This window comes from Pseudomonas sp. MWU13-2105 (genome assembly GCF_023242315.1).
Taxonomy (GTDB): domain Bacteria; phylum Pseudomonadota; class Gammaproteobacteria; order Pseudomonadales; family Pseudomonadaceae; genus Aquipseudomonas.
Window position 1 is genome coordinate 1 of the sequence record NZ_JALLIY010000014.1, and the last position, 57,537, is coordinate 57,537.

The following is a 57,537-nucleotide window of genomic DNA, read 5'->3' on the forward strand; positions in this document are numbered from 1 at the left end:
GTTTTTTTCCCCCCCCCCCCCCCCCCCCCTGACGGCTCTTGAAGTAACGGTCACTTCGGTTGGTACTTTGCTGGTAGGCCGTTGGGTTGGAATGGAAGGGGTTATGGCTATCTCCAGTTATCCTCAGTTGGGCTGGGCGGTTTGGAGGCAAGCATGGCAAGAGGCTTATAATGAAAATGCTTTGAGTTTTTATGACAAAATCTGATTGATTCTGCCTATAAGAATACCGATACCTCAAGATTTCACTTTGTATCTTTGTCCGGTGTCATCGCGTTTTTTTTATTCTGGCTCTTATATTTTCTTGTTTTTTTGCGATGACCCTGCTAGGACAGGGGGCGGCTCTACTTGAGATCTTTGTGCTCAAGGTCGGTGGAGGAAATGTGATTTTGTGCTCTTTATTTGCGCAAGTAATCGCTTATCGATTCATGAGCTTTGGGTATGTGCCGGCGCAGAGTTAGCTGTTTTTTGGTTCGATTATTTTCAATATCCTTTTGATTTACTTTGCTGATAAAATTCTGAGCTACTGGCGCTCTCGATTCGCCTCCTGAGTCGATGTATATTTGTTTGACAGTGTAAGATACTCTGAGAGTTAGCATGAAAATTTTGGTACTTGGCATCACGGGTATGCTGGGCAGCGCGGTCTTCAGGACATTCAGCTCTGATCCAGCGCATGAGGTCTGGGGGACGTTGCGGAGTTCGGCGGGGTTGCGATACCTCCCCGAAGTAGGCCGTGAGCGCTTACTCTCTGGTGTCGATGTGCTGGATCAGGACTCGCTCGTGGCTGCATTCGTCCAGGTACGTCCAGACGTGGTCATTAACTGTGTCGGGTTGATCAAGCAAGTGGCCGATGCCAAGGACCCGCTGACTGCATTGCCCATTAATGCCATGCTGCCACATCGGCTGGCGCGGCTCTGTGCCCTTGGCTGTGCGCGATTGATCCATGTCAGTACCGACTGCGTCTTCTCGGGAAGTAAGGGAGGCTACCTGGAAAGCGACCTTTCGGACGCCGAGGACCTGTATGGCAAGTCCAAGTACATTGGTGAACTGCACGATTTACCCCACGCGATTACCCTGCGAACCTCGATCATCGGGCATGAGTTGAACTCCAATTACTCCCTGGTGGACTGGTTTCTGGCGCAGCAAGGTAGCGTGCGAGGTTTTTCCCAGGCTATTTTTTCCGGTTTGCCCACGGCTGAGTTGGCTCGGATCATGAAAGACTTTGTCCTGCCGCACCCGGAGCTCAATGGCCTGTATCATGTCGCTGCAGAGCCGATTGCCAAGCTGGATCTATTGACCCTGATTGCCAGCCAATACGGCAAGTCCATCGAGATCCACCCAGATGCTACATTAGTGATCGATCGTTCGCTCAACAGCGAACGCTTCGCTCAGGCTACTGGATACAAAGCCCCAACTTGGCCTCGGCTCATCGAGCTGATGCACGCCACTCGCTAACGAATTCGGAAGGTTTACATGTTCGACGACAAGGTATTGATGATCACCGGTGGTACCGGTTCTTTCGGCCATACGGTCCTCAAGCGTTTTCTCAATACCGCTGTGCGCGAGATTCGCATCTTCAGTCGTGATGAGAAGAAGCAGGAAGACATGCGCATTGCCTTGGCCAATGACAAGGTCAAGTTCTACATCGGCGATGTTCGCGATTACAGCAGCCTGTCCCAGGCGATGGTCGGTGTGGATTACATCTTCCACGCAGCGGCACTGAAGCAGGTTCCGTCCTGCGAGTTCTATCCGATGGAAGCCGTGCGTACCAACGTGCTGGGTACCGAGAACGTACTGAATGCCGCGATTGCCAGTGGTGTGCAGCGGGTTGTGGTATTGAGCACTGACAAAGCGGTCTATCCGATCAACGCCATGGGCATCTCCAAGGCCATGGCGGAAAAGCTGATGGTGGCCAAGTCGCGCATGATCCCGGCCAAGGGCCCGGTCATCTGCGCTACCCGTTATGGCAACGTCATGGCTTCGCGTGGCTCGGTGATTCCGTTGTTCGTCGACCAACTTCGTTCAGGCGAAGTGCTGACGGTCACTGACCCGGAAATGACCCGTTTCCTCATGTCACTTGAGGACTCGGTCGATCTGGTTCTGCATGCGTTCGAGCACGGTCAGCAAGGGGATCTGTTCATCCAGAAAGCCCCTGCCTCTACTGTCGGCGACTTGGCCGAAGCGCTCAAGCAACTGTTTGGCAAGAGTAACGAAGTCAAGGTGATCGGTACTCGCCACGGCGAAAAACTCTACGAGTCGCTGGTTTCCCGCGAGGAAATGGCCAAGGCCGAGGACATGGGGCGTTACTACCGGATTCCGGCGGATAACCGTGACCTGAACTACAAGAAGTACTTTGTCGAGGGTGAGCAGCGGATCTCCGAGTTGGACGATTACACCTCTCACAATACGACGCGCCTGGATGTATCTGGGATCAAGGAGCTATTGCTCAAGCTCGATTACATCAAGGAGCAACTCGATGCTTAAGGTTATGACGCTGGTCGGCACGCGTCCCGAGTTGATCAAGATGAGCCGGGTCATAGCCGAGCTGGATCGCCAGGTCGATCATGTGCTGGTGCACTCCGGGCAGAACTATGATTACGAGCTCAACCAGGTTTTTTTCGACGACCTGGAGATTCGCAAGCCGGATCATTTCCTCGGCGCAACTGGCGATACGGCGGCCAAGACCATCGCCGAGGTCATCTCCAAGTCCGATGAAATCTTCGAGCTGGAAAAGCCTGACGCGTTGCTGCTGTATGGCGACACCAACACCTGTTTGGCAGTGATCGCTGCCAAGCGTCGCAAGATTCCGGTGTTTCATATGGAAGCGGGCAACCGCTGCTTCGATCAGCGGGTGCCTGAGGAGCTGAACCGCAAGGTACTGGATCACCTCAGTGACATCAACATGGTGCTGACTGAGCACGCGCGCCGCTATCTTATCGCCGAGGGGATTCGCCCTGAAACGATCATCAAGACCGGTTCGCACATGCAGGAAGTCCTCGACTACTACATGCCCAAGATCGAGCAGTCTGATGTGCTGGAGCGCAGTGGCCTGGAGCAGGACAAGTTCTTCATCGTCAGCGCCCACCGCGAGGAAAACGTCGACACGCCGGATAACCTGCGTGATTTGCTGGATACCCTGCGAGCCCTGGCCGATCACTATGGCTTCCCATTGATCGTTTCGACGCATCCTCGTACGCGCAAACGTCTGGAAGCTCTGGGTGAATCGCTCGATCACCCGTTGATCCGTTTCGTCAAACCTTTCGGTTTGCTGGACTACATCAAGCTGCAGATGTCGGCATTCTGTGTCCTTTCCGACAGCGGCACGATTACCGAAGAAGCTTCATTGTTGAATTTGCCTGCCGTCACTCTGCGCAATGCGCACGAGCGTCCTGAGGGGATGGATGTAGGGACGCTGATCATGAGCGGCCTGAAGCGCGGCTCAGTCATGGATGCGGTACGAGTGGTTACCAGCCAGCATGCTCGCGATCAGCGCAAGGTGCCGTTGGTGCCGGATTATCGAGGTGGACCGGTTTCTCTGCAGGTGGTTCGTGTGGTGCTGAGTTACACCGACTACATCAACCGCACCGTGTGGAGCAAAGCTTGAACGGACTATTTACAAGTTCTTTTAACGGGGCCAGTGGCGCTGCTGGTTGGTATCGAGAAGGCTTGTTTGAGTAGGCGTTGGCGATTGATGTGGATGGGACATCGGAAAAGGCTACAAGAGACGCTCTGGCGCATCGAGTGTAAGAGGGAGGAGGGGCTTGCAAGCCGGAAGTCGAGTAAAGGAGGGGCTTCTAATGCGTGAGCGTTTATTGGGGCTGCCACGTAGCTACAAGCGTTTCTTGCAGTTGCTCATTGACGTTGTGCTGGTCTGGGGCGCGCTCTGGCTGGCGTTTGTCGTGCGTCTGGGGATTGAGCGGCCAGTGAATCCTTTTGGTGATTATGCTTGGTTGTTCATGGCCGCGCCGGTGATCACTGTTCCGATATTTGTCCGTTTTGGCTTGTATCGTGCTGTGATGCGTTATTTCGGTAACGACGCCCTGCTCAGTATTTTCAAGGCAGTGACTTTGTCGGCGTTGTTGTTGACGGTCTATGTCTATTTATACCGCCCGGACGTACTGGTACCTCGTTCGCTGATCATCAATTACTGGTGGTTGAGTTTGTTGATGGTCGGCGGTTTGCGCTTGTTCATGCGTCAGTATTTTCTCGGCGACTGGTTTCTCGCCGGCCAGTATGTGCCTTTCCTGCGTCAGGATGACGAGGCTCTCAAGGTTGCAGTCTATGGTGGTGGAGCGGCAGGCAATCAGTTGGTGGCGGCGCTGCGCATGGGCAAGGCGATGCGTCCGGTGGCCTTTATCGACGATGACGCGGGTATCGCGAATCGGGTGATCGCCGGCCTCAAGGTTTATCCGTTTGCGGATGTTGCACAGCTGATCGAGGACACCGGCGCAACTGAAGTATTGCTGGCTATTCCGTCGGTGTCGCGTGCCAGGCGTCGCGATATCTTGATGGCGCTCGAGTCTTATCCGGTGCATGTGCGCACGATACCGGGGTTCATGGATCTGGCCAGTGGCCGGGTTAGTGTCAGCGATCTGCAGGAAGTCGATATCATCGATCTGCTCGGGCGCGACACGGTGGTGGCGCAACAAACTCTCTTCGAGTGCTGTATCCGCGGCCAGGTTGTTATGGTGACAGGTGCCGGTGGCTCCATCGGTTCGGAACTGTGTCGGCAAATTCTCACCAGCAAGCCAACGGTGCTGGTCTTGTTCGAGCACAGTGAATTCAATCTCTATAGCATCCAGGGCGAGTTGGAGAAGCTGATCCACAGTGAAGGGCTCAGTCTGGAGTTGGTGCCGATCCTTGGCTCGATTCGCAACAGTGAGCGCCTGTTGGATGTAATGAGAACCTGGCGCGTGAACACGGTCTATCACGCCGCGGCGTATAAACATGTGCCGATCGTCGAGCATAACGTTGCCGAAGGCGTGTTGAACAATGTCCTGGGGACCTTGCAGACTGCGCAGGCGGCAGTGCAGGCGGGAGTTAAGCACTTCGTGTTGATCTCTACCGACAAGGCGGTACGCCCTACCAATGTCATGGGGTGCACCAAGCGGCTGGCCGAGATGACGCTACAGGCCCTCAGCTGCGAATCGCAGCCCCTGCTGTTGGGTGAGCACTTCACGGCGCCTTGCGCCAACACAACCCGGTTTACCATGGTACGTTTCGGCAATGTGCTGGGCTCATCCGGTTCGGTTATTCCGCTGTTTCGCGAGCAAATCAAGAGTGGCGGACCGATTACGGTAACCCATCCGAATATGACCCGCTATTTCATGACCATTCCCGAGGCCGCGCAACTGGTGATTCAGGCGGGCTCCATGGGGCTGGGCGGTGACGTGTTTGTGCTCGATATGGGGCCGCCCGTGAGGATCGCCGATCTGGCGGAGAAAATGGTCCATCTGTCCGGCCTTTCCGTGCGTAGCAAAGAACGTCCCGGCGGGGACATCGCTATCGAGTTCACCGGGCTGCGTCGTGGCGAAAAGCTCTATGAGGAGTTGTTGATCGGTGACAATGTCCGCCCGACCGAACACCCGATGATCATGCGCGCCAACGAGGAGCATCTACCGTGGGAGGGCTTCAAACTGGCGATTTCAGCACTGCTGAAGGCGGTCGCAGAGGGTGACTATGGGCGGGTTCGTACGCTGCTATGCGAGACGGTCAATGGCTATGCGCCGGAGTGCCAGATTGTCGACCTGATTCATCAGCGTCGTCAGATTTCGGGGTGTCCCGGCGGCGTTTAACCGATTCGCCTGCTGAGCGACCGTCCCCACGCTGGACGTGGGGACGGTTGGATCTCAGTGCAACTTCAACCGCGGATCCGTCCCTCTCCCGATCCGACTGCCGAGCATCAGCATCAGGGTGCGGAAGGTGCCATACAGTGCCATCTGGTGCATCCGGTACAGCGATATATAGAACATCCGCGCGAGCCAGCCTTCCAGCATCACGCTGCCGGTCAGGTTACCCATCAGGTTGCCGACGGCGGAAAAGCGTGACAATGAAATCAGCGAGCCGTAGTCGGTATAGCGATACTCCGGCAAGGTCTTGCCTTCGATACGCAATTTCAGCGACTTGGCCAGCAATGACGCCTGCTGGTGCGCGGCTTGCGCCCGGGGCGGCACATTGCGGTCGCTCCCCGGCTGCGGGCAGGCTGCGCAATCACCGAAGGCGAAAATGTTCTCGTCGCGAGTGGTCTGCAGCGTCGGCAATACCTGCAGCTGATTGATCCGGTTGGTTTCCAGGCCATCGATGTCCTTGAGAAAGCCCGGCGCACGAATCCCCGCGGCCCAGACCTTGAGGCTCGCGGCAATCACCTGGCCATCGGCGGTCACCAGGTTGTCCGCCGTCACTTCACTTACGGCGGCATTGGTCATGACCCGCACGCCGAGTTTTTCCAGGGTCTTGTGCACGGGGCCGCCGATGCGCTCCGGCAAGGCCGGCAACACCCGAGGACCAGCCTCGATCAAGGTGATATGCATGTTTTCCGGCTTGATCCGATCCAGGCCGTAGGCCGCCAGTTCGTGGGCGGCGTTATGCAGCTCGGCCGCCAGCTCTACACCGGTGGCGCCGGCGCCGACAATCGCTACGCTGATCTGCTCGACCGCATCGGTTTGCCCGGCATGGGCGCGCAGGTAATGGTTGAGCAATTGCTGGTGGAAACGCTCGGCCTGTTTGCGGGTGTCGAGGAACAGGCAGTGCTGCGCCGCGCCCTCGGTGCCGAAATCGTTGGTCGTGCTGCCGACCGCGATCACCAGGTAGTCGTAGCCCAGTTCACGGGCAGGCAGCAGCTCCACGCCGTTTTCGTCGTAGGTAGCCGCCAGCTGGATTTTTTTCTGCTCGCGGTCGAGCCCGCTCATGCGCCCCAGCTGGAACTCGAAATGGTTCCATTTCGCCTGGGCGACATAGTTGAGTTCGTCGGACGAAGAATTCAGCGAGCCGGCCGCCACTTCATGCAGCAGGGGTTTCCAGATGTGGGTCAGGTTCGCGTCGACCAGCATGACGCTGGCAATGCCGCGTTTACCCAGGGTCTTACCCAGGCGGGTCGCTAGTTCCAGGCCGCCGGCGCCGCCGCCGACGATCACGATACGATGGTTCATGGGGATATCTCGCAAGGCTAAAGGAAATCTGTGCCTGCGTTATCCGGGCGAGCGCGAGGCAGCTCATAGCACCAGGTAACTCAGGAAGCGGCTCAACAGGCCCAGGCCGATGACCGCGGCGAGCACCACCACCAGGAGCATCCACGGCCGAAATGGCCGGCGCTCGACTTGGTGCTGCGGAAGCTGCAGATACTGGTCGACATGTTGCTGGTCGTCGGGGTTCAGGCGGCTGGTCATGGGAGCCTCGTCAGGTAGACGTTACCAAGGTGCTTTGTATCATTGGCGCGGTGATTGCGCCATGGCTTACAAACTGATGCCGACGTCGAAAACGATGCTGCGCCCCAGGTTGCTACGCAGGAAGTCCGGGGCGTCGGGGTGGGCGAACAGCACCCGGGCGAAGGTCGGCCCCACCAGCGACAGCGAGCGCCAGCCTTGGCGCAGGTATTCGGTCGGCGGTGGGAAGTGGCTGTTGAGGTCGAGCACTTCGCGCTTGAGGCTGGCGAAGGCGATGATGTCCAGCTCACCCAGGTCCAGTCCGCGCTCCTTGTAGTTATGGGCCTTTTTGCGCAGGGTCGGGGCCAGCCGCTGCAGTAGCTCGGAGGCGGGAATGCGCCTGGGCTTGGCCTCACGGCGTACCAGTTGGCTGAGGGAAAAGGCACTGCGTCGGCGCTGCAACTCTTCGCGCCACTCATCGTTGAGCCGCCGGCCTTCGTCGAGGACGAAAAATACCTCGAAGCAGGCGTCGCGAAACAACACGTCCGGCGGCTCCTGCCCGGCGGGGTGGAAGTCTTCGGCTCGATAGGCAATGTTCAGCCCTTGCAGCAGGCGCTGGCAGACCCAACGCTCACGCTCCCATTTGCGGGCATTGGAAAGAAACGTGTTGGCTTGCTCCGCCTGGATGGTCAGCAAGCGTAAAAAATCCGAGTCGTCCATGGCCCAAGCTTAGCGTTGAAACTGTAAGGTCTGGAAGTCCGGAACAATTTTTGTCGACATGGTGCGGCGTAACGGGCGGTGTAGACTTCAGGATTCAACCCGGCAAGGGTTATCGGGGCCGCGGAGGGTGGAGAGGTTTTTATGATTGGCGCGCAACTGCTGTCGCCGGCCAGCCTGGTCATCGGCTGGCTGATCTATCTGCCGGTGCTGGCCTGGGCGATCTGGCGTTCGCCCTGGGTCGAGCTGTTTACCGACAGCCGCCGCCAGCACCTGCTGTTCGGCACGGTGTTCGCCCTGTTCCTGCTCTGGCTGGTACGGCGTGACTTCGACACCGGGGTGTCCTATCACTTTATCGGCCTGACGGCTGTGACCCTGCTGCTGGACTGGCCGCTGGCGATTGTCGGCGGGCTGGTGGCGCAGCTTGGCCTGGTGCTGCTGGGAAGGCAGGATTTGGCGGCGCTCGGTGTCAACGGCAGCTTGCTGATCCTGTTGCCGGTGCTGGTAACGGAGGTCTGCGCGATCCTGGTGGAGCGGGCGCAGCCGCGTAATCCCTTTGTGTATATTTTCTGCTCGGGGTTTTTCGCCGCCGCCCTGGCGGCTTTGCTCTGCCTGTTGGCGAGCCTGGGCGTCTTGTGGTTCGACGAACGTTTCGCCCTGCCGGAGTGGCTGGGGGATTTTGTCGGTTATCTGTGGCTGATCATTTTTCCCGAGGCCTTTATCAACGGCATGCTGGTCAGCGCCTTGGTGGTGTTCTGTCCGGAGTGGCTGGAGACGTTCAACCGCACCCGTTACCTGTCGGCGCCGTGGAAGGACGATGGGCCGCGTTGATCTGTATCAATTACATCGGCCGGCCCCGCGACCATGCTGCGGAAAAAACCGGGAGCAAGGTCATGAGTGTGTACGAATGGGCACGTCAGCAGGTGCAGGCCAGTCTGGAAGATGCGCAAGTGGAGGGGTTCGAGCCCGGGTTGGGCCTGCGCGCCTTGCTCAGCGCGGTGGTGCAGCAGAGCAAGGCGCTGCGCAGTGCGGAGGATCTGGCGGATGAACTGCAATTTCTCGCCGAGAACCTCGATGACGACCAGGACTACGCTTTTATGCGGCCCTGATCGTCTGACGCTCAGTGCGCGCGGGGAGGCAGATCGTCGGAGAACAGGTCGTCTTCGGCGTCGGGGCTGACGGGGATCTTGTGTTCCTCCGCGGCCCAGGCGCCGAGGTCGATCAGTTTGCAGCGGTCGGAGCAGAACGGCCGATAGGTGTTGGCGGTGGTCCATTCCACGGGGGCGCCGCAGGTCGGGCATTCAACGGTCAAGGGTTGGCTCATCAGTGGCCTCCACGCAAAGTCAGATAAAAGTGATGCAGACGCTCGACCTCGCTGTGCAGCCAGGCCAGGTCGCGGTCGTTGACCAGCACATCGTCGGCATGGCGCAGGCGCTCTTCGCGGCTGGCCTGGGCCTTGAGGATGGCCTGCACCTGTTGTTCGCTGGTCTGGTCGCGTTGCCGGGTGCGCTGGATCTGCAGCGCCTGCGGGGCGTCGATCACCAGCACGCGCTGGGTGTTCTTGTATTGTCCCGATTCGATCAGCAGCGGCGAGACCAGGATCGCATAGGGCGATTGTGCCCGGGCCAGGTGGCTGGCGATCTCCTCGCCGATCAGCGGATGTAGCAGGGCTTCGAGCCAGCGGCGTTGTTCCGGCGCTTCGAAGATCAGCGTGCGCAGGGCGGCGCGGTCCAGTTGGCCGTCGGCTTGCAATACGCCGGGGCCGAAGTGTTCGACAATTTTTTCCAGTGCCGGACGGCCGGGTTCCACCACCCAGCGGGCGGCGTGATCGGCGTCCACGGTGTGGATGCCGAGGTCGCTGAAGTGTTGGGCTGCGGCGCTCTTGCCGCTACCGATGCCGCCGGTAAGGCCGAGAATCCAGGGGGTTGAAACGGCTGTGCTCATTTGAAACCGGCAAACTGCAGATAGGAAGCGGTTATTTGACCACCCCAGAGCAAGGCAATCCAGCCGGCAATCGCCAGATAGGGGCCAAAGGGGATCGGGGTCGAGGTCTGGGCGTTGCGCAGGCGCAACAGAATCAGGCCGAGTACGGCGCCGACCAGGGAGGACAACAGGATGGTCAACGGCAGGATCTGCCAGCCGCCCCAGGCGCCGAGCATCGCCAGCAGCTTGAAGTCGCCATGGCCCATGCCTTCCTTGCCGGTGAACAGCTTGAACAGCCAGTAGACCGACCAGAGGCTCAGGTAACCGGCCACGGCGCCCCACAGGGCATCGTCAAGGCTGGTGAACAGGCCGAAGTGGTTGGCGATCAGGCCGAGCCAGAGCAGTGGCAGGACCAGGGCGTCAGGCAGGAGTTGGTGATCGGCGTCGATCAGGCTCATGGCCAACAGGCCCCAGGTCAGCAGCAGCATCAGGGCGGCGGGCCAGCCGAAGCCGAAATGCCAGGCGACAAAGGCTGAGAGCAGGCCGCAGGCCATTTCAGTGAGCGGGTAGCGTTTGCTGATGGGGGCCTTGCACTGGGAGCACTGGCCGCGCAGGAGCAGGTAGCTGACGAGTGGCAGGTTTTCCCAGGCGCGGATCTGGTGATTGCAGTGCGGGCAATGGGAGTGGGGTAGAAGCAGGTTGTAGATCGGGCCGGGCTCGGGTTGCGGGAGGCCAAGGACTTCGTGGGCCTGGGTGCGCCAGTCGCGTTCGAGCATTTTCGGCAGGCGCCAGACCACGACGTTGAGAAAGCTGCCGACGATCAGGCCGAGGAGCAGGGCGAAAAAAACGAAGGCCAGCGGTTGGCTGGCCAGGAAGTCGGGTAGGGGCATCGGTTAAACCACTTGGCCAAGCTTGAAGATGGGCAGGTACATAGCGATTACCAGACCGCCGACAATTATGCCGAGCACGGTCATGATGATGGGTTCCATCAGGCTTGTGAGGCTGTCGACCATGTTGTCGACTTCGCCTTCGTAGTAGGTGGCAACCTTGTCGAGCATATCGTCTAAGGCACCGGATTCTTCGCCAATGGCGGTCATCTGGATTGCCATGCTGGGGAAGACACCAGTGGCGCGCATGGAGAAGTTGAGCTGCATACCAGTAGAGACATCTTGCTTGATGCGGTTGACTGCGTTTTTGAAGACGATATTACCTGTAGCACCCGCTACGGAGTCTAGGGCTTCGACCAGTGGTACGCCAGCCGCGAAGGTGGTTGAGAGTGTGCGGGCGTAGCGGGCGACGGCAGATTTGTAGAGCAGACTGCCGACGATGGGGAGTTTTAATGCGCCCCGATCAAGCCAGTTGCGGAAACGCTCCGATTTTTTACGAGCGTGCTTGAAACCGAAGATAGCGGCAATCGATGCCCCCACAACAATCAGCCACCAGTCTTGTAAGAGTTTGGATAGGCCGATCACCATCAGGGTGAAGGCCGGTAACTCGGCACCGAAGCTGGAGAAGACCGACTGAAATTGAGGTACGACTTTGATCAACAAAATCCCGGACACAATAATCGCCACCAGAACAACTGCAATCGGGTAGTTCATGGCCTTTTTGATCTTGGCCCTAAGCGCCTCGGTTTTTTCCTTGTAGGTTGCCACCCGCTCTAGCAGGCTTTCCAGGGCTCCAGCCTGTTCACCTGCATCCACCAGGTTGCAATACAGATCGTCGAAGTACTCGGGTTTCTTGCGCAGCGACGTGGCGAAGCTGTTACCGGCGGCGACCTCCTGTTTGATGTCATCCACTAGCTTGCGCATGTTCGGGTTATCAAAGCCTTCTCCGATGATGTCGAAGGACTGCAACAGCGGAACGCCGGCCTTCATCATGGTTGCCATCTGGCGGGTGAACAGTGCTATATCCAGGGGCTTGATACGTTTGCCTTTGCTAAAAATCGAGGCGCTCTTTTTGCGCACCTTGCCAGGATTGATACCTTGTTTACGTAACTGTGCCTTGATCAGTGCGGGGTTGTGACCGCTCAGTTCACCGGTCATTTTGGCACCTTTTTTGTCGGTACCCTCCCAAGCGTAAACGCTGACCTTGACTGCTGCTTTGGTTGCCATTGTTTAGTCCTTGGTGACTCGGTTGACTTCTTCCAGGCTGGTTACACCTTGCATGGCCTTTTTCAGCCCCGAAGTACGCAGGTCGTTGAAGCCGTCTTTGCGCATTTGCGCGGCGATTTCCAATGAGTTGCCCTCGGCCATGATTAAATGTTGCAGGTCCGGTGTGTTCTTCACTACCTCATAGATGCCGACACGACCTTTATAGCCACCGTTGCACTGCTCGCAGCCGACCGGCTCATAAATCTTGAACGTGCCGATGAGCTCTGCTGGGAAGCCTTCCTTGAGCTGGGCCTCTTCGGGGATGTCGATCTCTTTCTTGCAGTGGCTGCACAGCTTGCGGGCCAGGCGCTGTGCGATGATCAGGTTCACCGAGGTCGCAATGTTGAAACCGGCGATGCCCATGTTCTGTAGGCGGGTCAGGGTTTCGGCGGCGCTGTTGGTGTGCAAGGTAGAGAGCACCATATGACCGGTTTGGGCCGCCTTGATGGCGATCTCGGCGGTTTCCAGGTCGCGGATCTCACCGACCATGATCACATCCGGGTCCTGCCGCAGGAAGGAGCGAAGGGCCTGGGCAAAGTCTAACCCTTGCTTGGGGTTGACGTTGACCTGGTTGATGCCTTCCATATTGATCTCCACCGGGTCTTCGGCGGTGGAAATATTGATGTCCACGGTATTGAGGATATTCAGACCGGTGTAGAGGGAAACGGTTTTGCCCGAGCCGGTCGGGCCAGTGACCAGAATCATGCCTTGCGGCTGCTTCAGCGCCGCCATATAGAGGTCTTTCTGATCTGGCTCGTAGCCTAGTGCATCAATGCCCATTTGTGCGCTGGAGGGATCGAGGATACGCATCACGATCTTTTCACCCCATAGTGTCGGCAGGGTGTTGACTCGGAAGTCAATGGCCTTGGTCTTCGAGATGCGCATTTTGATCCGGCCGTCTTGGGGCTTGCGACGTTCTGAAATGTCCAAGCTGGCCATGACCTTCAGGCGAGCGGCGATACGACTGGCAAGATGAATAGGCGGTCTGGCGACTTCTCGCAGGATGCCGTCGGTACGTAGGCGAACCCGGTAGATCTTTTCATAAGGTTCGAAGTGCAGGTCGGATGAGCCGCCCTTGATGGCATCCAGGAGCATCTTGTTGACGAAGCGAACCACCGGAGCGTCATCGGCGTCCTGGCCAGAAATCTGTTCTTGCTTCTTGTCATCGACCGACTCGATATCCAACCCTTCGAGGTCAACGTCCCCCATCTCCTCAAAACCGGTGGAATTGCTGTCGAAAAACTTGTCGATGGCATCGGTGAGCTTGTCATCCTCGACCAGAATGGCCTCGGTGGTGAGGCCTGTACTGAATTGGATATCGGTAATAGCCTGGTGATTGCTTGGGTCGGAGATACCGACGAACAACTTGTTGCCGCGTCGCCATAAAGGCAGCACGTGGTGCTGGCGGATCAGCTTTTCACTGACCAGCCCCTTGGGTTGGCTTTCTTTGTCCAGGCAGGCCAGGTCGAGCAGGGCGACCCCAAAATGTTCGGAGGCAATTTCCGCCACCTGCCGGCTTTTGACCAATTTGTTCTGGACCAGATAGCTAACCAGGGAAATCCGGCTGCGTTGGGCTTGCTGATACGCCTGCTGAGCGTTTTTGTCGGTAAGTAGCTCGGCTGCAACCAGTTGCTTGGCCAGGCCGGAAAGGGCGATATCGTTCATTTGAGCACCAAACACAAACAGTTGGAGTCTTATAGCCTAGTCGGGCGTTGGTGCCAAATCGGTATGCTAGGTGACAAAAAATGTCAGATTTTGCTGCTTTGAAGTGATCGCAGTCTGTTTGTGGTGTGGTTTAAATAGCGATGCGGCACTACATGTTAATAGTTTTGAGCTGTTAAGCAAAAAAAGACCATCATAGAAAAGTATCTATGATGGTCCTTAGAATATGAGTTTGGACTGCTAGCTGAACTAGGCTAAATCAGTTTTTAACATATCCATTGTTGACACAGGCACCGCTATACGTCCAGACGAGGAAATTAGCATCCGGACTAAGAACGCAAGTGTCGCCTGCGGCGATTCCTTTGTAGGCATTAGGAGTTGCAGTAATGACGCCAGATGCCGCCGTAATAGCAATGCTGTTCAGAGCGCTGCCAGCCTGGTTTGTTGGCAACGTCACGCCTATCAGGGCCCCTGTGCTGCACTGCGCTATTTGCTGGCCCGACGTCTGCATGCAAGCGACTATTGCCGTTTTAACTGGATCCATAGCGGCAGTGATCTCAGAGTATGCGGCTTTTTTCATATAGTTCTGGTAAGCGGGCAACGCCACAGCCGCCAAAATCCCGATAATCGCCACGACGATCATCAACTCGATCAGCGTAAAACCTTTTTGCATCGCTTTCATGGTTGTTTCCTTTGAGGGATGTTGCGTTTTTGGCGTTGTGCGCCTTCACTGGTTCCGCAGCAATCGTCGTGCCAAGGTTTTCCAGAGCTGCAGGTCTGGATTACCCTCAGTCTGTATCCAATTTTGTACGTTGAGGGCATCAATGCCGTTATTAGCCATTTTGAAGGCAAGGGGCTACCTGTTTGTATGCTTGATCATTCTGACGCTTGCGGTTTCGGCGGTATTTGGTGGGCATGACTGGCAGCGTATTTTCCAGATAAGCATTGCTTTCGCGGCTTTGGCATCCCAGGTTTCAGGTCTTGCCTCACAGCAGGTTGCGTTCGCTCGCTACAACATGGCCGTGATGGTGTGTATTTCTATCGTCTTGCTGGGTTCGCTGTCGTCATTACAGTCTCATCAGCCAGTTTGGGCTTTGGTTGAGCTTTCGCTGCTGATTGCCTCCAGCATGATCGCCTATTCCTTTGCTATAGGGCGAAGGCTCGAAGGTGATGCTTCTGACCGCTATCTGATGCTGTTCATCGTGTTGCTTTGCGCGAGCAAATGCTTTCAGTTCATTTTGTCTGGTGGCTCTGCATTCATGAGTGGGCTGGAGGTACTGGATACCGACAAGCTTATCTCCGGCTTCTCCAACAAGCGTTTCTACGGCCAATTCCAGACCTTCACCCTGCCGCTTTTAGCGCTCCCACTCCTGCTGCCCACAACTAAACGCTCCACCCAAGTCTGGGTCTTCTCACTCCTGAGTCTCTGGTGGCTGATCGCAGTAACGGGTGGCACTCGCGGCACCTGGCTGGGTATGGGCGTAGCTGCCTGCGTGCTCTTCATCTGCGGTCACTCCGGCAAACGATGGATCGCCTGGCAACTGCCCGCCGTCGTGGTGGGCGTGACACTTTACTGGCTGTTGTTCAGCGTTCTCACTGGCTACCTCGGCATAGAAGTGAGCAACTTCGCCAGTGATCGCCTGACCACCACGCTTTCCAACCGAGGCCCACTTTGGCAACAGGCCTGGGACATGATCCGCGAACGCCCCTGGCTCGGCTTCGGCCCCATGCACTTTGCGGATATCCACAATCCCATCGCGGCCCATCCGCACCAGGCCATTCTGCAATGGGCCAGCGAATGGGGTATTCCCTCCACCTTGCTGGTCATGGGGTTGGTCGGACGCGGTTTGTGGGCAACCTTCCGCCTGATCCACGAGCGCTCGACTTCCGACGACCCGACCGATCTGCTGCGCCTGTGCCTGTTCGCCAGCCTGATCGGCGCCCTGACCCAGTCCATGGTCGACGGAGTGATCGTGATGCCGTACTCCCAGCTCTGGCTGTCGCTGGTGGTCGGCTGGCTGCTGGCGTTGCATGTCTGGAAGGGCGAGCCGGCCAAGCCCAATGCCTTTATCCATTGGTCGTGGATGGGCATCAGCACCGCTGCCGTGCTGTTCCTGGTCTATGTGGTGATCCGCGACGTGCCCCAACTGGACGAGCGCAACAAACACTACCAGCAGCAATACGGCGGCCATCTCCAACCGCGCTTCTGGGCCCAGGGCGTGATTGCGATCAAGCCCGAGTAGCTTGCCCGCTACGGCAGCGGATGCTAGCTTTAGCGCCACGCCGGTGTAGCTCAGTCGGTAGAGCAGCGCACTCGTAACGCGAAGGTCGTAGGTTCGATTCCTATCTCCGGCACCACATCATTCACGTCCGAAAATGGCGAGAACAGCCCCATCGCCGGTGCTAGTCTCTGCGCATGAACACGACAATTACTCCCTCATTCCCCTCGGCCGATATCTGTGAAAAGGCCCGCCTGAGCCGCGATGCGCGTTTCGACGGGGTGTTTTTCACCGCGGTGCTCAGCACCCGGATCTACTGCCGTCCCGTCTGCCCGGCGCGTCCGCCCAAGGTCGAGAATGTGCAGTACTACCCCAGTGCCGCCGCCGCCGAAGCCCTCGGTTTTCGACCCTGCCTGCGTTGCCGCCCCGAACTGGCGCCGGGCAACACTATCTGGCAGCACGGCGAACATCTGGTCGGCCGTGGGCTGAAGCTGATCCATGAAGGCTTCCTCGCCGAACAGTCCCTCGACGATCTCGCCACCCGGCTCGATGTCGGTGCCCGGCAACTGCGCCGCCTGTTCGTCAAACACCTGGGCGCTCCACCCATCGCGGTCCATGCCACCCAGCGCCTGCTGTTCGCCAAGCAACTGCTGACCGAGACCGCGCTGCCGATCACCGAAGTGGCGCTGGCCTCGGGTTTCCAGAGCCTGCGTCGTTTCAACTCGGCCTTTGCCGAAGCCAACCATGCCCCACCCCGGGAGTTTCGGCGCAAGCCGTTGGCCAATGCCAACAACGCACTGGTCCTGCGCCTGGGCTATCGACCCCCCTACGATTTCAAGGCTGTGTTGGCGTTCCTCGCCAGTCGTGCCTTGCCGGGTATCGAAGTGGTCGACGAGCAAGGCTATCGGCGAGTCTTCGGCAGCCACGAATCGCCCAGTTGGCTGCAGATCAGCGCCTGGCCCGATGGCGGTCATGCCTTGAAGCTCGAACTGTTCAATGTCCCGCCCAGCCAGATGCTACCGGTGGTCACGCGGATTCGTCGGATGTTCGACCTGGACGCCGATCCCCAGGCCATCGCTGCTACCCTGGGCGCGAGCCCGGTGCTGGCGCCACTGGTTGAGCGTTATCCCGGTCAGCGGCTGCCAGGTGGCTGGGACGGTTTCGAGATTTCGGTGCGGGCGGTGTTGGGGCAGCAGGTCAGTGTGGCGGCGGCACGCACTTTGGCGTCGCGATTGTTGACCCGTTTCGGCACCGTTCTTGAGGTACCGCCAGCACCCGGCCTGGATCGCTTGTTTCCATCCCCAGAGCAGATGGTCGACGCGGACCTGGGTTCAATCGGTGTGATCAGGACACGCACCGCGACCATCCAGGGCATCGCCCGGGCCTTGCTCGATGGGCGGGTGAGTTTTCGTACCGAGCAACGCCTGAATGACTTCGTCAAAAGCTGGGTCGCGCTCCCGGGTATTGGCGAATGGACCGCGCACTACATCGCCATGCGCGCGCTCAATCATCCCGATGCCTTCCCGGCGGCGGATCTGATCCTGCGTCGCGAAGTGGTCAGGGATGTTCCGCCCTTGAGTACCAAGGCCCTGGAACGGCTCGCCGAGGACTGGCGGCCATGGCGCGCCTATACGGTGATGTACCTGTGGCGCGGGGCGAGTGAGGCAGAATCGATACGCAGGAGGCAAAAATGACCGCAAGCCCGATTTACTACGACATCATCCCTTCGCCCATCGGTCCCATGATGCTGGTGGCTGATGACGATGGACTGTGCGAGCTGCGCTTCGAGCTGGACTATCGGCCGCAGACGCCCCTGGACAGCTGGGTGCATGCGCCGGACAAACTGGCGCAGGTGCGTACGCAACTGGAAGAGTACTTTGCCGGCGAGCGCGTCGAGTTCGAGCTGAAGCTCAATATGCAAGGCACGGATTTCCAGAAAGACGTCTGGCAGGCCCTGATGACCATTCCTTACGGCGTGACCACCAGCTATGGCGAAATTTCCCAGCAGATCAATCGACCCAAGGCTTCACGGGCGGTCGGGGCGGCGAATGGACGCAACCCGGTGCCGGTGATCGTGCCCTGTCATCGGGTGATCGGCAGCAACGGCAGCCTGACCGGATTCGGTGGCGGGCTGGCTGCCAAGCAATGGTTGCTGGAGCTTGAGTCACGGCGCTTTTCGTTGCGTTGAGCCTCTTCTCAGAGACTCAAACGCATCGACAGGTCCACCGCCTTCACATCCTTGGTCATGGCACCAATGGAGATATAGTCCACGCCGGTCTCGGCAATCGGCCGCAGGGTGCTTTCATTGATCCCGCCACTGGCTTCCAGCTTCGCCTTGCCGGCATTCAGGCGCACCGCTTCGCGCATATCGTCCAGGCTCAACTCGTCGAGCATGATGATATCCGCCCCCGCCGCCAGCGCTTCCTTGAGCTCGGCCAGGCTCTCCACCTCGATCTCCACCGGCTTGCCCGGGGCGATCTTGTGCGCCGCGTTGATCGCCTGGGCGATCCCACCGCACGCGGCGATATGGTTTTCCTTGATCAGGAACGCGTCGTACAAGCCGATCCGATGGTTATGACAACCGCCGCAGGTCACCGCGTACTTTTGCGCCAGGCGCAGGCCCGGCAAGGTCTTGCGGGTATCCAGCAGCTTGACCGCGGTATCGGCGACCTGGTCGGCGTAATAGCGCGCATGGGTCGCGACCCCGGACAGCAGTTGGAGGAAATTCAGCGCGCAACGTTCGCCGCTGAGCAGCGAGCGCGCCGGGCCTTCGAGGTGGAACAGCGCCTGGTTCGGCCGCACCCGTTCGCCGTCGCGCACTTGCCAATGCACCGCCACCCGCGGGTCGAGCTGGCGGAACACCGCATCGACCCAGGCCGTACCGGCAATGGTCGCCGCGTCGCGGGTAATGATGGCGGCCTTGGCCAGGCGCTCGGCGGGGATCAGCTGGGCGGTGATGTCGCCACTGCCGATGTCTTCGAGCAACGCACGGCGCACGTTGGCTTCGATTTCGGCGGTCAGGTCGGCGAGGCGTAGATTCGGCATAACGGACTCCACAAACAAAGTGTCCTGATTATAGGGGCAGGGCGCCGCCCAACCCAAGGCACGTGGTCGACCCCGAGCACCCGGATCTTGCCTTTGGTCGCTTGCCGCGAGCGTTTTGCCGGGCTGGCGGTCTATTCCCGTATGGATATGAAAAGGAATTGCACAGGCACTAGCAAAAGTGACATCTTTTGCAAGATAATCTGCCTTGTAATTGACGTCATAGCTTTGACGTCTCTGTGATTCCCCGATTATCGATAGCCGGTGAATGCCTGGGGTGTTCGCCGAGAAGCGGTTGTGAGTCACTATGCTGACTTCCCGCACACACCGATCTTTCACGCAGAACTGACAGAACCGCTGCGGCAGGAGGCTTTGATGCACAATGACGGAAAGGTCGTGCCGTTGCACAAGGCATCCGACGAGCAAGCGACGCCGTCGCCGCTGGCCCGTTTGCCCGTGGTTCTCGTCCAGGTCCGTGACAAGGCCGCGCTGCAGCTCAAGCAAGGCTTGCAGGTGCTGTTCGATAATGCCGACGACACCTTGTTCGAAATGGCCGACAAGGCCCAGAACAACGTCGACCAGAACACTTTTTTCGAAGCCATGCGCGACCTGCGCCTCAAGCGCAAAAGTATCGAGCGTGGTTTTCTCGAGCGTTTTTTCGAGGCCTTTGACGGCCTTGGCCAGTACGACATCAGTGAGCCGACGCTGTCCACGGCGGTGTCCTACGAAGCCCTGGCGCTGGTGTCCAACGATGAACTGGAGCGCACCGTGGCCCTGGATGCCATGGTCGCCAAGGTCCTCAGCCGCGACGGTTTTGCCCTCGGGCAACTCAGCACCCGCCTCAATGCCCTGATTACCCGGCGTGTCGATGATGCGAGCAATCCCGTGGGCCCGGCGATGCTCTGCGGGTATTTCCTCGAGGCCGGGCGCAACCTCGGGGTGGAGATCAAGGTCAAGCTGATCATCCTCAAGCTGTTCGAGAAATATGTCCTCAGCGACACCGACCATTTGTACGCCGAAGCCAATCAATTGCTGATCGCCACCGGTGTGCTGCCGGAGCTCAAGGCTGCCCCGGCGCGGCGTGCCAGCGACCGGCCGTCAGCCGGCACCCGTGGTCAACCGGCAGCGAGCGCCAGCATCAAGCCCCTCGATGAAAGCGTGCAAGAGGTGTTCGCCGCCTTGCAGGAGCTGCTGCTGCATGTGCGTGGCAGCGTCGCGCCCAAGCTTGAGGCCGGCTCCGAGGTCCAGCCGATTTCCACCAATGACCTGCTGCGCCTGCTCTCGCATCTGCAGCAATATGTACCGGAGCCCAGCTCGGCGGAAGATTTCGACCTGCGCAACCAGTTGGAACAGCTGTTGACCCGGGTCAGCGTGAAAAGCGGCAAGTCCCGGGTGGTCGGGGGCATGGACGAGGATGTGATCAACCTGATCGCCATGCTCTTCGAGTTTATCCTCGATGACCGCGTCCTGCCGGACTCGCTGAAGGCGCTGATCGGCCGCTTGCAGATCCCGATGTTGAAAGTGGCGGTGCTGGACAAGAGCTTTTTCAGCCGTGGCAGCCATCCGGCACGACGCCTGTTGAATGAAATCGCCTCCGCCGCCCTGGGCTGGGGGGCTCGTGACGACTATCAGCGCGATGCCCTCTACGTACGCATCGAACAGATCGTGCAACGCCTGTTGAATGATTTCGTCGATGATCCGGCGATTTTTTCCGAGTTGCTGGTGGAATTCCTCGCCTTTACCAGCGACGAGCGCCGGCGCAGCGAATTGCTCGAACAACGTACCCGCGATGCCGAAGAAGGCCGGGCCAAGGCCGAACAGGCACGCCAGCGGGTCCAGGAAGTGTTGAACGAACGGCTGTTGGGGCGCACCTTGCCCGAGGTGGTCGTGCGCCTGCTCCAGGAGGCCTGGAGCAAGGTGCTGTTGCTGACCTGGCTCAAGCAGGGTGAAGCGTCCGCCGAATGGCAGGCCGGCTTGCAGACCATGGATGATTTGATCTGGAGTGTCGAACCCCGGGACCCGGTCGATGCCCGGCTCAAACTGCTGGAGTTGGTACCCGGGTTGCTCAAGGCCTTGCGCGACGGTCTGACCAGCGCCGCGTTCGATCCCTTTGCCACCAGCGAATTTTTCAGCCAGTTGGAAGGCCTGCATGTCCAGGTGCTCCAGCAGCTTGCCAGGAAGAGCGCCGAGCCGGTGCTGAGTGCCCAGGCCCCGGCGATGGTCGAGGTGGTGGAGGAGATTGTCCTCAGTGCGCCCCACCAGCCCCTGGCCGAAGACGCGGTCTTCGAGTTGCCGGCTGATGACGCGGCCCTGCTCTGGGTCCGGCAATTGCACATCGGCCAGTGGGTGGAAATCCGCGAGGACGCGGAGAACAGCCTGCGCTGCAAGCTGACGGCAATCATCGAGCCGGGCGGCAAGTTCATTTTCGTCAATCGTACCGGCATGAAGGTGCTTGAACGCACGGCCCAGGCCCTGGCCGTGGAGTTCCGCCGTGGCGCGGTGCGCCTGCTCGACGACGCCTTGTTGTTCGACCGGGCGCTGGCGTCGGTCATCGGCAATCTGCGGCGGATGACGACGCGCTGAGGGCGCGTCGCTGGCCTTGTCACAGGACAAATGTTGAGAAAATTTCCGCTATAAACGCGGATTGCTGACCCATCCGCGTGTCTATCGCGGCATACTGAGCCTGTCGTTTGGTCTTCGAAGGAGTCGGTATGCAGTTGGATCCCGCCAGCGGTTGGTGCCAGGACGTGCGTCACTGTCCGTCGCCCAACTTCAACCAGCGTCCGGCTGGGGAAATCTCCCTTCTGGTGATCCACAACATCAGCCTGCCGCCAGGGCAGTTCGCCACGGGCAAGGTGCAGGAGTTCTTCCAGAACCGCCTGGATGTCACGGAACATTCCTACTTTGAAGGCATCGCCAACTTGCGCGTATCAGCGCATTTTCTGATTGAGCGTGACGGAGTAGTCACTCAGTTTGTCTCTTGTCTGGAGCGCGCCTGGCATGCCGGGGTGTCGTCTTTCGAGGGACGGGAAACCTGTAACGATTTTTCCCTGGGCATCGAGTTGGAAGGCACCGACGACCTGCCTTTCACCGAGGCGCAGTACCTGGCGCTGATCGGTTTGACCCGTCAGCTGCGGGCCGCTTACCCGGCCATTACCCCGCAACGGATTTGCGGCCATAGCGATATTGCCCCGGGTCGCAAGACCGATCCGGGACCGGCGTTCGACTGGGGGCGTTTTCGTGCCGCCGTGCTGGAAAAAGGAGAGTCACAATGAGTTTTCTGGTGTTGCTGCTGGCGGTCTGGATCGAAAAATTCTCGGCCTTGCGCCAACGGGTCCAGCGCGACGGTGCCTGGCTGCGGGAGCTGGCCAGGCTGGAAGCCGGCCCACGGACTGCCGGGCAGCCCTGGCTGGTGTTGATCCTGCTGGTGCTGTTGCCGGTGGTCGGGCTCGGCCTGCTGTTGATGGTCCTGCAACCGCTGGCCTATGGTTTGCTGGCCTTGCCGGTGCACCTGCTGGTGGTGATCTACAGCCTGGGGCGTGGGGATTTGCTGGCGGCCCTGGGACCGTTTCGCGATGCCTGGCGGCGCGGCGATATGCAGGCGGCCGTACATGTGGCCAAGCGTGATCTGGATGTGTGTGCCGAGAATGGCGAGGATCTGCTGGAGCAAGTCCAGGGCTATCTGTTATGGCAGGCCTACCAGAGTTTCTTCGTGGTGATCTTCTGGTATTTCCTCCTTGGCCCGGTGGCGGCGTTGAGTTATCGGCTGCTGGCGCTGGCGGCCGAGCATGGCCAGAGCCCGGCGCTGGTGGAGCGCGCGACCTTGCTGCGGCACGCCTTCGACTGGTTGCCGGTGCGCTTGTTGGCGGCCAGCCTGGCGTTGGTGGGCAACTTTGTCGGGGTCAGCCGGGTGATGCTGCATGAGTTGCTCAACTGGGATATCACGGCGCGGCAACTGGTGGAGAAAGTCGGTCGCGTTGCCGGGGAAGTCCCGGCGCCGGTGGTCGGTGCCGATGGCGTCACCAGCCTGGACAGCCTGTGGGAGTTGCTGCTGCGGGCCGCGGTGCTCTGGTATGCCGGGTTTGCCTTGTGGACCGTACTGATCTGATCCGGTTGGGGGCACCGGCCTCACTGACACCGCGGACCTTGTAGGCGTCTGGCTTGTCGGATCGCCGCACCACCGCGAAGAGACATGTTCGGGCGCCGCAAAAGGCACTTTTGTCAGGCCGCCGCGTGTGCCGTCATTAACCTTAAGTTACAAAACTCCCTTTCAAATTAAGTTATACAAGCAGTAGCTGCGGATACTGGCTTTGTGCCTCGCCGTGCCTGCCACTATAAAAATAATAGAAAGGGAGCGTTCCAGTGAAGAGCTTGCTATATCCCGCCGTCGCCCTGATGAACCGCTTGAGCTTCGGGATGAAGTTCAGCCTGATCAGCGTGCTGTTCTTCGTGCCGATGCTGGTGACCAACTTCTATCTGGTGCGCGATTCCTATCGGGAATTCTCCGGCACTCAGATCGAGCTGCAAAGCCTCGACCTGCTGGGCAGCAGCCTGACCTTGCGGCGCGACCTGGAAACCCTGAACAACCAGGTGCAGATCAATGCCGTCCTCGGTCAATCCGGCAAGGCGGGGGATCTGGAAAGCAAGATCCACACCCTCGAACAAAGCGTTCTCGCCCGCCTGCAAGGCCTGGTAGCAGTGACGATCGACCCGGAACAGATCGATGCCTTCAATGCCAAGCGCGATGAAATGATCAGCGCCTTCAAGGCCCAGCAGGCCGAAACCTCCTTGCAAAGCAAAAGCGCACTGATCACCAAGCTGCTGGCCAAGGCGCAGATTTTCAGCCAGATCATCGCCAGCCAGTCGGGGCTCAGTCGTGATAACCAGAGCGATCTGCGGCAGTTGAGCGAACTGGTGACCAGCGTCACGCCACAAGTGACCCAGATCCTCGGCGAAGGCCGCTCGATGGGTGCTTATTCCCTGGGCCAGGGTTTTCTCAACTCGGCGTCGAGCACGCGTTTCGACGAGTTGTTGCAGCAGATCGAGAAGTTGCAGGCCGAATACGCCCTGAAACTCCAGGATGCCCTGGGCGCCAGTAAAAATGCCCATGCCGCCCTGGACACGCTGGCCAGCACCAGCAAGGCTTCGTTGAAAAAAGGCAGCGAGCTGTTTGAAGAGCAGGTGGTCATGGCCGAAACCCTCGAAGCGCCCTGGCCGGCCTTCTACGATCAGGTCAGTGCCCTGATGGCGCAAACCTACCAGCTCAATGACGCCACCCTGGCCTATCTCGGCCAGGAGCTTGAGCAGCGCCTGGGGCAAAATCGCCTGCACATGCTGTCACTGGTGGTCGCGCTGGCGGCGGTGTTTTTCTCCATCGTCTACCTGTACGGCGGTTTCTATGCCTCGACCCGGACCACCTTGCGGCGCCTGGGGGAAATGATGAACAAGGTGGCGGCCGGGGACATGACGGTCAATTTCGTCGCCCATAGCCGCGATGAACTGGGTGAACTGGGTGGCGTCTTCAACAGCACCGTGGCGAAGATCCATGATTTGATCGAGCGGGTCGGGCAGACCGTCAGTGAGGTCGAGCGCCAGGCCGGGCAGGTCGAGTCGGTATCGGCCCGCAGCAATCAGGCGGTGGCCGGCCAGCGCAGCCAGATCGAGCAGGTGGCGACCGCCATGAACCAGATGTCAGCCACCGCCCAGGAAGTGGCCCGCAGTGCGGCGGCGGCGGTGAGCAGTGCCCACAGTGTCAACGGCGAAACCCTCAGCGGCCGCGGCCTGGTCGAGTCGCAACAGAGCAGCATCGTGCAGTTGGCCGGTGAGATCGATCAGTCGGTGCAGGTGATCAATCAACTGGCCAGCGACAGCCAGTCCATCAGCCGGGTGCTGGAAGTGATCAAGAGCATCGCCGAGCAGACCAACCTGCTGGCCCTCAACGCGGCCATCGAGGCGGCCCGGGCCGGTGAGCAGGGGCGGGGCTTCGCTGTGGTGGCCGACGAGGTGCGGACCCTGGCCAAGCGTACCCAGCAGTCGACCGGGGAAATCGAGGAGATGATCAGCCGGCTCCACGGTGGCGTGGGGGCGGCGGTGAAAGCCATGGGCATCAGCCATGGAATGGCCAACAGCACGGTGAGCCAGTCGGAAAAGGTCCAGCAGGCGCTGGACAATATCCTCGGCGCGGTGGGCCTGATCGTCGACCAGAACCAGCAGATCGCCGCCGCCGTCGAGCAGCAAACCGCCGTGGCCCACGATATCGACCAGAATATCGTCGAGATCAACCGCGCGGGTGAGCGTACGGCGGAAGGCGCGCATCAGACCGAAAGTGCCAGTCGCCTGCTCTCGGTGCAGGTGGTGGAGCTCAAGCAATTGATCGGTGCGTTCAGGGTCTGAAGCGGGGCTTGCCGCCATGCCGTTCAGTTAAGGTCATGTGTCGCCGAGCACGGTCCTGTGGCGAGCGGGCTTGTCGGAACGCCGCACCGCCGCACCGCCGCTCTGGGGCGCGAAGCGGCCCTGAAACCGGCGAGCGCGGTTTATCAGGCAGACCAAGAAAACCGGTTTTGCGACTGCTTCGCAGCCGAACGCGGGCAAGCCCGCTCGCCACAAGTCTCGCCAGGCTTGAGATTGTTCTGCGCTGAAGGATATTGGGGCTTGCCAGCGCTTATGTCACTGTCGTCTGCCAGTTGAACAGCGCACAGGCATTGGCCGTGCTGGCGTTCGCCAGGGTTTCCGGGCTCACCCCCATCAGCCCGGCCAGCGCCGCACAGATCGCCGGCAAATGCTCGGGGCTGTTGCGCTGACCGGCGAACATCACCGGCGCCATGTCCGGTGCATCGGTTTCCAGCACTACACCGTCCAGCGGCAGGTCGGCGATGACCTTGCTCAGGCGCAAGGCCTGCGGCCAGGTGCCGGCGCCGCCCAGGCCCAGCTTGAAACCCAGCTTGCGGTATTCCCGGGCTTCCTCGCGGCTGCCGGCAAAGGCGTGGATGATGCCGCCACGGGCCGGGCGAAAGCGCTTGAGGGTGGCAATGGTCGCCGCGTGGCTTCTGCGCACATGCAGCAGGGCCGGCAGGGCAAAGTCCACGGCCAGTTTCAACTGGGCCTCGAACAACACTTGCTGGCGTCCACGGTCCAGCTGCGGCAGGAAATAATCCAGGCCGAACTCGCCCACCGCGCACAGTTGCGGATGACCGGCGCAGCGCCTCAGCCAGTCGCCCAACTCGTTGAGATCGGCCGAGCGGTGTTCATCCAGATACACCGGGTGCAAGCCGAACGCTGCGTGCAGCCGCGAGTCGCTTTGCACCAGGTCCCAGACCCGCTGCCAGTTTTTTTGATAAACCCCCAACACCACCATCCGCCCCACCCCCAGGGCGCGGCTGCGCTCAAGGACCTTGCCGCGATCGGCGTCGAAATCGGCGAAGTCGAGGTGGGTGTGGGTGTCGATCAACTCCACTTTCAGACCTCGTGGATCCGCTGCTTGAAGGTCCGGGCGATGGCCTGGACGCCAGGTTGGTAGTTCTTCTCCTCGATGGCGGCGAGGGCCAGCGCCAGGGCTTTTTCGGCGATCAGTTGATGCTGTTGGGCCATGGCGTTGACCGGCAACGGCAGGAAGTCCAGCAGTTGGGTATCGCCGAAGGTGCCCAGGCGCAATGCCCGAGATTTCAGCGGTTGATCGTGCAGGGCATCGAACACACCTTGCAGCAGGACATAGGAGGTGGTGACCAGGGCATCCGGCAGGTGGCCAAGACGTTTGATCAGGCCTTCCATCAACTGGCGCCCGCACTCGCGGCTGAACGCCTCGCCATGCTCGACCAGCACCTCGCCCTTGAAGCCTTGCAGGGCCTCCTGGAAGCCGGCCGCGCGTTGGCGACTGATGCTCAATTCGGCGCGGGCGCCGATCAGGGCGATATGCCGTGGCAAGGGCTGCAGCAAGCTGCGGGTCAGTTGCAGGCTGGCCTGATGGTCGTCGCTGACCACCGAACAGAAATGCGCCGGCTCCATTTCCCGGTCGATGGCAATCACCGGTGTCCCACGTGCCTGCAGCAGGTGATAGCTGTCGTCATCGGCCGGCAGGCAACTGGCGACGAACAGCGCATCGCAGCGCCGCGCGCGGAACAGTTGCAGCAGTTGCCGCTCGCTGTCGGGGGCGTCGTCGGAACTGGCGATCAGCAACTGGTAGCCGCGGGCGCGGGCGCCTTGTTCCAGCAGTTTGGCGATGCGTGCGTAACTGGGGTTTTCCAGGTCCGGCAGAATGAAACCCAGGGTTCGCGTATTACGACTGCGCAGCCCGGCAGCCTGGGGGTTGGGCGTGAAGCCATGCTGCTCGACCACTGCCCGCACCCGTTCCACGGTGCTGCTGCTGATACGCTGTTGCTCGGCCTTGCCATTGATCACGTAGCTGGCGGTGGTGACGGACACACCGGCCAACTGGGCGATATCACTGAGTTTCAAACGGGGAGTTCCTTATTGTGCTGCAGCGTTCATGTCTGCATTTTCGCTGATCGTATCCTATTCCGGCAGCCGACCTTCGTCGTCCAGTTGTCAAAAGACGACGGAGTTCCAGCGCTCGGGCCCCGCACAGGCCGCCTGTCGGCGCCTTGAGGCTGTCGGACGCCGCGCTGGCAAGGTTTATCCCGGCATTTTCATGACACCGAGGGGGCTTCAATGCCGGACAATAATCTAGTAACGTGACGAACACTCTAGATTAAACGTTTCAGCAGGCGTATTTTTGCGACATTCGGCCCGTGTCACGGTCCTGCCGAAAGACCGTTGCACATTGTTCGGGCCACCCGCCTAAGCTGACTCATTCAAAACAATACCTAGCGTCCACCTGACGCTGAATAGGAGAAAGGCATGCTCGAGCTCACCGTAGAGCAGATTTCCATGGGCCAGTCGGCCGTGGACAAGTCTGCGGCCCTGCAACTGCTCGCGAACCGACTGGTGGCCGACGGCCTGGTAGCCGAGGGTTACCTGGCGGGTTTGCAGGCTCGTGAGGCCCAGGGTTCGACCTTTCTCGGCCAAGGTATTGCGATTCCCCACGGCACGCCGGAAACCCGCGACCAGGTGTTCGCCACCGGTGTGCGCCTGCTGCAATTTCCCGATGGGGTGGACTGGGGCGACGGCCAGATCGTCTACCTGGCCATCGGAATCGCGGCCCGTTCCGACGAACATTTGCGCCTGTTGCAACTGCTGACCCGGGCCCTCGGCGAAACCGATCTGGGCCAGGCCCTGCGGCGTGCCAGTTCCGCCGAAGCGCTGCTCAAGCTGTTGCAGGGCGCACCGCAGGAGCTGGCGCTGGATGCACAGATGATCGGCCTGGGCGTGGCCGCGGACGATTTCGAAGAGTTGGTCTGGCGCGGTGCGCGCCTGCTGCGTCAGGCCGATTGTGTCAGCAACGGTTTTGCCGCCGTGTTGCAGCAGGTCGAAGCCTTGCCGCTGGGCGACGGCCTCTGGTGGTTGCACAGCGAGCAGACGGTCAAGCGTCCGGGCCTGGCCTTCGTCACCCCGAACAAACCGATCCGCTACCTCGGCCAGCCGCTGAGCGGTCTGTTCTGCCTGGCCAGTCTCGGCGAAGCGCACCAGGCCCTGCTTGAGCGCCTGTGCGCGTTGCTGATCGAAGGCCGTGGTCACGAACTGGGCCGCGCCACCAGCAGCCGGGCGGTGCTCGAGGTCCTCGGCGGTGAGTTGCCGGCCGATTGGCCGAGCGCGCGGATCGCCCTGGCCAATGCCCATGGCTTGCACGCCCGCCCGGCGAAAGTCCTGGCGCAACTGGCGAAAAATTTCGAAGGCGATATCCGGGTGCGCATCGTCGACGGCGCGGGCGGTGCCGTGTCGGTGAAAAGCTTGAGCAAGCTGCTCAGCCTCGGCGCCCGGCGTGCCCAGGTGCTGGAATTTATCGCTGAGCCGAGCATTGCCGCCGATGCCTTGCCCGCGCTCCTGGCGGCGGTGGAAGCAGGCCTCGGCGAGGAAGTCGAGCCCCTGCCGACGCTCAGTGCCGCGAGCCCAGTGCTCGAAGAAGTACTCGTACCCTTGCTGGCACCAGGTGCCGGCAGCCAGCTCCAGGCCATCGCCGCCGCACCGGGGATTGCCATCGGCCCGGCCCATGTCCAGGTGCTGGCGCAGTTCGATTACCCATTGCGCGGTGAGTCCGCGCTGGTTGAGCGTCAGCGTCTGCAGCAGGCCCTGGACCTGGTACGCGCGGACATCGAAGGCCTGGTCCAACGCAGCAAGGCCAAGGCCATCCGGGAAATTTTCATTACCCACCAGGAAATGCTCGACGACCCGGAACTCAGCGACGATGTCGAAGCGCGTCTCAAGCAGGGTGAAAGCGCCGAGGCCGGCTGGATGGCGGTGATCGAGGCGGCGGCGCTCCAGCAGGAGGCCTTGCAGGATGCCTTGCTGGCCGAACGCGCGGCGGATCTGCGGGATGTCGGCCGGCGCGTGCTGGCGCAGTTGTGTGGCGTCGAAACCCTGGCCGAGCCCGATCAGCCTTATGTGTTGGTGATGGATGAAGTCGGTCCTTCGGATGTGGCGCGCCTGGACCCGGCGCGGGTCGCCGGGATTCTCACGGCCCGCGGCGGGGCCACCGCCCACAGCGCGATCGTCGCCCGCGCCCTGGGTATTCCGGCGCTGGTCGGTGCCGGCGCGGCGGTGTTGCTGCTGGCCCCCGGCACACCCTTGCTGATCGACGGGCAGCGCGGTCGCCTGCATGTGTCGCCGGATGACGCGACCCTGCAGCGCGCCTTGCAAGAGCGTGACACCCGCGAGCAACGCCTGCGTCTGGCCTCGGCGCAGCGCCACGAACTGGCGTTGACCCGCGATGGCCACGCGGTCGAGGTGTTCGCCAATATCGGCGAAAGCGCCGGTGTTGCCAGCGCGGTGGAGCAGGGGGCCGAAGGCATCGGCCTGCTGCGCACCGAACTGATTTTCATGGCCCATCAACAGGCGCCGGACGAGGCGACCCAGGAAGCCGAATACCGTCGCGTGCTCGATGGCCTGGCGGGACGTCCGCTGGTGGTGCGGACCCTCGATGTCGGCGGCGATAAACCGCTGCCATATTGGCCGATCGCCAAGGAGGAAAACCCCTTCCTCGGTGTGCGCGGCATCCGCCTGACCCTGCAACGCCCGCAGATCATGGAAGGGCAGTTGCGGGCCTTGCTGCGGGCCGCCGACAACCGGCCGTTGCGGATCATGTTCCCGATGGTCGGCAGTGTCGCCGAATGGCGCCAGGCCCGGGATATGACCGAACGCCTGCGCCTGGAAATCCCGGTCGCCGACCTGCAACTGGGGATCATGATCGAGGTGCCGTCGGCGGCGTTGCTGGCGCCGGTGCTGGCCAAGGAAGTGGACTTCTTCAGTGTCGGCACCAACGACCTGACCCAGTACACCCTGGCCATCGACCGTGGTCATCCGACCCTCTCGGCCCAGGCCGATGGCCTGCACCCGGCGGTGCTGCAACTGATCGATATCACCGTGCGCGCGGCCCATGCCCATGGCAAATGGGTCGGCGTCTGCGGCGAGCTGGCGGCGGATCCCTTGGCGGTGCCGGTACTGGTCGGGCTGGGGGTGGATGAGCTGAGCGTCTCGGCGCGCAGCATTCCGGAGGTCAAGGCGCGGGTCCGCGAGTTGAGCCTGCCCCAGGCGCGTGCGCTGGCCCAGGCCGCCTTGGCGGTGGGCAGCGGCGATGAAGTGCGAGCCCTGGTGGAGGCTTTGTAATGGCGCGGATTCTGACCCTGACCCTGAACCCGGCGCTGGACCTGACCGTGCAGTTGGCGCGGCTGGAGCCCGGCCAGGTCAATCGTAGCGAAGCGATGCACACTCACGCCGCCGGCAAAGGCCTGAATGTCGCCCAGGTGCTGGCCGACCTTGGGCATCAACTGACCGTGGGCGGCTTTCTCGGCGACAGCAACCCGCAAGCGTTCGAGGCCCTGATGGCGCGGCGCGGGTTTGTCGACGCCTTTGTCCGGGTAGCGGGGGAAACCCGCAGCAATATCAAGCTGGCCGAGCAGGACGGGCGGATCACCGATCTCAATGGTCCCGGTCCCCTGGTCGACGAACAGGCCCGGCAAGCCCTGTTGGACAAACTCGACCTGATTGCCCCGGGACACGATGCCGTGGTGGTGGCCGGCAGCCTGCCGCAAGGGGTGAGCCCCGAGTGGCTGCAGGCCCTGTTGCTGCGTTTGAACAACCTCGGCCTGAAAGTCGCCCTGGACACCAGCGGCGCGGCATTGCGCGCCGGACTTGCGGCGACGCCCTGGCTGATCAAACCCAATGGCGAGGAACTCGCCGAGGCCTTGCAGATACCCGCGACCTCGTTGCAGAGCCAGGCTGAAATCGCCGCGCGGCTACAGGCCCAGGGGATCGAGCACGTGGTGATTTCCCATGGTGCCGAAGGGGTGAACTGGTTTTCCGCCGCGCCGGCTTTGCAGGCCTTGCCGCCGAAAGTCAAAGTCGTCAGCACGGTCGGTGCCGGTGACTCCTTGCTGGCCGGCATGCTGCACGGGTTGCTCAGCGCTCACTCCGCCGAGCAGACCCTGCGCACCGCCACCGCGATTGCCGCCCAGGCGGTGACCCAGATCGGTTTCGGCATCAGTGACAGGGCGCAGTTGGCGCAGCTTGAAAGCGGCGTCCGCGTGCACGCCCTGACAGAACAATAAGAGGGAAAGTGATGAAATTAGCCATTGTTACCGCCTGCCCGAACGGCATGGTCACCAGTGTGCTGTGTGCCCGCCTGCTCGATGCGGCGGCCCAGCGCCAGGGTTGGAGCACCAGCGTCGAAGTCCACGACAGCCAGCACCCGGAGCGCCAATTGTCGGCGGCGACGGTGGAGGCCGCCGAGTGGGTACTGCTGGTCAGCAGCGTGCCGGTGGAGATGTCGCGGTTTATCGGCAAGCGGGTTTTTCAAAGCACCCCGGCCCAGGCATTGCAGGATGTCGAGGCGGTGTTGCGGCGCGGTGCCGAAGAGGCGCGGGTGTTTGTTGCGCCCGAGGCCGTAGCCGAGCCGGTAGCGGCCGCCAAGCGCGCCCCGCGCCTGGTGGCGGTGACCGCCTGCCCGACCGGGGTGGCCCATACCTTCATGGCCGCCGAAGCCTTGCAGCAGTCGGCCAAGCGCCTGGGTTATGAGCTGCAGGTGGAAACCCAGGGTTCCGTCGGTGCCCGCAACCCGCTGAGCGCGGCGGCGATTGCCGAGGCCGATGTGGTGTTGCTGGCGGCGGATATCGAAGTCGCCACCGAGCGTTTCGCCGGCAAGAAAATCTACCGTTGCGGTACCGGCATCGCCTTGAAGCAGCCGGACGCGACCCTCAACAAGGCCCTGGCCGAAGGTCAGCCGGAACAGGCTGTGACGGGCAGCGCCGGGGCCCCGGCCAAGCAGGAAAAGACCGGTGTCTACAAACACCTGCTGACCGGTGTCTCGTTCATGTTGCCGATGGTGGTGGCGGGCGGCCTGATGATTGCCTTGTCGTTCGTCTTCGGCATCACCGCGTTCAAGGAGCCGGGCACGCTGGCGGCGGCTTTGATGCAGATCGGTGGCGAGAGCGCGTTCAAGTTGATGGTGCCGTTGCTGGCCGGCTATATCGCCTACTCGATTGCCGACCGTCCGGGCCTGGCTCCCGGGATGATCGGCGGCCTGCTGGCGAGCACTCTGGGCGCCGGTTTTATCGGCGGGATCGTCGCCGGTTTTCTCGCCGGCTACAGCGCCAAGGCGATCAACCGTTATGCGCGGCTGCCCAGCAGTCTTGAGGCGTTGAAGCCGATCCTGATCATTCCGTTGCTGGCCAGCCTGTTCACCGGCCTGGTGATGATCTACGTGGTGGGCAAACCGGTGGCGGGGATGCTCGAAGGGCTGACCCATTTCCTCGACAGCATGGGCACCACCAACGCCATTCTGCTCGGCGTGTTGCTGGGCGGGATGATGTGCGTCGACCTCGGCGGGCCGATCAACAAGGCGGCCTATGCGTTCTCGGTCGGGTTGCTGGCGTCGCAGAGTTACGCGCCGATGGCGGCGACCATGGCCGCGGGCATGGTGCCGCCGATCGGTTTGGGGATCGCCACGCTGATTGCGCGGCACAAGTTTGCCCAGAGTGAGCGCGAGGCCGGCAAGGCCGCGTTCGTACTGGGGCTGTGCTTTATCTCCGAGGGGGCTATTCCGTTTGCGGCCAAGGATCCGTTGCGGGTGATTCCGGCGAGCATTGCCGGTGGCGCGCTGACCGGTGCCTTGTCGATGTATTTCGGCTGCAAGCTGATGGCGCCCCATGGCGGCCTGTTCGTGATGCTGATCCCGAACGCGATCAACCATACGTTGCTGTACTTGCTGGCGATTGTTGCCGGCAGTCTGCTGACGGCACTGGCCTATGCCGTGCTCAAGCGGCCGGAAGTGGTTGAGTTGAGTGTTGAACCTGCAAGAGCCTGACCGCGTTACTCCTTGTGGTGAGCGGGCTTGCCCGCGTTGGGGCGCGAAGCGGCCCTAAAATCAGCGACTTCATTGTGTCAGGCAGAACGCAATCGCAGGTTTTACGACTGCTTCGCAGCTGAGCGCGGCGATGCGGCGTCCCGACAAGCCCGCTCGCCACAATGCGGTGTCTCGGCGTGGTCTCAGTACACATCCCGCCGATAACGCCCTTGCTCGATCAATTGCTCGACGGCCTCGGTGCCGAGCAACTCCAGCAGCACCTGGTCGACCCCCGTCGCCATCCCCTGCAAGCTGCCACAGATATAGATCGCCGCACCGCTTGCCAGCCATTGGCGCAGTTCAGCCGCCGCTTCGCGCAGGCGATCCTGGACATAGATCTTTTCTGCCTGGTCGCGGGAAAACGCCAGGTCCAGGCGCGCCAGATCACCGCTGGCCAGCCATCCCTGCAGTTCGTCCGCGCAGTGGAAGTCGTGAGCGATATTGCGCTCGCCAAATAACAACCAGTTGTCCCGCTGGCCATCGGCAATACGGGCCTTGAGCAAGCTGCGCAAGCCCGCCAGGCCCGTGCCGTTACCCAGCAGGATCAGCGGACACGGTGCCGTCGGCAGATGGAAAGCGCTGTTGCGCCGCACCCGCAGGCTGATGCTGGAGCCTGGCGCAGCGTGCTCGGTCAACCATCCGGAACCCAGGCCCAGGCTGCCATCGGCCTGGCGCTCCTGGCGCACGATCAACTCCAGTTGCCCATCGCTTTCAAGGGAGGCGATGGAGTACTCGCGCGGGCTCAGCGGTATCAGCGCATCCACCAGGGCCTGGGCATGCAGGCCGAGCAGATGGACCCGATGCTCCGGCAACTGGCGTCCGCCCAGGGCCTGGGCGAGGCTTTCCGGCAGGCCGTCGAGTTGCACCGGGCTGTCGGCCGCAAGCCCGAGTCCGGCGAGGAAGCGCTGCACCGCCTGGGCACTCTGGCGGGGGAGGATTTCCACCAGGTCGCCGGCTTGCCATGAGGTCGGCGTCTCGGGCGTCAGTCCCAGCAGGTAGACGGCGGAACCCGCGCTGCCCGGGTTGAGCAGGGCACGTTGGCGCAAGGTCCAGTTGGTGAAAGTCGCTGCCTGCCAGGCCACCGGGGGCGTGCCGCCGGTCAGTCGGTTGAGCTGCTGTTGCCAGTAGCGCAGGGCGTAGGGATCGCCGTTGTCGACTTCGACCGGGGCGAACAGCGGATTGCCGCCACGCGCCTCCAGCCACTGGTGCAGGCGACGGGCGAAACCGCAGAAGTGCTGGTACTGCCGGTCGCCTAGGGCCAACACCGAATAGTTCAAGGTGTCGAGGGACAGCGGCTGGCCGAGCAGCTTGCGTTCGAAGCCGCGGGCGCTGTCCGGCGCTTCGCCGTCGCCGAAGGTGCTGATGACGAACAGCGCATGTTGCGATTCGCGCAGGTCGCGCTCATTGAGCCCGGCCAGCGGGCTGACCCGTACCGGCACACCGGCGGCCTGCAACTGAGCGGCGCTCTGCCAGGCCATCTGTTCGGCGAAACCGCTCTGGCTGGCGAAACCGATCAGCCAGGCGGGCGTATCGCCGGCTTGCGGTTCCAGGCCCAGGCGGGCTTGCTTGACCTGGCGTTTCTTGCGCCGCCGATCAAGGTACAGCAGCCAGCCGGTGACGAAGAACAGCGGCATGCTCAGGCTCGACAGGAGCATCAGGATCCGCCCGCTGATGCCGAAGTAGCTGCCGACGTGTAGCGCATAGATGCTGGTCAGCAATTGTGCCTTGAAGCTTTGCTCGGCATAGCGCAACTGGGCCTGGATCACACCCGTGGCCGGGTCCAGATTGATCTGGTTGAGGGCGCGGTCATGGGGCGAGTCCTTGAGCAGGTAGTAGACCGTTGCCGGTTGCCCGGCCAGCGTCGGCATGCGGATGTTGTAGGCACTGAGGTCGGCGCCCGTGACGCGTTGGATACTGGCCCAGATGGCATCGTAGTCGGCGCTCGGCACCGCGCCGCTGGGGGGCGGCGTGCGCTGTCCAGCCCCGCGCTGTTGGATCGGTGAGTCGGCCAGCAGTTTGTTCAGGCCGTTGCTGTACCACTCGTAGGACCAGAACAGGCCGGTCAGCGCCGACAGCAGGTAGAACAGCAGGCACCAGGTGCCGGCGACCGCGTGCAGGTTCCAGTTGAAGGCGCGACCTTTTTTCGCCCAGTCGAAGGTCAGCCAAGCCCGCCAGTCGAGGGCTTGGCGCGGCCAGCGCAGATAGAGCCCGGAGAGGCAGAAGAACACCAGCATCAGGGTGCACGCGCCGGTGATCTGCCGGCCGCTGTCACCCAGGGCAAGGAAGCGGTGCAGTTGCAGCATCAGGGCGAAGAAGTCCTGGCCCTGTGCCTCGCCCTGGTACTCCCCGGTGTAGGGGTCGAAGTAACGCATCTGCCCGCGGCGCTCACCGGGCTCCGGGCTGAAGGCGACCCGCGCGGCATTGTCGCCATGGGGGGAGACCCAGAGCATGGCAACGCTCTTGCCTTCGCGGGCTTCGAGCCGACGCACCAGTTCGGCCGGGGGCAGGGCCTCGCCCTGGGTCGGTATGTCGAGTTGCAGGACGCTGGGGTTGAGCAGGCGCAACAACTCGTCCTGGAACGACACCGTGGCACCGGTGATTCCCATGAAAGCCAGCACCAGCCCGGCGGTAATGCCGAACAGCCAGTGCAATTGGAACAGTGTTTTCTTCAACACGGCGACCGCCTTGCTCTCTCGAGGTGATTCTTACGGAGCGCATTATGCCGTGTGTTTATGAGAATGCGACGAATTCATATTAGCGGCGTTTTTTTTCGTGTGACAAAACGGACAAAAGCCCCGTTCATGGGCAGGAGCGGGGCTTGGGACGATGGGGGAGCGGGCGGGCTGAAGGCTCAGGCGCCTTGCAATACGCAAAAGGCCCGTGAGGGTTCACGGGCCTTTCAGGGTAACGCACGGTATGGCCGGGGCCGCCTTTCAGCGGCCCGGCGCATCACACGTAGAAGGATTTCAGCGGCGGGAAGCCATTGAATTCCACGGCGCTGTAGCTGGTAGTGTAGGCACCGGTGGACAGCCAGTACAGGCGGTCGCCGATGGCCAGGTTCAGGGGCAGGCCGTACTTGTAGTTTTCATACATGATGTCGGCGCTGTCGCAGGTCGGGCCGGCGATGACCACTTCTTCCATCTCGCCTTTCTTCTCGGTCCAGATCGGGAACTTGATGGCTTCGTCCATGGTTTCGATCAGGCCGGAGAATTTGCCCACGTCGGTGTACACCCAGCGCTCGACGGCGGTACGCGATTTACGTGCGACCAGCACCACTTCGCTGACCAGGATGCCGGCGTTGGCGATCAACGAACGGCCCGGTTCGAGGATGATTTCCGGCAGGTCGTCGCCGAAGTCTTCCTTGAGGAAACGGATGATTTCCTCGGCGTAGGTTTCCAGGCTGTTGGTGCGGGTGATGTAGTTGGCCGGGAAGCCGCCGCCCATGTTGATCAGCTTCAGGTGAATGCCGTCTTCTTCCTTCAGGCGCTCGAAGATCACTTTGACCTTGGCGATCGCCGCGTCCCAGACGCTGATGTCGCGCTGTTGCGAACCGACGTGGAAGGACACGCCGTAAGGCACCAGGCCCAGGTCACGGGCGAGGATCAGCAGGTCCATGGCCATGTCGGTCTGGCAGCCGAACTTGCGCGACAACGGCCAGTCAGCGGTGGTCGAGCCTTCGGTGAGGATTCGTACATACACTTTCGAGCCCGGGGCGGCCTTGGCGATATTGCGCAGGTCGGCTTCGGAGTCGGTGGAATACAGGCGCACGCCCTTCTCGTAGAAGTAGCGGATGTCCTTGGATTTCTTGATGGTGTTGCCGTAGCTGATGCGATCCGGGCTGACGCCCTGGCCCAGCACCTTGTCCAGTTCGTAGATCGAGGCGATGTCGAAGCTGGAGCCTTTCTTGTTCAGCAGGTCGATGATCTCGACGGCCGGGTTGGCCTTGACTGCGTAATAGACCTTGGCGAATTCGAAACCGGCGCGCAGGTCATCGTAGGCCTGGCTGATCATCGCGGTGTCGATCACCACGAACGGGGTTTCGTGCTTGTCCGCGAACGCCTTCATTTTGTCAAAAGTGGCGCGCGCGAAATAGTCTTCGACCTGAATCGACATGCTGGGAACTCCTACTGGCAAACTAGATTGATCAATGGGTGCAAATGAACGTCCTCCGTATCCCCACTTTGGTTCGCCTACTTCCCAAGGCATGTCGCCGAAAGCAAAAAGGCCATGGGAACAACTGCTTCCCTTGGCCTTGCTGTCTCGTCGTCAGTACTTGAGCCGGATGGATCGTTTCCAGCATGGACGTTCGGCGCGAACTTTAGGACTTGAGGGGCTTGAGATCAACTAAAAATGTCGCGTTTTTGCACGCACCCGTCGCGTGGCCCGGATCAGTCACCTATTTAACCGACCCGGATGACAGTCTGATGTTCCCGATCGCTGACCGATGGTGTCAGGCCAGGGCCATTTCAGCGGGCGAGACGATACTGGTCTTGGCTCCGCGCGAACGCCCGGAACTCAGGTAGGCGGCAATCGACTCCTGGGTCACTTCGCCAAGGAATACCCGCGCGGCGTCCATCACCGGCAGCCACGAACGGTTGAACTCATACATCCGCGACAACAGGATGCGCAGGTGCTCGTCGTAGGCCGCCGTGGCATTGAACTCGCGCAGGAACTGCGCGCAGGTGCCGCTCTGGCGGTGCAGGTCGCGGCGCCGTACATAACCCAGCGCCTTGTTCCCGGCGTCGGTGACCACCACGTAGCGTCGGTCATGTTCGTCCATCAGCTCCAGGGCCTCGGCCACCGGGGTCTCCGGGCTCAGCGAGGGGGCGTTGTCCGCGGCGTCTTCGGCCTTCACCAGCAGCAGGCGTTTGAGGGTGCTGTCCTGGCCGACGAAGCTGCTGACGAAGTCGTCGGCCGGGTGGGCCAGCAGGGTGTCCGGGTGGTCGAGCTGCAACAGCTTGCCGGCACGGAAGATGGCGATCTTGTCCCCCAGCTTGATGGCTTCGTCGATGTCGTGGCTGACCATGATCACGGTCTTGTTCAGCGCCCGCTGCATCTCGAAGAACTCGTTCTGGATCATCTCGCGGTTGATCGGGTCGACCGCGCCGAACGGCTCGTCCATCAGCAGCAATGGCGCATCGGCCGCCAGGGCGCGGATCACGCCGATCCGCTGTTGCTGGCCACCGGACAACTCGCGCGGGTAGCGATACAGGTACTGCTTGGGCTCCAGCTTGATCATGTGCATCAACTCGCGGGCACGGTCATGGCATTTCTGCTTGTCCCAGCCCAGCAGCTTTGGCACCACCACGATGTTTTCCTCGATGGTCATGTTGGGGAACAGGCCGATCTGCTGGATCACATAACCGATATTGCGCCGCAAGGTCACGGCGTCCAGGTCGCTGGTGTCTTCGCCGTTGATCAGGATCTTGCCCGAGCTGGGCTTGATCAGGCGGTTGATCATCTTCAGCGTGGTGCTCTTGCCGCAACCCGAAGGGCCGAGGAATACACAGATCTCGCCTTCGTTGACGGTCAGGCTTACCGAGTCGACGGCGGTGATGGTCTTGCCGTTGCTTTGAAAGGTCTTGGTCAGGTTTTGAAGTTCGATCATTTGAGCAGTCCTTTTGGAGTCAGCGTGCGTTGCAGCCATTGCAGGAGCAGGTCGGCGACGATGGCCAGGAGGCTGACCAGCACCGCGCCGACGATCAGCATCGACATGTCGCTGCGGCTGATGGCCGCCAGAATCAGCACCCCCAGGCCGCCGGCGCCGATGGTGGCGGCGATGGTCATGACGCCGATGTTCATCACCACGGCGGTGCGCACACCGGCAAGTATCACCGGCACCGCGATCGGCAGCTCGACCATGCGCAGGCGCTGGCCGAAGGTCATGCCGATGCCGCGCGCGGCTTCGCGAATACCCGCTTCGACCCCGGTCAGGGCCAGGTAGGTGTTGCGCATGATCGGCAGCAGCGAGTAGAGGAACACCGCGCTGATCGCCGGCAGCGGTCCCAACCCTTGGCCGAATTTGGAGTAGAACGGCAGCAGCAGGCCGAACAGGGCGATGGACGGCACGGTCAGCAGCACGGTGGCGCTGGCTTGCAGTGGCCCGGCCAGTGTGGGGAAGCGGGTCATCAGCACGCCCAGCGGCACGCCGACGACAATCGCGAGAATGACGGCGATGCCCACCAGCGTAATGTGCTGCCAGGTCAGATGTAGGACCTGTGTCCAGTCGAGATGGGAAAAGGCGTTGAGAAATTCCATGTCTTCTCCTCAGTTGATCGGATGTTGGCGCAGGAAGTCGGCGGCCACGGCGGACGGGCTTTCGTGGTCGACATCGACCCGCGCATTCAGCTGGCGCATGGTGTCGTTGTCGAACAGCGCCGCCAGTGGCTTGAGATCGGCGGCCAGTTGCGGATGGGCGTCGAGATAGACCTGGCGCACCACGGGCGCGGCGGTGTAGTCCGGGAAGTAATGCCTGTCGTCTTCCAGCAGCTTCAATTTGAAGGCATTGAGGCGACCGTCGGTGGTGTAGACCAGGCCGGCAAACACCTGGCCGTTGCGCAGGGCCGTATAGACCAGGCCGGCGTCCATCTGCCGGGTGTTCTTGCGGGTCAGATTCATCTGGTACAGCTTGACCATGCCGGCCATGCCGTCGGAACGGTTGGCGAACTCGGTGTCCAGGGCCACCAGGCGGTTTTCCTGGCGGTCTTCGGCCAGGGCCTGGGTCAGGTCGCTGATGCTGTTGATCTGCGGGTATTGCTTGGCCACCTGCTCCGGCAGGGACAGGGCGTAGGTGTTGCTGAACTTCGACGGTGACAGCCAGACCAGACCTTTTTTCGCGTCGAGTTCCTTGACCCGGGCGTAGGACTGTTCGCTGTCGAGTTTCTCGTCGACATGGTTGTAGGCCACCAGCGACACGCCGGTGTATTCCCAGATCAGGTCCAGTTGCCCGCTTTCCTGGGCGCTGCGCGCCAGGTTGCTGCCCAGGCCGCCGGTCACCTGGGGCGCATAGCCCTTGGTGCGCAGGTACTGGGCAGTGATTTCCGCCAGCAGGGTCTGTTCGGTGAAGACCCGGGCGCCGATGCGGATCAAGGGTTTTTCAGCGGCTTGGGCGAATCCCGCGGACAGCAGGACGCAGACCAGTATCGCAGTCAGTCTTTTCATATCGATTCCTTTGCCGGGTCTTAAGACGCACGGACTCCGCGTTCCAGCCAGAAGCGGCTGGCCATGGTCACCAAGGCGTCAAGCAGCAAGGCCAGCAGTGCGGTGCAGGCGGCCCCGAGCAGCAACTGCGGCTGATTGTTCAGGGCGATGCCGGGGAAAATCAGGCTGCCCAGGCTGTTGGCACCGATCAGGAACGCCAGGGGCGCGGTGCCGACGTTGATCGCCAGGGCCACCCGTACGCCGCCGATGATGATCGGCACGGCGTTGGGCAGTTCCACCCGCCAGAGCACCTGGAGCGGGGTCATGCCGATGCCGACGGCAGCTTCTTTCAGGGAGCCCTGGACGTTTTTCAGGCCTTCGTAGGTGTTGCGCACGATGGGCAGCAGGGAGGCGAGGAACAGGGCGAAGATCGCCGGGCCGCTGCCGATGCCCAGCACGCCGAGGGCGATGGCCAGCACGGCCAGGGGCGGGACGGTATTGCCGATATTGAAGAGCTGCATGAAGCGCTCCGCGCGCCCGACCATACTCGGTCGGCTCAGCAGGATACCGGCGGGAATCCCTGCAATCAGGGCGGCAAGCATGGAGACAAGGACCAGGATCAGATGCGCTTGCAGGTAAAACAGCAAATCGTCGCGGTACAGTTCGATCGTGTTGCTGCCAATCCAATGGACCAGCAGGGCCAGGAGAGCGACGACAACCGCTCCACCTATCAGCCCTTTGCCATAGCGAATAGCCACAGGCGGACTCCTTTTTTCTGTCGGCGAACACCGCTTCGTGTGGCAATGCCATTCCTGGCCGCCGAAGAAAGTGTTCGCGAAATGCAGCTCGCCACTGCCGGCAAAGCGGCAGGCGGTCGGGCCATAAGCGCAGCCTCGTCAGGCTGACTTGCTGGTATTTCAGCCCCTGGTACGAGTCAGGTAGCAGGGGAGTGGACGCCTCCACCTTTTAAAAGGTTCCATAGTTGGCAGCTTTTAGCCACCCTTGAAGTCACTGCAAGCGGGTGAACGGTGGTCGGTGGACCGCTGTTTGCGCTATACTCGCCGCCCTTTTTTGACTCACCTGCCAGGCGATTTCCCATGACCCACCAGGCCGCCGAAGTCGCGAAACGCCGCACTTTCGCCATTATTTCCCACCCCGATGCCGGTAAAACCACCATCACCGAGAAGCTCCTGCTGATGGGCAAGGCGATCGCGGTGGCCGGCACGGTGAAATCCCGTAAATCCGACCGCCATGCCACCTCCGACTGGATGGAAATGGAAAAACAACGGGGTATCTCGATTACCACGTCGGTCATGCAGTTCCCCTATCGCGAGCACATGATCAACCTGCTCGACACCCCGGGCCACGAAGACTTCTCCGAAGACACCTACCGCACCCTGACCGCGGTCGACTCGGCGCTGATGGTCCTCGATGGCGGCAAGGGCGTCGAGCCACGGACCATCGCCCTGATGGATGTCTGCCGCCTGCGCGACACGCCCATCGTCAGCTTTATCAACAAGCTCGACCGGGACATTCGCGATCCGATCGAACTGCTCGACGAGATCGAGGCCGTGCTGAAAATCAAGGCCGCGCCGATCACCTGGCCGATCGGTTGCTACCGCGACTTCAAGGGCGTGTACCACCTGGCCGACGACTACATCATTGTCTACACCGCCGGTCACGGGCATGAACGCACCGATGTGAAAATCATCGAGAAGCTCGATTCCGACGAAGCCCGCGCGCACCTGGGCGACGAGTACGACCGGTTTGTCGACCAGTTGGAACTGGTGCAAGGCGCCTGCCATGAGTTCAACCGGCAGGAGTTCCTCGACGGTCAGCTGACCCCGGTGTTCTTCGGCACCGCCCTGGGCAACTTCGGTGTTGACCACGTGCTGGACGCGGTGGTCGATTGGGCACCGATGCCGCTGGCTCGTGTCGCCAATGAGCGTACCGTGGAACCGGTGGAAGAGAAGTTCGCCGGTTTCGTGTTCAAGATCCAGGCGAACATGGACCCCAAGCACCGTGATCGGATCGCCTTTATGCGCATCTGTTCGGGCAAGTACGAAAAGGGCATGAAAATGCGCCATGTGCGCACTGGCAAGGATGTGCGCATCGGCGATGCGCTGACCTTCTTCTCCTCCGAGCGCGAGCAGTTGGAAGAAGCCTATGCCGGCGACATCATCGGCCTGCACAACCACGGCACCATCCAGATCGGTGACACCTTCACCGAGGGCGAGTCCCTGGGCTTTACCGGCATCCCGCACTTCGCCCCGGAACTGTTCCGTCGCGTGCGTCTGCGTGACCCGCTCAAGTCCAAGCAATTGCGCCAAGGCTTGCAGCAGTTGGCGGAAGAGGGCGCGACCCAGGTGTTCTTCCCCGAGCGCAGCAACGACATCATCCTCGGCGCCGTCGGTGTGCTGCAGTTCGATGTGGTCGCCAGCCGCTTGAAAGAGGAATACAAGGTCGAGTGCTCGTATGAGCCGATCACCGTGTGGTCCGCGCGCTGGATTGATTGCAGCGACAAGAAGAAGCTCGATGAGCTGCGGGTCAAGGCTGTGGAAAACCTCGCGTTGGACGGTGGCGGTCACCTGACCTACCTGGCGCCGACCCGGGTCAACCTGGCGCTGATGGAAGAGCGCTGGCCGGACGTGAAATTCCGCGCGACACGCGAACACCACTAAGGCGTTGCTCGCGGTAGTTCTTGCCGTACCCTTGGAAAAACCCGCTGCCCAGGCTGCGGGTTTTTTATGGGCGTCGCAAAAGTCGAGGTTTGTAGGCCCTCAATATCGGTGAAAGCTGAGTGTTGTGCTCACAAGGGCGGTTCAGAGAGGTCTTATGCTTTTTGAGTCTAATTGTCATTTGGAATAATTCTATCGCCAGCCAACAGTTTTCATCTGGCCAGTATGGAAAAGTCCGAGCAACGGGTCTAGGTTCTGACAAGTTGCGCTCGGCTTCTTGAAGTCGGCTGCAAGGTGTTGGTGACTTATCCACAGAGGGACGGAAGCGACGATGAAAATTTTTCAACGCGGCGTACTGCTGATCAAGGTGCTGGTGCTGTTGATGGTGGGGGCTTCAAGTGCCTGGGCGAGTAATGCGGTGTCGGATCATGGGGCGGTTTCTCCTTCAAAATCCGCGGTGCACGCGCTTTATGCCGATGACACCGACAAGAAAGCCGATCCCGGTCAGGACGATCAGAGCGATGACAGCGGTGAGGATGGTGACAGCGATTCCTGATTCCCACGAATGAAAAAGCCCCTTGCGCCCAGCGCATGACGCGCTCGACGAAAGAGGCCGTACTACCGTTTTCAGCGCTCTCGCTTACTCAGGAGAGCGCTTTTTTATTACCTGTCAGCCGAGGAATTGCTCCGCGTAGTGGCAGGCCACCTGGCGGCTGTCGAGCTGGCGCAAGGCCGGCTCTTCCGTGCCGCAGCGCTCGGTGGCGTACGGGCAGCGCTTGTGGAAGGCGCAGCCGGACGGCGGGTTGAGCGGGTTGGGCAGTTCACCGGCGATCTTGATCTTCGGCTTCAACGGATCCGGGTGGATTGCCGGCGTCGCCGAGAGCAGGGCCTGGGTGTACGGGTGCAGGGGACGGGCGTAGATGTCTTCCTTCGGGCCCATTTCCACCGGCCGGCCGAGGTACATCACCAGTACCTGGTCGGCGACGTGACGGACCACCGCCAGGTTGTGGGAGATGAATACATAGGCGGTGTTGAACTGTTGCTGCAGGTCCATGAACAGGTTCAGTACCTGGGCCTGGATCGACACGTCCAGCGCCGAGGTCGGTTCGTCCGCCACCAGCACCTTCGGTTGCAACATCATTGCCCGTGCCAGGGCGATACGCTGGCGCTGGCCGCCGGAGAACATATGCGGGTAGCGATGATAGTGCTCGGGACGCAGGCCGACCTGCTTCATCATCGCCTGGACTTTCTCCCGGCGCTCGGCGGCGGACAGCTTGGTATTGATCAGCAGCGGCTCACCCAACTGATCGCCGATTTTCTGCCGTGGATTGAGCGACGCGTAGGGGCTCTGGAACACCATCTGCACGTCTTTGCGCAGTTGCTTGCGCTGGGCCTTGTTGGCCCCGGCGACTTCCTGCCCGGCGATTTTCAGCGAACCGGACGACGGCTCCTCGATCAGCGTCAGGGCCCGGGCCAGGGTGGATTTGCCGCAACCCGACTCGCCGACTACGGCGAGGGTCTTGCCGGCTTCCAGTTCGAACGACACGCCATTGAGCGCGCGCACCAGTGCATGGCCCTTGAACAGGCCACGGGAGACTTCGTAGTGACGGGTGAGGTCGCGGGCGGTGAGAACGACGGCCATTACGCCACCTCCTGGTTCAGCGGGAAGAAGCAACGGGCAAGGCTGTTGGCTTTCGGGTCCAGGTTCGGACGCTGCTGCCGGCAGCTTTCCTGCACATAGGGGCAGCGCGGCGACAGCAGGCAACCCTGCGGCCGGTCATAACGCCCGGGCACGATGCCCGGCAGGGTCGACAGGCGCTCGGCGCCCAGGCTGTGTTCCGGAATCGCCTTGAGCAGGGCTTCGCTGTAGGGGTGCGCCGGCACATCGAACAAGCCCGGCACCATGCCGACTTCCACGGCCTGGCCGGCGTACATCACGCAGACCCGCTGGGCGGTTTCGGCAACGACCGCGAGGTCGTGGGTGATCAGCACCAGGCCCATGTTCTGCTCCTGTTGCAGGCTGAGCAGCAGGTCCATGATCTGCGCCTGGATGGTCACGTCCAGGGCGGTGGTCGGTTCGTCGGCGATCAGCAGCTTGGGTTCTCCGGCAATCGCCATGGCGATCGCGACGCGCTGGCTCATGCCGCCGGACAGTTGGTGCGGATAGGCGTCCATGCGGCTGGCGGCGCCGGGAATCTCGACTTTTTCCAGCAGTTCGATGGCGCGCTTGTGCGCCGCCTTGCCGGACATCTTCAGGTGCAGGCGGAGCACTTCCTCGATCTGGAAGCCCACGGTGTAACTGGGGTTCAGCGCGGTCATCGGGTCCTGGAAAACCATTGCCAGGTCCTTTCCGACCACTTGCCGACGTTGGCGGGCGCTGAGCTTGAGCATGTCCTTGCCGTCGAAGCGCAGGGCGTCGGCGGTGACAATGCCGGGGTGCTCGATCAGGCCCATCAGCGCCATCATGGTCACGGATTTACCTGAGCCCGACTCGCCAACGATGGCCAGGACTTCGCCCTTGTCCACAGTGATGTCGAGGCCGTCGACCACCGGTACGGCGGTCTGGTCGCCGAAGCGAACGTTGAGATTCTTGATTTCTAGCAGTGACATGGGAATCTCCTCAGGCGGCGTTCTTGAGTTTCGGGTCCAGCGCATCGCGCAGGCCGTCGCCCATCAGGTTGATTGCCAGCACGCTGAGCAAAATGGTCAGGCCGGGCAGGCTGACGACCCACCAGGCGCGCTCGATATAGTCGCGGGCCGAGGCCAGCATGGTGCCCCACTCCGGGGTCGGCGGTTGTACGCCGAGGCCGAGGAAGCCGAGGGCGGCGGCATCGAGGATCGCCGAGGAGAAACTCAGGGTGGCCTGGACGATCAGCGGCGCCATGCAGTTGGGCAGCACGGTGATGAACATCAGGCGCGGCAGGCTGGCACCGGCCAGGCGCGCGGCGGTCACATAGTCACGGTTCAGCTCGCCCATCACCGCGGCGCGGGTCAGGCGCACGTAGGACGGCAGCGAGACGATGGCGATGGCGATCACGGTGTTGATCAGGCCAGGGCCGAGGATGGCGACAATCGCCACGGCCAGCAGCAGCGAGGGCAGGGCCAGCATGATGTCCATCAGGCGCATGATGGTCGGGCCGAGGATGCGCGGGAAGAAACCGGCCAGCAGGCCCATGAAGATGCCCGGGATCAGCGACATCACCACCGAGGACAGGCCGATCAGCAGCGACAGGCGTGAGCCGTGGATCAGCCGCGAGAGCAGGTCGCGGCCCAGTTCGTCGGTGCCCAGCAGGTACTGGATCTGCCCGCTGGCAAGCCACGACGGTGGGGTCAGCAGGGCGTCGCGGAACTGTTCGCTCGGGTCGTGCGGGGCGACCCAGGGCGCGAAGATCGCGCAGAACACCACCAGCGACATGAACAGCAGGCCGGCGACGGCGCCTTTGTTCTTGGCGAAGTGCTGCCAGAACTCCTTGTACGGAGAAGGGTAGAGCAGGCTTTGATCGACGGCGGTCGAAGCGATAGTAGTACTCATGATCTTGATCTCAGCGCTGGTGACGGATGCGTGGATTGACAAGGCCGTAGAGGATGTCCACGACGAAATTGACCACAATCACCAGGCAGGCGATTAACAGGATGCCGTTTTGCACGACGGGATAGTCGCGGGCGCCGATGGCTTCGATCAGCCATTTGCCGATCCCGGGCCAGGAGAAGATGGTTTCGGTCAGCACGGCGCCGGCCAGCAGGGTACCGACTTGCAGGCCGACCACGGTCAGCACCGGGATCAACGCGTTGCGCAGGCCGTGGACGAATACCACGCGCGCTGGCGACAGGCCCTTGGCCCGGGCGGTACGGATGTAGTCTTCACGCAGCACTTCGAGCATCGAGGAGCGGGTCATCCGGGCGATCACCGCCAGCGGGATGGTGCCCAGCACGATGGCCGGCAGGATCAGATGGTGCAGCGCATCCCAGAACGCGTCGGGCTGGTCGCTGAGCAGGGTGTCGATGAGCATGAAGCCGGTCCTCGGCTCGATGTCATAGAGCAGGTCGATGCGTCCGGACACCGGGGTCCAGCCCAGGCTCACGGAGAAGAACATGATGAGGATCAGGCCCCACCAGAAGATCGGCATCGAATAGCCGGCCAGGGAGATTCCCATCACCCCATGGTCGAACAGCGATCCTCGCTTGAGGGCGGCGATCACCCCGGCGAGCAGTCCGAGGACGCCGGCGAACAGCAGGGCGGCCATGGACAGTTCGAGGGTGGCGGGGAACAGCGTGGTGAACTCGGTCCACACGCTGGTGCGGGTACGCAGGGACTCGCCGAGGTCGCCGTGGGCGAGCTTGCCGACGTAGTCGATGTACTGGGCATAAAGCGGCTTGTTAAGACCGAGGCGTTCCATCGCCTGGGCGTGCATTTCCGGGTCGACCCGGCGCTCGCCCATCATGACTTCCACGGGATCGCCCGGGATCATGCGAATCAACGCGAAAGTCAGCAACGTGATGCCGAAAAACGTGGGGATCAACAACCCCAGTCGGCGGGCAATAAAACTAAACATCGTGTGGTGTACCTCATCAGCCGGTTAGGCGTGCTCATCAGTACCCGGGGTCGGGTACCGACGAGCGTTTGTTGTTCTACTTCACCTGGGTGGTGGCGAAGTTGTTCAGGGATAGCGGGCTCATGTGGTAGCCCTCTACGTTCTTGCGCATAGCGGTAAACATCTTCGGATGGGCATCGTTCACCCACAGGACCTGCTCGTGCAGGATGGCCAGGGCCTGTTCATAGAGTGCGGCACGTTGGGTGGGGTCAGTCTTGGCGCGAGCCTGGTCGATCAGCGCCTGGAACTGAGGATGGCACCAGCGGCTGTAGTTTTCGCCGTTTTTCGCCGCTTCGCAACTCAATAGCGGGCTAAGGAAGTTATCCGGGTCACCGTTGTCCCCGCTCCAGCCGGCGGAGACCATGTCGTGCTCGCCTTTTTTCGCCCGTTTGAGCATCTCGGCCCACTCCATGACGCGGATATCGAGCTTGATGCCGACCTTGGCCAGGTCGGCCTGCATCAGTTGCGCGCCGAGTTGCGGGTTCGGGTTGGTCGGGCCGCCACCGTTACGAGTATAGAGGGTGAACACCGTGCCTTCGGGAACGCCGGCGGCCTTGAGCAGGGCACGGGCCTTGTCGAGGTCCTGGGCCGGGTTTTTCAACTGGTGGTTGTAGCCCAGCAGGGTCGAGGGGTAGGGATTGACCGCGGGAATGGCATTGCCCTTGCCGTACAGGGTGTCGACGTAGTTCTGCTTGTCCAGGGCCAGTTCGATGGCCTGGCGCACGCGTACATCGCTCAGGTACTTGTGTTCGGTGTTGATCGCGACGTAGCCGGTGGACATCGCCGCCATTTCGTCGATCTTCAGCTGCGGATCGGCCTTGATGTTCGGCACATCATCGGGTTTGGGGTACAGGGCGACCTGGCACTCGTTGGCCTTGAGCTTCTGCAGGCGGGTGTTGTTGTCGACGGTGATGGCCAGGATCAGGCTGTCCGCGGGTGGTTTGCCACGAAAATACTCAGGGTTGGCCTTGAAGCGGACCTGGGCGTCCTTGGCGTAGCGCTGGAAGATGAACGGGCCGGTGCCGACCGGCTTGCTGTTGAGCTCGTCGAGTTTGCCGGCCTTGAGCAACTGATTGGCGTATTCGGCGGAGTGGATCGAGGTGAAGGCCATGCCCAGGTCGGGCAGGAACGGCGCTTCCGGACGATTGAGGGTGAAACGCACGGTCAGCTCGTCGACTTTCTCGACGCTTTTGAGCAGGTTCTGGAAGTCCATGCTCTCGAAATACGGGAAGCCGACGGTGGAGGCTTTATGCCAGGGATGGTTGGGGTCCAGTTGCCGCTGGAAGCTCCAGACCACGTCGTCGGCGTTCAGCTCGCGGGTCGGCTTGAAGTAGTCGGTGGTGTGGAACTTGACGCCCTTTCTCAGGTGAAAGGTGTACTGCAGGCCATCGGGGCTGATCTCCCAGCTTTCGGCCAAGGCCGGCTGGATTTCGGTGGTGCCGGGCTTGAAGTCCACCAGGCGGTTGAACATCGTTTCCGCGGCGGCGTCGGCGGTGACGGCGGTGGTGTAGAGCACCGGGTCGAAACCTTCCGGGCTGGCTTCGGTGCAGACCACCAAGGGTTTTGCGCAAACGCCGATAGCCACGCTGAACACGGCGGCCGCGATGGCGGCGCGCAGGGGAAGCTTCTTCATGTAAACCCTCCTTGATCGATTGAGCCAGATTAGACGCTGGGACCGATTCGTCGAATCGGTCCCAGGGCAGTCAGGTGTCAGAGAATGTTGAATGGAATGGTGGTGACCAGGCGGAACTCGTTGATGCTGCCGTCGGCCTGGTTGGCCGTGGCCCGGTGTGCGGTGTAGGTCGCACGTACCGAACTGGCCTTGAGCGGACCGCTCTGGACGGCATAGGACGCGCCGATGCCGTACTCGTAGTGCTTCTCGTCATGCATGTTTCGCACGTCGGCGTAAGCGGTGCCGGTGTAGTGGGTACCGTCGATGCCCCAGCCGCGGGCCTGGTAGATATTGAACTTCAGGCCCGGAACGCCGTACTCGGCCATGTTCAGGCCGTAGGCGATCTGGAAGGATTTTTCGTTCGGGCCGTTGAAGTCCGAGAGCAGGGAGTTGGCCAGGTAGATGCCGTTGGTTTCGTGCAGGTAGTCGAAGTACTCGTTACCGTCGATTTCCTGGTAGGAGAAAGTCAGGCTGTGGGCCTGGTGGGTCAGGCCGAACGACAGCGAATAGGCGTCGTTGTCGATTTCGCCCATCTTCTTTTTGCCGGTGTCGAGGGTCTTGTAGTAGTTCAGCCCGGTGGTCAGGCTCAGCACCGAACTGTCGCCCAGCTCATGGGTGGCGCCGAAGTAGTACTGGTTCCAGAAGTCTTCGACGTTGGAGGCGTAGAGGCTGGTTTTCAGGCTCTTGAACGGCTGATAGTTGAGACCCGCCATGTTGACGTGATCCGCCTCGACATCGATGTTGGTGTACTCGGTGCGGAATTTCGACAGGCTCTCTTCCGTCCGTGGCGACACCCGGTCGAAGGTGGCGGCGTCGAACGACAGGTTGTTGAACTCTTCGCTATGGATGCTCACGCCCTCGAAGCTCGACGGCAGCACGCGGTTGGGCATCACATCGACGATCGGCGTGCTGTAGCTCTGCCGGCCAGCGGTCAGGGTGGTGTTCGACACGCGGAACTTGACGTTGGCCAGGCCAAGCTTGCTCCACTGGCCCTGTGCGTCACCGCCGTTTTTGGTCAGGGTGCGGTTGTTACCCAGGCCGCCGACGCCTGGAATCGGTGCGCCGCCATTGGCAGAAGCCAGGCGCTCGGCATCACGCTCCAGGGCGACGACGTTATAGGCCGCGACTTCGGTGCTGACCCCAACGGTACCTTCGCTGAAGCCGGAGTTGTACTTGACGATGGTGCCTTGCAACCAGTTGATGCGACGGTCGGTATCCTTCGATACACCGTTGTCGATGTAGTGGAACTTGCCACCCCGCTTGAGTTGCTCATTGGCATACCAGTTGCGGGTGAGGCCGCTCACGCTCTGTTCTTCGAAAAAGCCCTTGGTCTGTGCCTGGGCATTGGTCGAACTCAGGCTCGTCGGTACGAAATCCTGACTCTGGGTTTCAGCGTGGGCCATCATGGCGGCACTGCTGATGGCTAAGGCTAACAACGCTTTTTGAGAGAGTTTCAAGGCTAAAGCTCCATATTTTCTTTTTTAATATCGGCCTTTTGGGCCTATTTGGTCCGGGTTGGGTGGCGGACATTTTTTGTTACGCAATCGTTTGCTTGGCAGGGTTTTGCCGAATTTCGGCTGCAAGTTGCTCAGGGGCGAAATTCGCCCCCAGAGCGCGGGTCACGGTTTTATTGTTCGATACTGACGCCCGAGAACACGTTGCGACCGAAGGGACTGACCTTGAAACCTTCGACTCTGATGCTTAACGGCTGGTTGACCGTCGAGTGGGCGATAGGGGTAATCGGCACCTGTTGCTTGAGCAACTGCTGGGCCTGTTGGTAGAGGGCCACGCGTTGCTCGTGGTCGGTGACGAGCTTGGCCTGCTTGATCAGCTTGTCGTATTGCGGGTTGCACCACATGGAGTAGTTGTTGCCGCCAATCGCGTCGCAGCCGTAGAGGGTGCCGAGCCAGTTGTCCGGGTCACCGTTGTCGCCGGTCCAGCCGATCAGGCTGATGTCGTGCTCGCCATTCTTGGTGCGCTTGATGTACTCACCCCATTCATAGCTGACGATCTTCACCTTCAGGCCGATCTTCGCCCAGTCGGCCTGGAGCATTTCGGCCATCAGCTTGGCGTTGGGGTTGTACGGACGTTGCACCGGCATGGCCCAGAGGGTGATCTCGGTGCCTTCCTTGACGCCGGCGGCCTTGAGCAGTTGCCGGGCTTTTTCCGGGTTGTAGGGTGCGTCCTTGATGTTCTCGTCGTAGGACCACTGGCTCGGCGGCATGGCGTTGACCGCCAGTTGCCCGGCGCCCTGGTAGACCGCATTGAGAATGCTCGGTTTGTTCACCGCCATGTCCAGCGCCTGGCGGACCTGGAGTTGGTCGAAGGGTTTGTGCTGCACGTTGTAGGCGATATAGCCGAGGTTGAAGCCGGGCTTCTGGATGACCTGCAGCTTGGGGTCTTTCTTCAATGCCTCGACATCGGCGGGGCGCGGGTGCAGGGTGATCTGGCACTCACCGCGCTTGAGTTTCTGCACCCGTACCGAGGCATCGGTGTTGATGGCGAAAATCAGCTGGTCGAGTTGGACCTTGTCCGGGTCCCAGTACTGCTTGTTGGCCACGTAGCGGATCTGCGCGTCTTTCTGATAGCGCTGGAACACGTACGGCCCGGTGCCGATCGGCTTCTGGTTGATCTCGCTGGGTTTGCCGGCGGCGAGCAACTGGTCGGCGTATTCGGCGGAGAGAATCGCGGCGAAGCTCATGGCGATGTTCTGGATGAACGCGGCATCGACCGAGTTGAGGGTCATGACCACGGTCAGCGGCCCGGTCTTTTCGACCTTGGCGATGTTCTTGTTCAGGCTCATCCCGTTGAAGTACGGAAACTCGGTGGGGTAGGCCTTGCGAAACGGCTGCGCGGGATCGAGCATGCGGTTGAAGGTGAACACCACGTCGTCGGCGTTGAAGTCGCGGGACGGTGTGAAATAGGGGGTGGTGTGGAACTTCACGCCAGGGCGCAGGTGGAAGGTATACACCAGGCCATCCGCTGAGATATCCCAGCTCTCGGCCAGCGCCGGTGCGACGGATGTCTCACCTTTGACGAACTCCACCAGCCGGTTGTAAAGCGGCTCGGCGGCGTCGTTGTCGGTGGCGGTGGTGTACTGCGCGGTGTCGAACCCGGCCGGGCTGCCCTCGGAGCAGAACACCAGGCTGCCGGCAGCCTGGGCAAAAGGGGCGCCCGCCCACAGGGCGGCTCCCACCAAAGCGGATAAAGTGAAGGTCTGGCGCATGACGGTCCCAATCCTTTTGTTATTGTCGTCGGCGAACAATGGCCGTGTTGGGGACACGGGAACGATCGCCGATCTAGTCAGTGAATGCAGCAATGCCGCTCGTGAACGCATATCAGCGAAGTCTTGACGTTACGAGGCCAAGTCGATGCGGTAAATGCGTAGAGCCTTAGAGAGTTGTAGGAAAACTCTGTGCGGCGGCCATCCGTTTGCGGGTTACCGCCAACGGATTCCGGACAATTCCTGCAATTCTGGCGGGGAGGCGAAGACAGCGTCCTAGGACGCCGTCTTCGCGCAACCTCACTTGCTGACGCTGACGCCGTAGAAGGAGTTCAAGCCGAACGGGCTGATCTTGAAATCCTGCACCTTGGCGCTCATGGGTTGGTACACCGTCGAGTGCGCGATAGGTGTATAGGGGACTTGGTCTTTGAGGATGTGCTGCGCCTGCTTGTACAGCTCGGTGCGTTTAGCCTGGTCGGCAGTCGACTTGGCTTCTTTGATCAGGTCCTCGAAGGGCTTGTAGCAGAACTTCGAGAAGTTGTTGCCGTTGACCGCGTCACAGCCGAACAGCACGCCCAGCCAGTTATCGGGGTCCCCATTGTCGCCGCTCCAGCCAATCAGCATGGCTTGCTGCTCGCCACCCTTGGCACGCTTGAGGTATTCGCCCCACTCGTAGCTGACGATCTTGACGTTGAGGCCGATGTTCTTCCAGTCGGACTGGAGCATTTCAGCCATCAGCTTGGCGTTGGGGTTGTACGGACGCTGGACCGGCATGGCCCACAGGGTGATCTCGGTGCCCGGCTTGACGCCAGCTTCCTTGAGCAGTTCCTTGGCCTTTTCCGGGTCGTACTTGGCGTCCTTGACGGTGGTGTCATAGGACCATTGGGTCGGCGGCATGGCATTGACAGCCAATTGGCCGGCGCCCTGGTAAACCGATTCGATGATCTGCTTCTTGTTCACCGACATGTCCAGCGCTTCGCGTACGCGCAGGTCCGCCAGTGGGTTGGTGGCGGTCTGGCCCTTGAGGACCGGCATCACGTTGTAGGCGATGTAACCCAGGTTGAAACCGGCCTGTTCGGGCATCTTCAGGTTGCTGTCGGCCTTGAGCGGGGCGATGTCGGCCGGACGTGGGTAGGCGGTGATCTGGCATTCGCCTTTCTTGAGCTTCTGCGCACGTACCGACGGGTCGGTGGTGATGGCGAAGATCAGGTTGTCGACCTTGACGTCCTCAGGCTTCCAGTAGTCCTTGTTCCCGGTGTAGCGGATGTTCGAGTCTTTCTGGTAGCTCTTGAACACGAACGGACCAGTACCGATCGGCTTCTGGTTGATGTCGCTGGCCTTGCCTTCCTTGAGCAGCTTGTCGGCGTACTCGGCGGACTGGATGGAGGCGAAGCTCATCGCCAAGTCCTGGATGAACGCGGCATCCACGGTCTTCAGGGTGAACTTGACGGTCTTGTCGTCGAGTTTTTCCACCTTGGTGATGTTGCCGTCCATGCCCATGTCGGTGAAGTACGGGAATTCGGTCGGGTAGGCCTTGCGGAACGGCATGTCCTTGTCGAGCATGCGGTTGAAGGTGAACAGCACGTCGTCGGCGTTGAAGTTACGCGTCGGTTTGAAGTAATCGGTGGTGTGGAACTTGACGCCTTCACGCAGGTGGAAGGTGTAGCTCAGGCCGTCCGGGGTCACGTCCCAGCTGGTCGCCAGGCCAGGAATCACGGCGGTGCCGCCACGTTCGAACTGGCTCAGACGGTTGAAAACGGTTTCCGCGGAGGCGTCGAAGTCGGTTCCGGCGGTGTACAGGCCTGGATCGAAACCGGCCGGGCTCCCTTCGGAGCAGAACACCAGGTTAGTCGCAGCGACGGCGAACGGTGCGCTGGCCAAGAGGCCTGCGCCGACTAAAAACGGAATGACTGCTTTTTTAAGCATGGTGGCCTCATGATTTGTTGTCATTTTTGGTTTTGAGGACGACCTCGTGAGTCGACCTGCCGATACTTATGCAGGCCCCATACCCATTGCAAGATGCAGAGGCGCGTGAAGCCTCAAAGAGTGGCACGAACGTACAGGAATGTCGCAATTTTATAAACTTTGCCGCATTTGATCGTTTGCGAGTGGATTTTTGGGTGCGCGGGGCGCACCGCAGGCGGGCGACCGGGGCGTCTGGCGCACCCGGTTGGGGCGTGGAATCACTGGCCCAGGCTGACGCCATAGAAGGGGGTCAGGCCGAACGGACTGATCTTGAAGTCATGTACTTCCTTGCGCATCGGCTGGAACACCGTCGAGTTGGCGATCGGGGTGATCGGCACCTGTTCCTTGAGGACTTTCTGCGCCTGCTGGTAGAGCTTGACCCGCTCGTCATGGTTGCTGCTGAGCTTGGCTTTCTGGATCAGTTGATCATAGGCCGGGTCGCACCATTTCGCGTAGTTGCTGCCCTTGACCGCGGCGCAGCTGTAGAGCACGCCGAGCCAGTTGTCCGGGTCGCCGTTGTCGCCGGTCCAGCCATAGATCATCACGTCATGCTCGCCGTTCTTGGCGCGCTTGATGTACTCGCCCCACTCATAGCTGACGATATTGGCCTTGATCCCGACCTTGGCCCAGTCGGCCTGGATCATTTGCGCCGACATCCGCGCATTGGGGTTGGAGGCCCGTTGCACGGTCATCGCCCACAGGTCGATGCTGGTGCCTTCGGCTACGCCGGCTTCCTTGAGCAGCGCGCGGGCCTTGCTCGGGTCGTAGGGCGCGTCCTTGATATTCGGGTCATAGGACCACTGGCCCGGCGGCAGGGCGTTCTGCGCCAGTTGGCCGGCGCTCTGGTAGACCGCCTTGATGATCGCCGGCTTGTCGATGGCCATGTCCAGGGCCTGGCGGACCTTGAGCTGGTCGAGGGGCTTGTGGGTGACGTTGTAGGCGAGGAAGCCGAGGTTGAAACCCGGTTGCTGCAGCACCAGCAGGTTCTGGTCCTGTTTCATGAGCTCGATATCGGCCGGGCGCGGGTAACCGCTGACCTGGCATTCCCCGGCCTTGAGCTTCTGCAGGCGGGCGGCGGCATCCGGGGTGATGGCGAAGATCAGGTTGTCGAGTTTGACGTCCTCGGGTTTCCAGTAGTCCTTGTTGGCCACGTAGCGGATCTGTGAGTCCTTCTGGTAACGCTTGAACACGAACGGTCCGGTGCCCACCGGCTTCTGGTTGATGTCGGCGGCGCGGCCTTGCTTGAGCAGTTGCGCGGCATATTCGGCGGACTGGATCGAGGCGAAGCTCATGGCCAGGTTCTGCACGAAGGCGGCGTCGATATGGTTCAGGTTGAAGCGCACGGTCTGCTCGTCGAGTTTTTCGACGTTCTTGATCGTGGTGTTGAGGTCCATATCGCTGAAATACGGCGACTCCGAAGGGTAGGCCTTGCGGAATGGATGATTGGCGTCGAGCAGGCGCTGGAAGGTGAAGAGCACGTCTTCGGCGTTGAAATCGCGGCTCGGCTTGAAGTCCTCGGTGGTGTGGAACTTCACCCCGGGGCGCAGGTGGAAGGTGTAGCTCAGGCCATCCGGGGCAACGTCCCAACTCGTGGCCAGGCCGGGTTCGACCTCGGTGCCGCCGCGCTTGAACTGCGCCAGGCGGTTGAACACGGTTTCCGCCGAGGCGTCGAAGTCGGTGCCGCTGGTGTACTGGCTCGGGTCGAAGCCGGCGGGGCTGGCTTCGGAGCAATAGACCAGGGTCGAGGCCGCTTGGGCCAGGGGCGTGCAGGCTAGCAGGGTGGCCGCCAGCAGCAGCGGTTTGAAGGCAATTTTTTCCATTGAAAAGCCTCGAAGGTGCGTAATAGAGCGGGGAGGGTTCCGACTCTAGCACGCCCTATCGAGGCCTTGGTGCCCACCGTTAATGCAGACGGCTGAGAAAATTAGTTCTGGAAAACGGCACAAATCCTGTAGGCGCCCGGCTTGCCGGCGATGAGACCCGTAAGCCTTGCATCACCTGATCGGCCGTCGTCGCTGGCAAGCCGGGCTCCTACAGAGGCGCGCGTTCAGCCTGCACGCCTATGGTTGCGGCAGGACCTCGATCACCCCATCGGCATTCATGTTGACCTGTGCCTTGCCGGCTTCCACGTCCGGGGTCGGAGCGGCTTCCATGGCCGCGGCTTTCATCATCATTGCGCCACGTGGGAACGGCTGCGGATAACCGCTGCTGCTGAGGTTCAGGTTGACGATCTTGTAGCCCTTGCCACCCAGGGCCTCGGTGGCCAGTTGGGCGCGGGTTTTGAACGCCGCGACGGCCTCCTTGAGCAGGGCATCCTCGCTGGCTTTGCGGGTGGCGGTGGAGATGGCGAAGTCCATGCTTTCCATTTTCAGGTCCTGCATCAGTTCGCCGGTCAGCTTGGACAGCGCGGCAAAGTCGGCGCTTTCCAGGCGCAGCTCGGCGCGCTCACGCCAGCCGGTGATCTTCTGGGTCTTGTTGTCGTAGATCGGGTAGCTGTTGCGGCTGCCCTGGCGCAGGTTGATTTCCTTGACCGCCTTGGCCTGGCCCAGCGCCTTGTTCATGGTGGTGGTGATATCGGCGGCGAGCTTGGCCGGATCGCTGTTCTGCGCCTCGGTGTAGAGGGTCACGATCATCAGGTCGCGGGCCACTTCCTGGCTGGCTTCGGCGCGCAGGGAAATCTGGTTGTAACGCGGCTCGTCGGCGGCCAGGGCCGGCAGGCTGGCCAGGGTACCGAGGCTGAGGGCGAG

General features: G+C 61.2%; 47 protein-coding genes and 1 tRNA gene (1 of these 48 only partly in view). 20 read left to right on the top strand and 28 right to left on the bottom strand.

What is annotated here, in order from left to right:
- The 5 genes from M5B96_RS20460 to M5B96_RS20480 form a co-directional block, all read left to right on the top strand.
- On the top strand, window positions 1-205 hold a 205-nt coding region (locus tag M5B96_RS20460; protein ID WP_248798745.1), incomplete at its 5' end, for a hypothetical protein.
- Window positions 206-594: 389 nt separating this feature from the next.
- A complete protein-coding gene (locus M5B96_RS20465; RefSeq protein WP_248798747.1) occupies window positions 595-1,452 on the top strand; it encodes a dTDP-4-dehydrorhamnose reductase family protein in 858 nt (285 codons plus the stop codon).
- 18 nt (window positions 1,453-1,470) lie between these two features.
- Window positions 1,471-2,481, top strand: coding sequence for a polysaccharide biosynthesis protein (locus tag M5B96_RS20470; RefSeq protein ID WP_248798749.1), 1,011 nt, complete (start codon window positions 1,471-1,473; stop codon window positions 2,479-2,481).
- Window positions 2,474-3,601, top strand: coding sequence for a non-hydrolyzing UDP-N-acetylglucosamine 2-epimerase (gene wecB, locus M5B96_RS20475; RefSeq protein WP_248798750.1), 1,128 nt, complete (start codon window positions 2,474-2,476; stop codon window positions 3,599-3,601). The genes M5B96_RS20470 and wecB overlap by 8 nt, the downstream gene beginning before the upstream one ends.
- A 193-nt stretch (window positions 3,602-3,794) precedes the next feature.
- Complete coding sequence (locus M5B96_RS20480) at window positions 3,795-5,792, top strand: polysaccharide biosynthesis protein (protein WP_248798752.1); 1,998 nt, start codon at window positions 3,795-3,797, stop codon at window positions 5,790-5,792.
- Between the two features lie 54 nt (window positions 5,793-5,846).
- Here M5B96_RS20480 and M5B96_RS20485 read toward each other — a convergent pair whose 3' ends face one another.
- From M5B96_RS20485 to M5B96_RS20495, 3 genes are all read right to left on the bottom strand, one after another.
- Window positions 5,847-7,145 carry an NAD(P)/FAD-dependent oxidoreductase gene (locus M5B96_RS20485; RefSeq protein WP_248798754.1) on the bottom strand — a complete coding sequence of 433 codons (1,299 nt, stop codon included), beginning with the start codon at window positions 7,143-7,145 and terminating at the stop codon, window positions 5,847-5,849.
- 63 nt (window positions 7,146-7,208) lie between these two features.
- Entirely contained in the window at window positions 7,209-7,382 is a 174-nt protein-coding gene (locus M5B96_RS20490; protein WP_248798755.1) for a DUF3094 domain-containing protein, read from the bottom strand.
- A gap of 66 nt (window positions 7,383-7,448) precedes the next feature.
- Window positions 7,449-8,078: a DUF1780 domain-containing protein gene (locus M5B96_RS20495; RefSeq protein WP_248798757.1), complete on the bottom strand. Its 630-nt coding sequence runs from the start codon at window positions 8,076-8,078 to the stop codon at window positions 7,449-7,451.
- 141 nt (window positions 8,079-8,219) lie between these two features.
- On the opposite strand from M5B96_RS20495, the gene M5B96_RS20500 reads away from it, so the two are divergent.
- Complete coding sequence (locus M5B96_RS20500; RefSeq protein WP_248798759.1) at window positions 8,220-8,906, top strand: energy-coupling factor ABC transporter permease; 687 nt, start codon at window positions 8,220-8,222, stop codon at window positions 8,904-8,906.
- Between the two features lie 62 nt (window positions 8,907-8,968).
- Window positions 8,969-9,184 (top strand): hypothetical protein, encoded by a 216-nt coding sequence (locus tag M5B96_RS20505; protein WP_248798761.1) that lies wholly within the window; start codon window positions 8,969-8,971, stop codon window positions 9,182-9,184.
- Between the two features lie 11 nt (window positions 9,185-9,195).
- On the opposite strand, the gene yacG is transcribed toward M5B96_RS20505, so the two are convergent.
- The 6 genes from yacG to M5B96_RS20535 form a co-directional block, all read right to left on the bottom strand.
- Window positions 9,196-9,399 (bottom strand): DNA gyrase inhibitor YacG, encoded by a 204-nt coding sequence (gene yacG, locus M5B96_RS20510; protein ID WP_248798763.1) that lies wholly within the window; start codon window positions 9,397-9,399, stop codon window positions 9,196-9,198.
- Window positions 9,399-10,019, bottom strand: a complete 621-nt coding sequence (coaE, locus tag M5B96_RS20515; RefSeq protein ID WP_248798765.1) for a dephospho-CoA kinase — start codon at window positions 10,017-10,019, stop codon at window positions 9,399-9,401. Before coaE ends, yacG begins: the two co-directional genes overlap by 1 nt.
- The gene (locus M5B96_RS20520; RefSeq protein WP_248798767.1) at window positions 10,016-10,888 is read right to left on the bottom strand and encodes a prepilin peptidase; all 873 of its coding nucleotides are present in this window, start codon (window positions 10,886-10,888) and stop codon (window positions 10,016-10,018) included. The genes coaE and M5B96_RS20520 overlap by 4 nt, the downstream gene beginning before the upstream one ends.
- Window positions 10,889-10,891: 3 nt before the next feature.
- On the bottom strand, window positions 10,892-12,112 hold the full coding sequence (locus tag M5B96_RS20525) for a type II secretion system F family protein (protein WP_248798769.1): 1,221 nt from the start codon (window positions 12,110-12,112) through the stop codon (window positions 10,892-10,894).
- 3 nt (window positions 12,113-12,115) lie between these two features.
- The gene (gene pilB / locus M5B96_RS20530) at window positions 12,116-13,816 is read right to left on the bottom strand and encodes a type IV-A pilus assembly ATPase PilB (RefSeq protein ID WP_248798771.1); all 1,701 of its coding nucleotides are present in this window, start codon (window positions 13,814-13,816) and stop codon (window positions 12,116-12,118) included.
- Between the two features lie 256 nt (window positions 13,817-14,072).
- A complete protein-coding gene (locus tag M5B96_RS20535; protein WP_248798772.1) occupies window positions 14,073-14,495 on the bottom strand; it encodes a pilin in 423 nt (140 codons plus the stop codon).
- A gap of 142 nt (window positions 14,496-14,637) precedes the next feature.
- Between M5B96_RS20535 and M5B96_RS20540 the strand changes: the two genes are divergently transcribed.
- The 4 genes from M5B96_RS20540 (at window position 14,638) to M5B96_RS20555 (ending at window position 18,220) form a co-directional block, all read left to right on the top strand.
- The gene (locus tag M5B96_RS20540) at window positions 14,638-16,056 is read left to right on the top strand and encodes an O-antigen ligase family protein (RefSeq protein WP_248798774.1); all 1,419 of its coding nucleotides are present in this window, start codon (window positions 14,638-14,640) and stop codon (window positions 16,054-16,056) included.
- A 39-nt stretch (window positions 16,057-16,095) separates the two neighbouring features.
- Window positions 16,096-16,171, top strand: a tRNA-Thr gene (locus M5B96_RS20545).
- 58 nt (window positions 16,172-16,229) lie between these two features.
- Window positions 16,230-17,726: a DNA-3-methyladenine glycosylase 2 gene (locus M5B96_RS20550; RefSeq protein WP_248798776.1), complete on the top strand. Its 1,497-nt coding sequence runs from the start codon at window positions 16,230-16,232 to the stop codon at window positions 17,724-17,726.
- Window positions 17,723-18,220 carry a methylated-DNA--[protein]-cysteine S-methyltransferase gene (locus tag M5B96_RS20555; RefSeq protein ID WP_248798778.1) on the top strand — a complete coding sequence of 166 codons (498 nt, stop codon included), beginning with the start codon at window positions 17,723-17,725 and terminating at the stop codon, window positions 18,218-18,220. Before M5B96_RS20550 ends, M5B96_RS20555 begins: the two co-directional genes overlap by 4 nt.
- Before the next feature lie 8 nt (window positions 18,221-18,228).
- On the opposite strand, the gene nadC is transcribed toward M5B96_RS20555, so the two are convergent.
- Window positions 18,229-19,077: a carboxylating nicotinate-nucleotide diphosphorylase gene (nadC, locus tag M5B96_RS20560; protein WP_248798780.1), complete on the bottom strand. Its 849-nt coding sequence runs from the start codon at window positions 19,075-19,077 to the stop codon at window positions 18,229-18,231.
- A 372-nt stretch (window positions 19,078-19,449) separates the two neighbouring features.
- On the opposite strand from nadC, the gene M5B96_RS20565 reads away from it, so the two are divergent.
- The 4 genes from M5B96_RS20565 (at window position 19,450) to M5B96_RS32775 (ending at window position 25,467) form a co-directional block, all read left to right on the top strand.
- Window positions 19,450-21,657, top strand: coding sequence for a DUF1631 domain-containing protein (locus M5B96_RS20565; protein WP_248798782.1), 2,208 nt, complete (start codon window positions 19,450-19,452; stop codon window positions 21,655-21,657).
- 128 nt (window positions 21,658-21,785) lie between these two features.
- A complete protein-coding gene (ampD, locus tag M5B96_RS20570; protein ID WP_248798784.1) occupies window positions 21,786-22,349 on the top strand; it encodes a 1,6-anhydro-N-acetylmuramyl-L-alanine amidase AmpD in 564 nt (187 codons plus the stop codon).
- The gene (gene ampE / locus M5B96_RS20575; protein ID WP_248798786.1) at window positions 22,346-23,182 is read left to right on the top strand and encodes a regulatory signaling modulator protein AmpE; all 837 of its coding nucleotides are present in this window, start codon (window positions 22,346-22,348) and stop codon (window positions 23,180-23,182) included. Before ampD ends, ampE begins: the two co-directional genes overlap by 4 nt.
- A gap of 1,580 nt (window positions 23,183-24,762) precedes the next feature.
- Window positions 24,763-25,467 (top strand): methyl-accepting chemotaxis protein, encoded by a 705-nt coding sequence (locus tag M5B96_RS32775; protein ID WP_412548633.1) that lies wholly within the window; start codon window positions 24,763-24,765, stop codon window positions 25,465-25,467.
- A gap of 268 nt (window positions 25,468-25,735) precedes the next feature.
- Here M5B96_RS32775 and M5B96_RS20585 read toward each other — a convergent pair whose 3' ends face one another.
- Entirely contained in the window at window positions 25,736-26,527 is a 792-nt protein-coding gene (locus tag M5B96_RS20585) for a TatD family hydrolase (protein ID WP_248798788.1), read from the bottom strand.
- A 2-nt stretch (window positions 26,528-26,529) separates the two neighbouring features.
- Complete coding sequence (cra, locus tag M5B96_RS20590; protein WP_248798790.1) at window positions 26,530-27,525, bottom strand: catabolite repressor/activator; 996 nt, start codon at window positions 27,523-27,525, stop codon at window positions 26,530-26,532.
- Window positions 27,526-27,927: 402 nt separating this feature from the next.
- Between cra and ptsP the strand changes: the two genes are divergently transcribed.
- From ptsP to M5B96_RS20605, 3 genes are read left to right on the top strand one after another with little or no spacing between them, the layout of a single operon-like run.
- A complete protein-coding gene (ptsP, locus tag M5B96_RS20595) occupies window positions 27,928-30,789 on the top strand; it encodes a phosphoenolpyruvate--protein phosphotransferase (protein ID WP_248798791.1) in 2,862 nt (953 codons plus the stop codon).
- Entirely contained in the window at window positions 30,789-31,730 is a 942-nt protein-coding gene (gene pfkB, locus M5B96_RS20600) for a 1-phosphofructokinase (protein ID WP_248798793.1), read from the top strand. Before ptsP ends, pfkB begins: the two co-directional genes overlap by 1 nt.
- 11 nt (window positions 31,731-31,741) lie before the next feature.
- Complete coding sequence (locus tag M5B96_RS20605) at window positions 31,742-33,484, top strand: PTS fructose-like transporter subunit IIB (protein WP_248798794.1); 1,743 nt, start codon at window positions 31,742-31,744, stop codon at window positions 33,482-33,484.
- Window positions 33,485-33,666: 182 nt separating this feature from the next.
- On the opposite strand, the gene M5B96_RS20610 is transcribed toward M5B96_RS20605, so the two are convergent.
- The 6 genes from M5B96_RS20610 to M5B96_RS20635 all read right to left on the bottom strand — a co-directional run bounded on the left by M5B96_RS20610 (window position 33,667) and on the right by M5B96_RS20635 (window position 41,421).
- On the bottom strand, window positions 33,667-36,198 hold the full coding sequence (locus M5B96_RS20610) for a PepSY domain-containing protein (RefSeq protein WP_248798796.1): 2,532 nt from the start codon (window positions 36,196-36,198) through the stop codon (window positions 33,667-33,669).
- 274 nt (window positions 36,199-36,472) lie between these two features.
- The gene (locus M5B96_RS20615; RefSeq protein WP_248798799.1) at window positions 36,473-37,636 is read right to left on the bottom strand and encodes a type III PLP-dependent enzyme; all 1,164 of its coding nucleotides are present in this window, start codon (window positions 37,634-37,636) and stop codon (window positions 36,473-36,475) included.
- 337 nt (window positions 37,637-37,973) lie between these two features.
- Window positions 37,974-39,131, bottom strand: coding sequence for a betaine/proline/choline family ABC transporter ATP-binding protein (locus tag M5B96_RS20620; RefSeq protein WP_248798800.1), 1,158 nt, complete (start codon window positions 39,129-39,131; stop codon window positions 37,974-37,976).
- Window positions 39,128-39,781: an ABC transporter permease gene (locus M5B96_RS20625; RefSeq protein WP_248798802.1), complete on the bottom strand. Its 654-nt coding sequence runs from the start codon at window positions 39,779-39,781 to the stop codon at window positions 39,128-39,130. The genes M5B96_RS20620 and M5B96_RS20625 overlap by 4 nt, the downstream gene beginning before the upstream one ends.
- Before the next feature lie 9 nt (window positions 39,782-39,790).
- Window positions 39,791-40,684, bottom strand: a complete 894-nt coding sequence (locus tag M5B96_RS20630; protein ID WP_248798804.1) for a glycine betaine ABC transporter substrate-binding protein — start codon at window positions 40,682-40,684, stop codon at window positions 39,791-39,793.
- A gap of 20 nt (window positions 40,685-40,704) precedes the next feature.
- A complete protein-coding gene (locus M5B96_RS20635; protein WP_248798806.1) occupies window positions 40,705-41,421 on the bottom strand; it encodes an ABC transporter permease in 717 nt (238 codons plus the stop codon).
- 339 nt (window positions 41,422-41,760) lie between these two features.
- Between M5B96_RS20635 and M5B96_RS20640 the strand changes: the two genes are divergently transcribed.
- The gene (locus tag M5B96_RS20640) at window positions 41,761-43,344 is read left to right on the top strand and encodes a peptide chain release factor 3 (protein ID WP_248798807.1); all 1,584 of its coding nucleotides are present in this window, start codon (window positions 41,761-41,763) and stop codon (window positions 43,342-43,344) included.
- A gap of 328 nt (window positions 43,345-43,672) precedes the next feature.
- Window positions 43,673-43,897, top strand: coding sequence for a hypothetical protein (locus tag M5B96_RS20645; RefSeq protein ID WP_248798809.1), 225 nt, complete (start codon window positions 43,673-43,675; stop codon window positions 43,895-43,897).
- 114 nt (window positions 43,898-44,011) lie between these two features.
- Here the strand turns inward: M5B96_RS20645 and M5B96_RS20650 are convergent, their stop codons facing one another.
- The 10 genes from M5B96_RS20650 to M5B96_RS20695 all read right to left on the bottom strand — a co-directional run.
- A complete protein-coding gene (locus tag M5B96_RS20650; protein WP_248798811.1) occupies window positions 44,012-44,983 on the bottom strand; it encodes a peptide ABC transporter ATP-binding protein in 972 nt (323 codons plus the stop codon).
- The gene (locus M5B96_RS20655; RefSeq protein ID WP_248798813.1) at window positions 44,983-45,951 is read right to left on the bottom strand and encodes an ABC transporter ATP-binding protein; all 969 of its coding nucleotides are present in this window, start codon (window positions 45,949-45,951) and stop codon (window positions 44,983-44,985) included. Before M5B96_RS20655 ends, M5B96_RS20650 begins: the two co-directional genes overlap by 1 nt.
- Window positions 45,952-45,961: 10 nt before the next feature.
- Window positions 45,962-46,873 carry an ABC transporter permease subunit gene (locus tag M5B96_RS20660; protein WP_103494718.1) on the bottom strand — a complete coding sequence of 304 codons (912 nt, stop codon included), beginning with the start codon at window positions 46,871-46,873 and terminating at the stop codon, window positions 45,962-45,964.
- Between the two features lie 10 nt (window positions 46,874-46,883).
- Window positions 46,884-47,894 (bottom strand): ABC transporter permease subunit, encoded by a 1,011-nt coding sequence (locus M5B96_RS20665; protein ID WP_100941231.1) that lies wholly within the window; start codon window positions 47,892-47,894, stop codon window positions 46,884-46,886.
- Between the two features lie 76 nt (window positions 47,895-47,970).
- Complete coding sequence (locus M5B96_RS20670) at window positions 47,971-49,566, bottom strand: ABC transporter substrate-binding protein (RefSeq protein WP_248798815.1); 1,596 nt, start codon at window positions 49,564-49,566, stop codon at window positions 47,971-47,973.
- Between the two features lie 77 nt (window positions 49,567-49,643).
- Entirely contained in the window at window positions 49,644-51,062 is a 1,419-nt protein-coding gene (locus M5B96_RS20675; RefSeq protein ID WP_248798817.1) for an OprD family porin, read from the bottom strand.
- Between the two features lie 170 nt (window positions 51,063-51,232).
- Entirely contained in the window at window positions 51,233-52,831 is a 1,599-nt protein-coding gene (locus M5B96_RS20680; protein WP_248798819.1) for an ABC transporter substrate-binding protein, read from the bottom strand.
- A gap of 297 nt (window positions 52,832-53,128) precedes the next feature.
- On the bottom strand, window positions 53,129-54,754 hold the full coding sequence (locus M5B96_RS20685; protein ID WP_248798820.1) for an ABC transporter substrate-binding protein: 1,626 nt from the start codon (window positions 54,752-54,754) through the stop codon (window positions 53,129-53,131).
- 257 nt (window positions 54,755-55,011) lie between these two features.
- Window positions 55,012-56,613 carry an ABC transporter substrate-binding protein gene (locus M5B96_RS20690; protein WP_248798821.1) on the bottom strand — a complete coding sequence of 534 codons (1,602 nt, stop codon included), beginning with the start codon at window positions 56,611-56,613 and terminating at the stop codon, window positions 55,012-55,014.
- A gap of 237 nt (window positions 56,614-56,850) precedes the next feature.
- Window positions 56,851-57,537, bottom strand: partial view of an SIMPL domain-containing protein gene (locus tag M5B96_RS20695; RefSeq protein WP_248798822.1) — the 3' portion only. Its footprint extends 27 nt past the window's final position; 687 of the gene's 714 nt are visible here — the last part of the coding sequence; the start codon falls outside the window, past its right edge; it ends in the stop codon at window positions 56,851-56,853.

What these genes read in the sequence shown, in the direction of transcription:
- M5B96_RS20660 (WP_103494718.1), bottom strand. Translation starts at nt 46,873, where the DNA reads ATGAGTACTACTATCGCTTCGACCGCCGTCGATCAAAGCCTGCTCTAC.
- M5B96_RS20620 (WP_248798800.1), bottom strand. Translation starts at nt 39,131, where the DNA reads ATGATCGAACTTCAAAACCTGACCAAGACCTTTCAAAGCAACGGCAAG.
- M5B96_RS20690 (WP_248798821.1), bottom strand. Translation starts at nt 56,613, where the DNA reads ATGGAAAAAATTGCCTTCAAACCGCTGCTGCTGGCGGCCACCCTGCTA.
- M5B96_RS20645 (WP_248798809.1), top strand. Translation starts at nt 43,673, where the DNA reads ATGAAAATTTTTCAACGCGGCGTACTGCTGATCAAGGTGCTGGTGCTG.
- M5B96_RS20670 (WP_248798815.1), bottom strand. Translation starts at nt 49,566, where the DNA reads ATGAAGAAGCTTCCCCTGCGCGCCGCCATCGCGGCCGCCGTGTTCAGC.
- wecB (WP_248798750.1), top strand. Translation starts at nt 2,474, where the DNA reads ATGCTTAAGGTTATGACGCTGGTCGGCACGCGTCCCGAGTTGATCAAG.
- M5B96_RS20540 (WP_248798774.1), top strand. Translation starts at nt 14,638, where the DNA reads ATGCCGTTATTAGCCATTTTGAAGGCAAGGGGCTACCTGTTTGTATGC.
- coaE (WP_248798765.1), bottom strand. Translation starts at nt 10,019, where the DNA reads ATGAGCACAGCCGTTTCAACCCCCTGGATTCTCGGCCTTACCGGCGGC.
- M5B96_RS20630 (WP_248798804.1), bottom strand. Translation starts at nt 40,684, where the DNA reads ATGAAAAGACTGACTGCGATACTGGTCTGCGTCCTGCTGTCCGCGGGA.
- ptsP (WP_248798791.1), top strand. Translation starts at nt 27,928, where the DNA reads ATGCTCGAGCTCACCGTAGAGCAGATTTCCATGGGCCAGTCGGCCGTG.
- M5B96_RS20625 (WP_248798802.1), bottom strand. Translation starts at nt 39,781, where the DNA reads ATGGAATTTCTCAACGCCTTTTCCCATCTCGACTGGACACAGGTCCTA.
- M5B96_RS20490 (WP_248798755.1), bottom strand. Translation starts at nt 7,382, where the DNA reads ATGACCAGCCGCCTGAACCCCGACGACCAGCAACATGTCGACCAGTAT.
- M5B96_RS20615 (WP_248798799.1), bottom strand. Translation starts at nt 37,636, where the DNA reads ATGTCGATTCAGGTCGAAGACTATTTCGCGCGCGCCACTTTTGACAAA.
- M5B96_RS20485 (WP_248798754.1), bottom strand. Translation starts at nt 7,145, where the DNA reads ATGAACCATCGTATCGTGATCGTCGGCGGCGGCGCCGGCGGCCTGGAA.
- M5B96_RS20555 (WP_248798778.1), top strand. Translation starts at nt 17,723, where the DNA reads ATGACCGCAAGCCCGATTTACTACGACATCATCCCTTCGCCCATCGGT.
- M5B96_RS20640 (WP_248798807.1), top strand. Translation starts at nt 41,761, where the DNA reads ATGACCCACCAGGCCGCCGAAGTCGCGAAACGCCGCACTTTCGCCATT.
- nadC (WP_248798780.1), bottom strand. Translation starts at nt 19,077, where the DNA reads ATGCCGAATCTACGCCTCGCCGACCTGACCGCCGAAATCGAAGCCAAC.
- M5B96_RS20650 (WP_248798811.1), bottom strand. Translation starts at nt 44,983, where the DNA reads ATGGCCGTCGTTCTCACCGCCCGCGACCTCACCCGTCACTACGAAGTC.
- M5B96_RS20685 (WP_248798820.1), bottom strand. Translation starts at nt 54,754, where the DNA reads ATGCTTAAAAAAGCAGTCATTCCGTTTTTAGTCGGCGCAGGCCTCTTG.
- M5B96_RS20550 (WP_248798776.1), top strand. Translation starts at nt 16,230, where the DNA reads ATGAACACGACAATTACTCCCTCATTCCCCTCGGCCGATATCTGTGAA.
- M5B96_RS20520 (WP_248798767.1), bottom strand. Translation starts at nt 10,888, where the DNA reads ATGCCCCTACCCGACTTCCTGGCCAGCCAACCGCTGGCCTTCGTTTTT.
- ampD (WP_248798784.1), top strand. Translation starts at nt 21,786, where the DNA reads ATGCAGTTGGATCCCGCCAGCGGTTGGTGCCAGGACGTGCGTCACTGT.
- M5B96_RS32775 (WP_412548633.1), top strand. Translation starts at nt 24,763, where the DNA reads ATGTCAGCCACCGCCCAGGAAGTGGCCCGCAGTGCGGCGGCGGCGGTG.
- M5B96_RS20655 (WP_248798813.1), bottom strand. Translation starts at nt 45,951, where the DNA reads ATGTCACTGCTAGAAATCAAGAATCTCAACGTTCGCTTCGGCGACCAG.
- pfkB (WP_248798793.1), top strand. Translation starts at nt 30,789, where the DNA reads ATGGCGCGGATTCTGACCCTGACCCTGAACCCGGCGCTGGACCTGACC.
- M5B96_RS20505 (WP_248798761.1), top strand. Translation starts at nt 8,969, where the DNA reads ATGAGTGTGTACGAATGGGCACGTCAGCAGGTGCAGGCCAGTCTGGAA.
- M5B96_RS20500 (WP_248798759.1), top strand. Translation starts at nt 8,220, where the DNA reads ATGATTGGCGCGCAACTGCTGTCGCCGGCCAGCCTGGTCATCGGCTGG.
- M5B96_RS20465 (WP_248798747.1), top strand. Translation starts at nt 595, where the DNA reads ATGAAAATTTTGGTACTTGGCATCACGGGTATGCTGGGCAGCGCGGTC.
- ampE (WP_248798786.1), top strand. Translation starts at nt 22,346, where the DNA reads ATGAGTTTTCTGGTGTTGCTGCTGGCGGTCTGGATCGAAAAATTCTCG.
- M5B96_RS20665 (WP_100941231.1), bottom strand. Translation starts at nt 47,894, where the DNA reads ATGTTTAGTTTTATTGCCCGCCGACTGGGGTTGTTGATCCCCACGTTT.
- M5B96_RS20495 (WP_248798757.1), bottom strand. Translation starts at nt 8,078, where the DNA reads ATGGACGACTCGGATTTTTTACGCTTGCTGACCATCCAGGCGGAGCAA.
- M5B96_RS20565 (WP_248798782.1), top strand. Translation starts at nt 19,450, where the DNA reads ATGCACAATGACGGAAAGGTCGTGCCGTTGCACAAGGCATCCGACGAG.
- M5B96_RS20535 (WP_248798772.1), bottom strand. Translation starts at nt 14,495, where the DNA reads ATGAAAGCGATGCAAAAAGGTTTTACGCTGATCGAGTTGATGATCGTC.
- M5B96_RS20480 (WP_248798752.1), top strand. Translation starts at nt 3,795, where the DNA reads ATGCGTGAGCGTTTATTGGGGCTGCCACGTAGCTACAAGCGTTTCTTG.
- M5B96_RS20680 (WP_248798819.1), bottom strand. Translation starts at nt 52,831, where the DNA reads ATGCGCCAGACCTTCACTTTATCCGCTTTGGTGGGAGCCGCCCTGTGG.
- M5B96_RS20525 (WP_248798769.1), bottom strand. Translation starts at nt 12,112, where the DNA reads ATGGCAACCAAAGCAGCAGTCAAGGTCAGCGTTTACGCTTGGGAGGGT.
- M5B96_RS20605 (WP_248798794.1), top strand. Translation starts at nt 31,742, where the DNA reads ATGAAATTAGCCATTGTTACCGCCTGCCCGAACGGCATGGTCACCAGT.
- M5B96_RS20470 (WP_248798749.1), top strand. Translation starts at nt 1,471, where the DNA reads ATGTTCGACGACAAGGTATTGATGATCACCGGTGGTACCGGTTCTTTC.
- yacG (WP_248798763.1), bottom strand. Translation starts at nt 9,399, where the DNA reads ATGAGCCAACCCTTGACCGTTGAATGCCCGACCTGCGGCGCCCCCGTG.
- pilB (WP_248798771.1), bottom strand. Translation starts at nt 13,816, where the DNA reads ATGAACGATATCGCCCTTTCCGGCCTGGCCAAGCAACTGGTTGCAGCC.